The sequence below is a fragment of the Reichenbachiella sp. genome (assembly GCF_039969095.1).
Lineage (GTDB): Bacteria > Bacteroidota > Bacteroidia > Cytophagales > Cyclobacteriaceae > Reichenbachiella.
This window is the reverse complement of sequence record NZ_JBDVOL010000013.1, coordinates 634,388-676,413: the sequence shown is the minus strand read 5'-3', so window position 1 is coordinate 676,413 and position 42,026 is coordinate 634,388. Positions and strand designations below refer to the sequence as shown.

The following is a 42,026-nucleotide window of genomic DNA, read 5'->3' as shown; positions in this document are numbered from 1 at the left end:
TGAGAAATACAAATTCCATGATCCAACGGGTATCTATTTTGTGACAAGCACGGTTGTGCATTGGATTGACCTGTTTACAAGAAATGAATTCAAGCATATCATTGTTGATTCGTTGAAATATTGTCAAAAGGAGAAAGGGTTGCTCATTCATGCTTGGGTATTGATGCCGAGTCATTTGCATATGGTTATTAGCACAAAGGGTAAGTCTTTGGAATCGATTATGCGAGACTTCAAGAAACATACCGCTAGAGCCATCATCAAAGCGCTCGATAGAATCATGAAAGCAGAAAAGAGTGGCTACTGAGGGCGTTTGAAAAATCCCGCTCGGTCGCATATGCTATGCGACTGTAAGCTTAAAGGGCATTTGTAATGCCCTAAGAGGAACAGAAATCCCCACTGGCTCGCCATGGGAGACACATGGAAATAAAAAAGCCACTCCATTGAGTGGCTTTTTGTAGTCCGTAGGGGAATCGAACCCCTGTTACCAGGATGAAAACCTGGCGTCCTAACCCCTAGACGAACGGACCATTACTGTATCAAAATAAAAGGACGACAAATCGTCCTATTTTACTGTAGTTCGTAGGGGAATCGATGGCATCGGCCAACCGCCCCTGTTGCCATCATGAAAACCTGGTGCGGCCGGCTAGGATCCTAAGTCCTAGACGAACAGACATTAAATGATGTCAAAATAAAAGGATGACGATTCATCCTTTGTCACTGTAGTCCGTAGGGGAATCGAACCCCTGTTACCAGGATGAAAACCTGGCGTCCTAACCCCTAGACGAACGGACCATTTTGTAATGGTCTGCAAAAGTAAACTGCTTTTTATCTTTTCCAAAGGCTTGGTATAAAAAGGTGAAATTATTTTCAAAAGAGTTAATAATTTATTTCTTCATATATCAAATATTGCCAATAGCAAATGGTGTGATTAAGTTTAGGGCATGGAATTGATCGAGGTAAAAAGCAAGCAGGAGCAGCAAGAATTTGTGGAGATGGCTGTGGGCTTATACAAAAATGAGAAATATTGGATTCGCCCTTTAGATAAGGATGTACATGCGGTTTTTGATAAGCAAAAAAATAAAACTTTCAAGTTTGGGAAGTGCGTTCGCTGGTTGTTGAAGAAAGATGGGCAAACCATCGGACGGATTGCTGCCTTTGTGAATGACAAAACAAAAGATAAGGATAACGATCAGCCTACTGGTGGTTGTGGTTTTTTCGAATGTATCAATGATCAAGAAGCAGCCAATTTACTTTTTGATACGGCCAGAGATTGGCTGAAGGAGCAAGGGATGGAAGCTATGGATGGTCCGATCAATTTTGGAGATCGTGACAAGTGGTGGGGATTGCTGGTTGATGGGTTTGATATTGAGCCAAACTATCAATGCAATTATCAATTTCCATATTATCAAGCGTTATTCGAGAATTACGGTTTTCAAGTTTATTTCAAGCAATTTACCTTTATCAGAAATACATTTGATCCGTTTCACCCTCGGATCATGCAAAAAGCCGATGTGCTGAATAAAGACCCAGATTATTCTTTTGAGCACATGAAATTGAATAATCTAGAGAAATACACAGAAGATTTTAGGCAAGTGTATAATGTGGCCTGGGCTAATCATGATGGTGTCGCTGAAATGTCGAAGGAACAATCTCAGGCAATCATGAAACAGATGAAACCAATCATAGATGAGAAAATCATTTGGTTTGCTTACTACAAAGGTGACCCTGTAGCTTTTTACCTCAACCTACCCGAGGTCAATCAAGTATTTAAGCATGTCAATGGAAAACTAGATCTGATTGGCAAATTGAAATTTGTCTGGCATAAGTGGAGAAAGACGAACAAAAAAATGCTTGGTTTGGTATTTGGTGTCGCGCCAGCACATCAGGGCAAAGGACTCGATGGCGCATTGGTCATGGCTACTGCACAAATGGTTCAGAAAGACTACAAGAGGTACCCTATTTTAGAAATGAATTGGATCGGGGATTTTAATCGAAAAATGATATTAGTGGTGAAGCAAGTGGGAGGTGAAATTGGTAAAACTCATCATACCTATCGATACCTATTTGATAGAAATAAGCCGTTTGAGCGAATGCCAATAAAATAAATAAACAATCTGTAATAAAAATCCATTTTGGCCAACCTACCGGCTAGCAATCAATCATATATGAAATCTGATTTTCAGGGATTTTTGGATAATAATCATCGCATCATCGCGAAGGTCTGTCGGATTTATACGGATAGCACCGATGATTTTAATGACTATTATCAGGAATGTATTGTACAGCTCTGGCGCTCCTTCGATTCCTTTCGTGGTGCATCAAAATTGAGCACCTGGACTTATCGGGTGTGTTTGAATGTTTGTCTGTCCCAACTCAGAAGTAAGAAACGAACCATACCAACTGAGAATAGAGAAATCCCTGATGTAGTGGATGAGGATAGTGCACTTCAAGAGGAGAGGGTGCAGGAACTTTATAAGGCCATCAAGTTGCTGAGAGAATCGGATCGAGCAATTATCCTTCTGTACTTGGAGGAAAAAAGCTATAAGGAAATGGCAGAAATCTTGGGTATTACGGTAACCAATGTGGGCGCCAAAGTGAATAGAGTAAAGGCACAGCTAAAAAAAATCATCGATGAAAGATTTGGACATTAAGGACATTTGGAAAGATGGGAATGCTGCAGACGAAAAAGTCTATGCGAAGCCAGAAATTGATAGAATGATTCGTAAAGGGTCAAGTAGTTTGGTGCATCGTTTTATAAAAACTTTGTCAGTAGAATTATGGTTGAATCTTGTTGTATTAACTTTTTTCAGCCTTGGGTTATTGTATACTAAACAGTGGGTTATAGGCGGAGGAATGATGGTTTTGAATGCACTCTTTTTTGTCTATTACCGTAATTTGATTAATATTTTAAAGAAGGAAGAAATTGATAGTTCGGTATTAGAACATCTATATACCATTCAGAGAATTGTAAAACGATTTATTCTCCACTATAAAATTGCCAGTTTTGTATTGGCTATTTTGGTGGTAGCAGCTGTTTTTTATCTAGATGGAAATGAGTTTTATATTAAATTCACGAATGACCCAAAATCGTTCATCATTGGCTTAGCCAGTGGCGTATTGGTGGCTATTCCATTTACATTTTATGTGATTCATCTATTGTATGGCAAAAAGGCCAGAAAACTGGCCTATATGATTGAATCTTTAGAACAAAAAGAAGATTGATCTAGGCAGTAACTAAGCTGTCGAATACTCTTTTTATTTCGTGATAAGCGATTCCCATGTGAGAATTGTGATAAATGCACTTACCATCCGAAATAATCAATACTTGTGGAGATTCGTGTGGTACATCGAAGGTATGGGCAATGTAATCCGAAACGTCTCTGTGTTGAATCAAATCTAAATGATAGATATCCAATGTAGGTATCTCATCTGCATTCCATGATCGCTCCAATCTATTTTCTGCCATGGCACTTACGCTGCATCGCGTACTATGCTTGAATATTAATGACGGTTGGTCAGAAGATGAGGCCTTAATCTCATCTATTTGCTCTTTGGCTGTTAATTGATTCCAGTTCATTTTTTAATTATTCCAAATTTCTATTTCGTCCTTATCGAACTTAGCTTTTTTAGTTTTTTTCTTAACAGCGTCTGGTTGAATTTTGTTCCCAAACGTACGAACCCAAACTACATTAAATTTTCTTTTGGTATTTCTGACTGTTCGACTTTTGTAATACTTCGCAGATAGATAATTGGCGCTAGGGTGCATCTGGCTCTTTTTACGCATTTTTTTTGTTTTCAGTTCATAATTAGCCATCTGCGCATTTGGAGAAAACCTTAAATTTCTGTTGGTAAATTTTTTATAACTCTTGATGTTTTGATTGTGATCGCCTACATGAAAAGGCTTTTGATATTTATTCTTCATCACGCCGGCATATTGAGAATTTGGACCTGGCTTATGTTTTGGTGGTTTTCGATATAGATTTATGCTCGGCAAGAATCCTTTTTTCCGATTGCCCGCTGGTTTGGTTCTACTATAAGTAGGAGGTACGGTAAATCTTGGTTTTACCACCACCACTTTACCAGCTTGTTTCCATTGTGAATAACGCGGGTTGACATTCCTGCCTTTTACTTCACCAGCATTGGTTTGAGTGAACCTAGGGCTTATTTTTTTGGATTTCACATTACCCGCATTAGCTACGCTAAACCTAGGGCTAATCTTTTTACCTTTCACCTGTCCCGCGTTAAGAACAGAATACCTGGGATTTACTTTCCGATCCATGCCAGCACCTGCATGGCTTTGTGTGTACCTTACATTAATCTTCTTGCCTTTAAATTGGCCAGCATTTGCCACCGAATATCTTGGTGCCACTTTTCTGTCCATCCCTTTTCCAGCCCGACTTTGTGTATATCTAATATTTAGCTTTTTGCCTCTCGATTGACCAGCAGTAAAAACGGAGTATTTAGGATTTATATTCCGATTAGACCCTTCATTTGAAGAGGTTTTGGAGTATTTCGTCTTTCCAGCTGCAACGGTTTTGTGTTTACCACTTGGGCCTTTGATCTTGGCCTTCTTTTTGAATTGAAGGAATCCAGACTCCCTTCTTGCCGTTTTGAGCTTATTGCGATCTGTCAAAAGTTGCGCGTACGAGATGTGTCCCGAGGCCATTAAAATGCCTGCGAATAACAAAAAAACATACAGTCGCTTGTTTAACATATATCCTCTCTACGCAATATAAACGGGAAGTTAACAAATATATTGAACCCACTGAAGCTTCTGAACCGTGCTTCTTTCTCAAAGCATCCTTGGTAAAGAATTCTAATTTCCTACACCTTAGCTGTTCAAGTTGGAGTCACGATGCTTAGAGCGGGTCGAACTCAATATTAGAGTTTACAAAGTTAGACGGTTAGTATTCCAAAAGGGCTTTTATTTTAGTTTTAAAACGCTCCTTGGGTAGGAAATTTTGTTCGAGATGTGGAGCAAATGGTATCGGAGTATCCAAACTAGCTTCTCGCATTACAGGCGCATCAAGGTCCTGGAAATGATGTTCGCTAATCCAGGCTGCCAATTCAGCCCCTATTCCACCTGTCAGGCAATCTTCGTGCAAAACAATAACTTTGTTAGTTTTCTTGACCGTTTTTGCCACGGCATCCTTATCCCAGGGAAGTAATGTGCGCAAGTCCAGAATGTCAGCCTCAATGCCCAATTCTGATACTATATCCTTTGCCCAATGTACTCCCATGCCATAGGTTATGACCGATAGATTTGAGCCTTCTTTGACTAATTTGGCTTTTCCTACTTCTATCGTGTAGTAGTCCTCTGGAATTTCTTCGGAAATGGCTCGGTACAAAGCTTTGTGTTCAAAAAACAAATAAGGATTAGGGTCTTCGATAGCCGCATTCAATAAGCCTTTGGCATCATAAGGATTAGATGGGTAGACTATTTTTAGGCCGGGTGTATGAAAAAACCAGGCTTCGTTGGATTGAGAATGAAAAGGGCCAGCAGCAACCCCTGCACCCGTTGGCATTCGAACTACAACGTCGGCATTTTGTCCCCATCGCCAATGAATTTTAGCCAAATTATTGATAATCTGGTTAAAGCCGCAGGTTACGAAATCTGCAAACTGCATTTCCACCATAGACTTAATGCCTTGAATGGAAAGACCTAATGCACTCCCTACAATTGCCGATTCACACAATGGTGTATTTCGAACCCTTTCTTCACCAAATTGATCGACAAACCCTTCTGTGATTTTGAACACACCTCCGTATTTGCCAATGTCTTGCCCCATGAGCACCATTTCAGGATACTTTTCCATGCTTTGTCGCAAACCATCTGATATGGCATCTATAAATCGTTTGTCGGATTTTTTGTCTGATTTAGGAGCAATTGATTTTTGATCAAAGGGGGAGAATAAATCGCTTACTTCTTTATCGGTCGAAACTTCTATAAGCCCTTCTTCATTAGCCAATTTCAGCCCTTCTTCAATCGATGCTTTGATACTGACCACAAGGTCTTCCTGAGTTTTTTTATCTAGTATTTTTTCATCAATCAAATACCTTTCAAAGTTGTCCACAGGATCTTTTTTCGACCACTCGTCTTGAAGCCCTTTAGGGTAATACTTGGTTCCGCTAGCTTCTTCATGTCCCCTCATTCTGAAAGTCATACATTCAATCAGGATGGGTTCATTTTTTTTCTTCATTGACTTGGAAGCCTCTGAAATAGCATGATAAACTTCCAACAAATTATTACCATCTACTTGTTTGGTTTTGATGCCGTATCCTGGTCCTTTTTGGGTAAAAGAGTCAAAATTGAATTGTTGATTACTAGGTGTGCTCAGCCCCCAACAATTGTTTTCTACTACGAAAATGACCGGCAATTGCCAAACAGAAGCCACATTGAGTGCTTCGTGAAAATCACCTTCACTAGCACCTCCATCACCACTAAAAACGAGTGTGGATTTTTTATTTTTTCTCAATTTGTGAGCCAAAGCGATCCCGTCTGCAATCCCTAACTGCGGTCCTAAATGAGAAATCATTCCGACTAGATGATGTTCCTTAGATCCAAAATGAAAGGATCGGTCTCTGCCTTGTGTAAAACCACTGGCTTTCCCCTGAAATTGAGCAAACAGCCGATGTAGTGGGATTTCACGAGTAGTGAAAATGCCGAGATTTCGGTGCATGGGTAAAATGTATTCGTCTTTATCCATGGCCAGTGCAGATCCTACAGAAATGGCTTCTTGGCCCATGCCAGAAAACCATTTGCTGATCTTTCCCTGACGGAGTAAAATCAACATTTTTTCTTCTATGAGTCTGGGGAGAAGTAAGTTTTTGTAAAAAGAAAGAAGTTGCTGGTTGGTGAGTTTCTTCCGGTCAAATTTCATTGGGCATGCATTGGGTTGCTTAACAATTGTTTCTGGACGAGCCAATCACAAATCTAACCTTTTGATCGAGTTGGTTAATGGTTCACAATGAAATTTTATTGAATGTATCAATATAGTATAGATTCATCCGATTGCGACCTATTTTTACGCCCAGAAGGAAAACTATGAAATACGAAAAATTTACATTGGACAACGGGCTCCAAGTAGTGGTACATGAAGATCATTCTACAAAAGTAGCAGTGCTGAATGTCTTGTATAATGTGGGCTCTAGAGATGAGGATGAAAACAAAACAGGTTTTGCTCATTTGTTTGAACATTTGATGTTTGGAGGGTCTGTCAATATTCCCTCTTACGATGAGCCCTTGCAAAAAGTGGGTGGTGAGAACAATGCCTTCACTACACCTGATTATACGAATTATTATATTTCCATTCCTTCTAACAATTTGGAAACCGCTTTTTGGCTGGAATCTGATCGGATGCTTAGTTTGGCATTTGATCCTCAGTCACTCGAAGTGCAGCGAAAAGTGGTGATTGAAGAGTTTAAACAGCGATATTTGGATCAGCCTTACGGCGATGCCTGGCTCAATTTGAAGCCTATGGCTTATAAAACCCATCCGTATAGATGGAATACCATCGGAAAAGAGATTTCGCATATCGAAGAAGCCACTATGGAAGATGTAAAGGCGTTTTTTAAGAAGTTCTATATTCCTAATAATGCGATTCTAGTAGTAGCTGGGGACGTTACTTTAGATCAGGTTAAATCCATGTCAGAAAAATGGTTCGGATCTATACCTGCTGGCGAACCATATGTCAGGGATTTGCCTCAAGAATCATTGCAGATTGAGCATAGATCTAAAACTATTGATGGCAAGGTGCCAATGAATGCGTTTTATAGAGCTTATCACATGCCAGACCGTTTGCATGAAAAATATCATACCATTGATCTGTTGAGTGATGTATTAGGAAGAGGTAAATCTTCTCGGCTTTATACTAAATTGGTCAAGGAAAAGAAGCTTTTGAATTCTATTAGTGCGAGTATCACAGGTTCGATTGAAGCAGGTTTGTTAGTTATTTCTGGCAAACTTAAAGATGGAGTTACTTTTGATCAAGTTGATAAAATTGTGGATGAGGAAATTGAAACCTTTTTAATAGACGGTTTATATCCGGAGGAACTGGATAAAGTGAAAATGCAAGCGGAGTCTTCTCATGTTTTTTCTGAAGTAGAACTCCTCAATCGGGCCATGAGTTTAGCCTACTATACCTTACTAGGAAATACTGAGTTGGTCAATAAGGAAACACAACTCATTAATGAAGTTTCGGAAGAGGCCTTGCTTGTGGAGGCAAAAAAAATGTTGAACAAAACAAATTGCTCAACATTGTATTATCAGAAAAAGGACGCTTAAGCATCCTTCCATTTTATTGTACAGCCAACAGCCTTAGTAGAAGTTACTTTTGGTGCTTTGCCGTCAAGTAAACTATCTACTGCATCCTCGACATATTTTTGAGTAACAGCATCCGCATCTTTATGATTGTTGTCTATAGCTCCGATGTATGAAACAGCAAGCCCTTTCGGTTTTTTATTCAAGACGTAAACATGTGGAGTGCGTGTAGCGCCATAGGCAGTAGCAACTGCTTGGCTTTCGTCATATAAATATGGAAACGAATACCCTTTGTTTTTTGACCTTTTAGCCATTTCTTCGAATGAATCGTCTGGCTGTTTGGTCGCGTCATTAGGATTGATGGCTAAAACTGGAAATCCTTTTGATTCATATTTTTGATTCAATAGGTCAATTCTCTCTTCGTACATTTTAGAGAATGGGCAAGTGTTGCAAGTAAATATGACAATAAAGCCCTTGGCGTCTTTGTAGTCTGCCATTGAGATAGTCCTTCCATCCACATTTTTCAATTTGAAGTCAGAAGCCATATCGCCTACATTAAAACCGACCTTTGTATTTGCAATTTTTTCTTTATTGCCACTAGCGAAAAGCACCGCTGCCATAGTAATTAGGCCGAAAACTAAAAATATATTTTTCTTCATCATATTGTGTTATTTAATAAAATTAAGATAGACTTTTTCCAATTCGTCCTCAGCGAATTCTTTTTCAATAAATTTTCTTTTTGAATTTCCTTTTGCCACCATCAATGTGGCTGGGATCGCTCCGCTCCATGAGGGATCCACTTTATCTATGAATGCGTTATAATCAGTCTCGTCTAGTAGATAGACTTTAGCCTCAATGTTCTTTTTGGCAACAAATGGTTTTAGTTTGTTTTCTAAGTCCTCAACGAAATCAAAGCTTATTAAGCTCAATTCTAAATTCTCATCATTGTATTTGTTGTATAATTCCAAAAATTGAGGTAATTCCTTTATACATGGCCTGCACCACGTTGCCCAGAAGTTAATGACTTTATTTTTGTCAGATTGAGAGGATATAAGCTTGGCTAGGTCTGGATATTTAATTACTTCAATGTCTTGAGCGTGTGATTTGCTTGCTGAAAAGCAAACTAAAAACAATAGGATTACAAGAGGTTTTATTGATCTATTCATGAACATTAACAAATATAGATATTCTTTGAATTTATGCTAACGTACTCATAAATAGATAGTTGCAATTTATATGTTGCCACATTGAAAAATTCCAGCAATAGTGCTATTTCAAGAATAAGCTAGACTTATCCACAAATTAGAAAGTTATCCACATTGTTTAAATAGTAGCATTTAACTTCCACAATGTTAGGTACTTATGTTTTTTTAAGATGGTTGAAATTGTGGAAAAGGGCTTTCGAATTGAAATTCGATTGAATAGCATTCAGAGAATAGTGCAAAGAAAGAAATATGCTTCTTTTATTCTTTGTCTTGATTTATCAGTTTATTTCGGTAAGCACTAAAAATCCTTGATTTGGACAAAAAGCCAATATATTGTCCCTCATCTATTACAGGAAGGTTCCATGCTTGTGTAACTTCAAATTTATTCATGACAGTTTGCATGGAATCATCCGGGTGTACTTCAGCTGGAGGAAGCTGCATGATTTCTTTAACTACAATATTTTTTCGAGCTACTTCGTCAAACATTTTTTCTCGAATATCATCCAGAGTAATAATGCCTTCAAGCCCTCCTACATAATTAAGAACAGGAAATATGTTTCTTTTAGATTTTTTAATCAGCTGGATCATGTCTTCCAACTTAGCATCATACATGATGGTGAGTAGATCTGATTCAATAATTTTATCCACCTTCATCAAGCTTAGAACCTGCCTGTCCTTATCTCCTTGAATCAAGTCACCTTTCTCAATCAAACTTTTGGTGTACAAGGAATGCTTTTCGAAATAATTGATCGTGATGAATGATATGGCACTGACCAGCATCAGTGGCACAAATAACTCGTAACCTCCTGTTATTTCTGCAATCAAAAATATAGCAGTTAGGGGCGCATGAAGTACCCCACTCATCACTCCACACATAGCTACCAAAGTAAAATTACTGGTACTTATGGTGACTGGAAGAATAAAGTTGACTGTCTTGGCAAAAAGGTAGCCTGCTATTCCTCCCATAAATAACGAAGGGGCAAAAATTCCGCCACTTCCTCCGGATCCTATGGTTAATGCAGAGGCTACAGGTTTAACTACTAGAATAGCAAAAAGCAGAAAAATAATAATTAAGGTCTTGTCCGTGCCTCCATATATCAAGCTATTATTAAAGATGATATCATCATTGCCATTGAGCAATTGTTTGATCGTGTCATAGCCTTCACCATATATGGGGGGGAAGGTTAAGACGATCAAGGCCACACCTATCCCTCCGACCAGTGCCCGACTCCAATCGTTAGTCACTTTTTTAATCATCCTTTCGATCAAATAGGTTAGTCGAGTAAAGTGTACTGAAACAATTCCGCAGGCAATTCCTAGAAATATAAAATAGTGAACATGCTCAGCTAAAAATGGATCTTTGAGCTTAAAGGAGAACAATAAATCATCACCTAACAAGGAAAGAGATACCAAAGACCCTGTTACGGAGGACAAGAGTATGGGGATAAATTTGTTGATTGTGACATCGGTAAGAATAACTTCGATAGCAAAAATGACACCTGCTATAGGCGAATTAAAGATAGCAGAAATAGCGCCAGACGCCCCGCAGGCTATCAGAAGGGTTCTTTTTTTGTAGTTCAAGTGTGTGAGCTGTGCCAAGTTTGAACCAATGGCCGAACCCGTGACAACGATTGGTGCCTCTAGTCCTACAGACCCACCAAAACCTACGGTGATGGCACTGGTGAACATCCTGGAGTACATCATAGACCTTTTGACAATACTTGATCGTTTTGAAATGACGAAAAGTATTTGGGTAATACCATGGCCTAATTTTTCCTTGAGGACATATTTGGCCACTATTAGAGTAAGAATAATACCCGCCAATGGATAAAAAAGGTATAGAAAATCAAATCCAGAGGTATAAATGTATTGCTTGAGAATGGCCTGAATGAAATGCACTGATTCTTTTAGGGTTACAGCGGCTAGTCCTGAGACCAGACCCACAATTCCGCTAAGGATCAAAGCGAAGTTGTTGTTGCTGATATGTTTCATCCGCCATACCAGAAATTTCACCAGCAACACGTTTAATTTCATTTCAAAAAGAGCTATTGTTTACTACGAGGAAATGCATGGGCAAATGTACGTTTTTAGGCACTGAGCCAAAATTTATTTTTGATTATTTCCTAACCAGTGCAATAAATTTTCTAATTGCTCCTGACTCGCTTCTTTTTGAATGGCAATTTCATAGGAATCAAAATAAGTATTTGCCTCAACAGGCACCTCAATGACCATTTTTCTTGGTCCTCTTTTGATTTTAAAGATTGCCTGATTAGAAAGTGAAATATTCTCGTCTGAAAAGCTATTCTCGTTTAATTCCAATATTTCATCTCCAACAGAAAAGTAGTTTTCTGTATGACTGCCTGGGGCAATTTCAACAATCTTTGACCCTTGCCATTTGATGCCAAGTTTGCTCGTCAATTCATTGGAATGAGTCTTTGGTATGAGCTCACATCCTACGTTCGATAGCGCTTCCTGAATAGGTGAATCTAGACGTTCCGTGGTTTCATATAGCTTCTGTATTAGTGATTTTAAAGAATCTCCTCCAATCTGAATCAACTCCTCATACACCTGCTCTTGCGTATAACCTCCCTGGCTATAGGTATATTTTTGATACAGAGTTTTCACGACATCTATTAGACTTAATTTTTGATTAGAATTCTTTCTTATGGTCAAATCCAAGATCAATGAACAGAGTGCTCCTTTTACATATATAGAGACTTTTTTGGATGGGAATAAGTTTTTGTACCCATCCACCCACAAATTCTGACTGGATTGAATCAAAGAACTCTCGTGTCGTCCATAATTCTCGAAATGTCTATTAAAAAGAGTGTTCAGTTCTTTGAAATATTCTTCTTGATTAAACACTCCTGACTGCTTCAGAAATAAGTCTCCATAATAGGTTGTGAATCCTTCCGTCACAAATCCAGTTTTTGTCATGGTTTCCTTTTCGAATTGATAAGGAGACATTTCTTTAGGTCGAATGCGCGTGACATTCCAAGTATGAAATAACTCATGAGAAGCCACACCCATCAGTTTCTCGTAGTAAGCAGATTTATTAGTATGATCATTAGGGCCGAGAACTAAAACCGTAGAGTTTTGATGCTCTACGCCATGATAATGCGTGTAATCAAGTGAATGAATGATAAAATCGTATTGTTTGGTTGGGAATCCGTCCATGGTAGCCACCTGGCATTCACTAAATTTTTTGAAGTCACTAATAATTTTTTCATCCGAAAATGGGTAGTCTCCAAGAATTGCAATCGAAAATTTATAATCTTCAACTGCATAATTTAATATTTTCAGATCTGGGCTGGCCAATAGTGGAGAGTCAACTAATTGCAAGTAGTCTTTAGCTTTGAATTGATCAAAAGCGGTTTGACTGAGACTACAGCTCACTACATATTCTTGAGGAATATCAATAGTAAGATTTACGGGGATATTTGTATGCTCTTTAGAGTAAAAAATGCAGTTGATGAAATTGATGTAAATCTGCCGATCGTCTAAAACTGAATTTCCTGCATCCATTTTATTGGCGTAATACTGGTAACTGACAGTAATTTCATTTACTTGATTGGTTTGAATGGTCCAAATATTGGGTCTGGTCTTTTCCCACTTCAATTTTTTCCCATCGTTGTCATTGGCTGAAAACCTTTGAATATTTTCAACAAAAGTTGCCAACTCATATCTTCCGGGGCGCCACGCTGGTAGTATTAGATCAAATGTAGATTGGTTGCCTACATCAAATTTGAGTTCTATTTGTAATAGATGTGTTAAAGGATTAGGAAATGAAATATGGCAATCAATCATGTTTTATGTCTTTGTTTGCACAAATATTCAAGATTTGGATTGGATAAATCAAGAGCGCATCCTTTTATTATGAATTATTACCCAAACTATCTGATTCAGACTTTGTTATTGTCAAAAAGCTCTCTATTTTTGCACTCCATTTTTTCAAGCTGCGTCAGAAGAGTAGTTAGGGGCATTTGGAAATTTAGAGATAAAAAATACGATATAAGATGAAAAGAACATTTCAACCTTCTCAGCGAAAAAGAAGAAATAAGCACGGTTTTAAAGCCAGAATGGAAGATGTAGCCGGTAGAGCTGTTTTGAAAAGAAGAAGAGCTAAAGGCAGAAAAAAACTTACCGTATCTGATGAAAGAAAGCACAAGAAATAAGAATCTTGGTTAGCTTTATTCCTTCTTAATGGAAGGAACAAATCACACATATAGAAAATACTCCTTTCCGAAGCAGGAAAGATTGAGTAGTAAAAAATCAATTGATGCTCTTTTTACCAAAGGAGCATCTTTTTATTTTTATCCCTTTTCCGTGAGATTTCTTCTGGCTGAAGAGAATGCCACTTGTCATCAATTCATGGTAAGTGTATCGAAGAGAAATTTCAAACGAGCTGTTGATCGCAATCGAATCAAAAGATTGATACGAGAGTCTTATCGTTTACATAAGCACCTACTCAATGCGCTTTTACCCGAAGGTAAATTTTTGCTGATTGCCTATATTTACACTGGTAAAGAAATTCATCCCTTTGATTTTGTGGAATCTAAACTTGTAGATTCTTTTAAGCGTTTAAAGTCCAAAATCGATAAGTAGGAACTTAATCAAAAGATTCATTTGATATGAAGAGAACAGTAATTGGCGTAGTTGGTGTGGCATTGTTGGCAGGGCTTTTTTCTTTTACCTGGCTTGGTGGCGATCATAGTTTCGAAATATCTCGGAATCTGGACATATTCACTACACTTTATAGAGAATTGAATACGCACTATGTGGATGAGATCTCTAGTGAAGAAATAATTGGTGATGGTATAAACGCCATGTTAAAGTCATTGGATCCTTATGCTGCTTATATATCAGAAGATGATATTGAAGATTATCGAACTGCCACTACAGGAGAATATGGAGGCATTGGAGCTATTGTAGGACAACGCAACAAGGCCAATACAGTCATCATGCCTTACATTGGTTATCCAGCGCATACTGCTGGTTTGAAAATAGGTGACGAAATATTAGAGATTGATCATCAAAACCTGAAAGAAAAATCATCAAGTGAAATAAGCGAATTGCTCAAAGGACAGCCAGGTTCAGAAATTGTGCTAACAGTGAAGCGATTTGGAAAAGAAAAGCCATTTGATGTGACTCTGACTCGTTCTAAAATCACTATTGACAATGTGATGTATTATGGCATGTATAACGAGTCGATTGGTTTTATCAAATTGACGGACTTCACCACTAATGCTGGAAGTGAAGTCAAAAATGCCTTGGATAGTCTGAAAAGTGTAGGTGCCACTAAAATTATTCTTGACCTCCGAGACAATCCTGGAGGGCTCTTGGATGAAGCGGTCAAAGTGGCCAATGTATTTGTAGAGCAGGGCAAAGAAGTGGTGAGCACCAAAGGTAAAATGGCCTCATCGAATAAAACATACACGACGCCTTATGCTACTTCTGATAGTGAAATTCCGTTAGTTGTACTAACAAGCAGAGCCACTGCTTCAGCTGCTGAAATAGTTTCAGGTGTCGTACAGGACTATGATCGAGGTGTGTTGGTAGGCACGCGTACTTTCGGAAAAGGCTTAGTACAGGCAACTCGTCCACTGCCTTACAATTCACAATTAAAAATAACAACAGCTAAATACTACATCCCTAGTGGCAGATGTATTCAGGCCATTGATTACTCACACAAAAATGAAGATGGAAGTGTCGGTAAAATTCCTGATTCATTGAAAGTAGCATTTAAAACCAGCAAGGGAAGAACGGTATATGATGGTGGTGGAATAGAGCCTGATATCGCGGTTGCTTCTCAGAAATTCTCCAATTTATTGTACAATATGGTGAGTCAAAATTTGATATTCGATTATGCCACAGCGTATGCATTTAAGCACAAGAGTATTTCTTCTCCACGTCAATTTGAATTGACTGATGCAGAGTATGCTGAATTTGTGAAGTGGGTGGATGGCAAGGAGTTTAATTTGTCTTCACAAATGGATGATGCGATTAAAATACTAGTCGAAATGGCCAAAAAGGAGAAATATTATGAAGGCATGGAATCAGCCATTGATAAGCTTCGAGCCAAAGTGAGCACTTTGAAAGAAAACTATCTGGAGACCTTCAAAGATGATATTACTTACATGCTTGAAGAAGAAATAGTAAGTCGATATTATTTCCATTCTGGAATAATGGAAGCAAGTTTGGATCATGATCCCACTGTTGCAGAGGCAGCTAGAATATTGTCTGACTCCCAAGCCTATTCAGAAATTTTAAATCAATAAATATTAATCAGTGTCTTTAATCCTTGGCATAGATACTTCTACCAGTAGCGGATCTGTTGCGCTTCTCAAAGATGGGAAACTCATAGGGTCTCAGCTTTACTCAATCGAAAAGTCTCATTCATCCTTGTTGCATGTAATGATTGAGCAAATGATGAAAAATGCTGGATTTGAAATGAATGAATTGTCTGCGGTAGCTGTGGCTGAAGGCCCAGGGTCTTATACAGGGTTGCGTATTGGGGTTTCTGCGGCCAAAGGGTTGTGCTTGGCGCTGGACATACCACTAATAGCAGTCAATACATTAGAGGCACTGGCTTTTCAATTGTATCGCAGATCATCTGATCAAGTGGTTTATTGTCCTATGCTGGATGCTCGTCGCATGGAAGTTTACTCGGCTCTTTATGATTCAAATTTCACGAATATTAAAAAAACTGCTCCAGTAATTCTTGAAGAGTATGCTTATGAGGATATCCTAGAGAATCAGAAAGTGCTATTTTTTGGGGATGGCTCGAATAAATCCAAAGAAGTAATCAAGCATGAAAATGCATTTTTTGTTGACGACATCGTTCCTTCAGCCGAAGAAGTAGCACTTTTGGCATACGATAAATTTAAAAACGAGGCATTTGAAAACGTAATAAGTTTCGAGCCGTTTTATCTAAAAGAATTTAGAACCGCATCATCGTTCAAGTAATGGAAGGAGAAATCGTAAATAAGGTAGCGCAGAGTGCATTGGTCAATTTTGATCTGGAGCAATATTATGACCAGTCTCCTAGGGTGCAAATAGACATCAAGGATCAATTGTACAATGAATTAGTGCTTAGAGAAAAGGATTTTAGAGCCTTTGTTAAAGCACACGATTGGTCGAGCTATAATAACAAAAATGTTGCTGTTTATTGCAGTGTGGATGCTATAGTGCCTACTTGGGCATTTATGCTTTTATCATCAGCATTAGAACCATTTGCAAAAAATTTGGTCTTTGGCGATTTATCTCATTTAGAGAACCATCTTTTCCAACAAGCATTGACAAAAATAAAACTAGAGGATTATAAAGATCAAAAGGTGATTATTAAAGGTTGCGGGAAATTCCCAGTGCCTGAATATGCATATGTAGAAATTACACGGTTACTTAGGCCTTTAGTATCCAGTTTGATGTATGGGGAGGCATGTAGTGCGGTACCAATTTACAAAAAGCCAAAATCAAAATAAGCACTTACTTTTTCAAATCAAGTAATCGTGATACCTTTGAAACTGACTAAATGTATTGCTATTGAAATTTGAAGTCAAGCTACCGCTATTCGAAGGTCCATTCGACCTGTTACTCTTTTTCATTCAAAGGGATGAGCTTGATATCTATGATATTCCAATATCCCAAATCACTAATGATTTTCTAGATTACATCAAGCATCTCGAAAAGATGAATGTTGAAGTAGCCAGTGAGTTTATATTGGTGGCTTCCACCCTTATGAGAATCAAGTCTAAAATGCTTTTGCCAAGACCAGTTTTAGACGAAGAAGGAAACGAAATAGATCCAAGGGAGGAGTTGGTTCGACATTTATTAGAATACAAGCGATACAAGTCAGTGATTGCAGAGCTTGTTCAATTGGAGTCTGATCGACTGGATAGAGAGAAAAGAGGCAATCTGGCTAAAGAAATTCGAGCGCTTTCAGAAGTCAGTAATGTTGAGGCAGAGTTACAAAATTTGGATTTGTTTAAAATCCTCAAAGTCTATAAAAAGGTACTTCAGCGTTATGAAAGCGAACAAAACAAAGTAGAGCATAAAGTTGTTCAGTATCCATACACCATTTCTGGTCAAAAGGATCATATTCTAGTTTCTTTGAACAAGGTTCCTCGTTTAGCTTTCACCGAAGTAATGGCTGAAAGGCCAGAGAAAATAGCTGTTATTTTCAATTTTCTAGCCATTTTGGAATTGCTTCAGATGCAACAAATTCAAATTACGATTGGCGAAGGTTTTAATAATTTTTGGATTGAAAAAACGGAGACCGTAACGGCCGATTGATGGAGATTAGTAAGAAGAGTGCCTTCAAAGTTTTAAATCCTAACAATGTTTGGGTGCCGATTCTATTCGGTCTGGGAATCGTATTTCTACTATTTTATTTTGATGATAATATCACGTCTGACAACCTCAAATTGATTTTTGATGCTAAGTGGTCCTCTGTCTTTGTAGCCTTTTTGGTTCTGTTAGCTCGCGATGCCGGATATGCTTATCGTATCCGCACACTGACTAATCAAGAATTGAGTTGGAAGAGAAGTATCGTAGTCATTATTCTGTGGGAATTTGCTTCAGCGGTCACTCCGTCGGTTGTTGGTGGTACGGCAGTAGCTGTGTTTATCCTGACTTATGAAGGGATTAATTTCGGAAAATCATTGGCTTATGTCATGCTCACAGCCATTTTGGATAATTTATTTTTTGTAGTTGCTGCTCCGATCGTGATGCTACTCACCAACGGCATTATTTTTCCGTCTGTAGAAACTTTTGATTTACAAATTGGGGGGAGCTTGCAATTCTTTTTCTTTCTGAGCTATGGCCTAATCGCTATATATACATTGGTCATGTCTTATGGGTTGTTCGTTAAGCCACGAGCGTTTAAATGGTTTTTGCTAAAGATGACTTCCATGAAATGGTTGTTGAGATGGAAAGTAAAGGCCAATCAATATGGAGATGAAATTATCATAGCGTCTAGCGAAATCAAAGGTAAAATGGCTCGGTATTGGGTCAAAATTACCTTGGCTACAGTATTTATTTGGTGTGCACGATATCTCATGCTGAACAGTTTGGTGTCAGCCTATACAGAAATTACAATATCAGAGCATATGGTTATTTTTAGTCGCCAAATTATCATGTGGATTGTGATGCTGATCTCTCCAACTCCTGGTAGTTCGGGCACCGCAGAGTTTTTCTTTAATCAATTCTTCAACGAATATTTAGGAAGTTACACTTTCGTGTCAAGTATATTTTGGCGATTGATGTCTTATTATCCTTATTTGTTGCTTGGAGCAATATTCCTTCCTCGGTGGATTCGCAGTAAGTTTTTCAAGAAATAAAAAAATCCTGCCAAAAGCAGGATTTAGTATTCTTATATATGGAGAAGTTCAATTATATTTTCTCCAACTCAGAGAAGAAGAAAGCACCTTCAATTGCTGCATTTTCATCTGAATCAGATCCATGAACAGCGTTTGCTTCGATTGATTTTGCGAATATTTTTCGGATAGTACCTTCTGCCGCCTCAGCTGGGTTGGTAGCACCAATCAATTTTCTGAAATCTTCTACCGCATTGTCTTTCTCTAAAACCATGGCGATGATTGCTCCAGAGGACATGTAAGCACAAAGATCATTGTAGAATGGTCTTTCGCTGTGTACAGCATAAAATTTTCCAGCAGTCTCAGCAGTTAACTTAGTCAACTTCATTGCTTTGATTGAGAATCCTGCTTCTTCTATCATTTTGGTGATCGCTCCTGCATTGCCAGCGCTGAACGCGTCTGGCTTGATCATGGTGAATGTTTTGTTAGTAGCCATTAAATTTTAAGTCTTATTTGTTCTAAAAATCCCGCAAAATTAGGGCTAATTTCTGACGATCAAAAGAATTCCGAACTTATACTAATCTGTAGTTTTCCATCGCTTTTGCATTTCGAATAAATTTCACCACTTTTGCATCTTCTTTTTACATCATCGATGCAAAACTTAGCAGCATTTAAAGAGTTACTGGAGCTTCCTAAGCGGATAGTAATTACCACCCATATCAAGCCGGATGCTGATGCATTGGGTTCTTCTTTGGGACTTGCCGGATATTTATTGAAACAGGGCCATCAGGTTTGTGTGATCACTCCTACTGATTATCCTAAGTTTCTCAATTGGATGGAAGGAAACGATGATGTCTTGATTTTTGAAGGGAACGAAGAAAAGTCGAAGTACTTGGTGGAGAATGCTGACCTTATATTTTGTTTAGATTTTTCAAGTTTGAACAGAATAGGAGAGTTAGGCAAAATGGTGGCCGAATCCGATGCTGAAAAAGTGTTGATTGATCATCATTTAAACCCTGAGACTTTTGCTAAATATGTATTGTGGAGTACAGAGGCAGCTGCTACAGCTGAGCTTGTGTATGATCTTATAGAAATGCTAGGGGATTCAGAAAAGTTAACTAAAGGGATGGCGGAAGCATTGTATGCTGGATTGTTGACAGATACGGGTAATTTCAAACATCCTTCTACTACACCACACGTGCACAACATAGTGGCAAATCTCATGGAGCTAGGAGCGGATGTATCCAAAGTGAGTCATAAAATATATGACAGCAATTCTCTTGATAGAATGAGGCTGTTAGGTTTTGCGCTCAACGAAAGGTTAGAAATCATAGAAGGCACCAATGTAGCTTACTTCTATTTGACTTTAGAAGACAAAAAGAGATTCAAATACCAAACTGGAGATACTGAAGGATTAGTGAATTATGGCCTTGGTATAGAAGGAATAAATGTTTCAGCGATTTTCATTGAAGATCCTGATAAAGTAAAAATTTCATTCAGATCATTTGGCGATATACCAGTGAATGAATTGTCCAGAAAATATTTCAATGGTGGAGGACATAAAAATGCTGCCGGTGGTGCTACTGACGATAGTTTGGAAGACACCATCAAACTATTTAGAGAACTAGTATTAAAACAGACGAAGGAATTAAATTATGAAGTATAATGCACTTTTAGCCATTTTGGCTATTTCGATCTTATCTATCGCTTGTAGCGATGAAAGAGTAACTGAATCAGGTATTAAAGTAAAAATCGTTGAAAAAGGCGATGGAACAGTACTTAAGGATAGTACAATCCTAAGACTTAACATGAAATACCTAAACAGTAATGGTAATGAGCAGTGGAGTTCAGCTAAAGCCGGATCTCCTGTTCCAATACAATACAATAAAGAAGTATGGTCGTCTAGCGGGACTATGTACGAAGCATTAGAAATAATGAATGTGGGAGACAGTGCGATTTTTGAAGTATCTACTAAAGACTTGTATGAAACAACATTCAAAACTGGAATTCCAGATAGTTTAGATTCTTCTAGCAATGTGACATTCTATGCCAAAATAGTATCTATGATGACTCTTGATGAATTTCAGGCCTTTCAAAAAGAAGAGTATGAGAAAGCTCAACAAGAAGCAATAAAAGAAAGAGCGGCCGCTCAAGAAAAAATGCTTGCTGATGCCGCTGAAGTAATCAAAAAGGACGGCGAAGTTATCGACGCTTATTTAGCTGAGAATAATATCACAGCTCAGACTACAGAATCTGGGATTAGATATGTGATCACTCAAGAAGGAGAAGGCGAGAATGCAACTTCAGGCAACCAAGTTTCCGTACACTACAATGGAACATTATTAGATGGAACGAAATTTGATTCTTCATATGATAGGGGTCAGCCATTTGGTTTTGTTTTAGGACAAGGAAGAGTGATCATGGGATGGGACGAAGGCATTGCGTTACTAAACAAAGGAGCCAAGGCAACGCTTTATATTCCAAGTACATTAGCTTATGGGGAAAGAGCAACTGGTAAAATTCCAGCAAACTCAATTCTAAAGTTTGATGTAGAATTGGTTGACTTTCAATAAAATGTAAATATTGTTTTAGTATGCAATAGATGAATTTATTTACCTATTGTATGCTAAATTTTTTTGAATATCAAACTGGTATTCCAACTAACTGGTGCATTAAAGAGGGAAAGATGAAGAAAGGAATTTTATTTTTATTAGTTATGTTTATGTTTTTGGTGTCCTGTAAGGATGACGAAAATGAAACTTCTACAATATCATCCTATCTCAAAGAGAACAATATAACTAGTTATAAAACCACTGATTCTGGACTGATCTATACAATAGATGAATCTGGTGACGGTTTGTCGCCAGAAATTGGTGATACTCTTCAGGTAGAATACACGGGCTATTTTACAAATGATGAAGTTTTTGATACTTCTGTAGGAAGTGATCCATTTGAATTTGTCCTAGGTATTGGCCAAGTGATACCAGGCTGGGATGAAGGTATTGCTCTTTTTAATGATGGGGGCAGTGGTATGCTTTTCATACCTGCGAAGTTAGCCTATGGTACAGATGATATGATTTTCGAAATTTCAGTAAAGAGTGTAGTTCGGGGAATTGTTGGCTATACTATTGAAGATTATATCAATTCTAATGATTGGGAGAACTATTCAACCACCGAAAGTGGTATACACTATAGAATAACAGATGTTGTTTCAGACTCAGATAAGCCAGTTGATGGAAATACTGTAACCGTGGATTACACAGGATATTATTTGAATAATGAAGTATTTGATACTTCAATAAATAAGACCAGTTTAACATTTGAATTGGGTTCTTCAAGTATTATTAAAGGATTTAGCGAAAGTGTCTATTTACTAAGAGAAGGAGAGACGGGTGATTTTTTAATACCGAGTGAATTGGCATATGGAGAAACTGGAATTGCTGGTGTATTTGCACCCAATCAAATTATTATGTTCAATATTACGCTAATTTCATTTCAATAAATAATGGGTATTTTGAGACATATATTTATCCTTTTGGTTTGCTCTATATTAATTAATTGTGGTGAAAACGATCTAGATGATTCTGGTTTGACAATCGAACAATACCTAGAGAGAAATGAAATCACAGAATTTGAACAAACCGATTCTGGTCTTATATATACAGTAAATACAATTGGTGAAGGGGATTTTCCCATACCTGGAAATACTGTTACCGTACATTATACGGGCTATCATTTGAATGATACTAAGTTTGATACTTCTTTTGGAGGAGCTGCATTTTCATTTGAACTAGGCCGAGGTGAGGTGATAGCAGGTTGGGAAGAAGGAATCGCGTTATTTAAAAAAGGAGGCTCTGGCACTCTATACATTCCTTGGGAATTGGGTTATGGAGAGAGTGGTGCTGGGAGCATTTCACCTAAGGAAGATTTAAAATTTGACATTAATATAATCGCTATAGACTAGAAGTAATGAAGAGAAGTGTAGTTTTAGGAGTATTCTTAATAGGAGTTGTAGTTTTTGCGAGTTGTGTGGATCCTGCTGGAGATAGTGAAGCAGAACAAGAGCAAATTAGGCTTGATTCTATAGCTCAGGCTGATATAGATAATGCATTGATAGATGCCTACATTGAAGATTCCAGCAATGGAATAGATGCAGGCCAAGTTGAGATAGGTGAAAATGGTGTTCGACGTATTGTCTGGGCTCCAACTGTGAGTATTCGTACACCAGAGTTCAACGAGATTGTTTCAGTGAACTATACTGGGAAGTATTTAGATAATTCTATTTTTGACACTTCAAGCTCGGCTAATGCGAAAGAATCTGACAGCCTCAATTATGTGGCTATCGGTATTGTATTTGATGATTTATTAGCTGAATCCAGCAAATCATATGAGTCATTGCTTGACTCGCTCAATGATTCGGATGGATCCATAGACAATCCATTGTTTACAACTAGTAGACTTTATATTCCTATTGCATTCAACCATCTTGAAAATGGGGGTGGAATTAGTTTCAACTACATTTCTGGATTTAGAACCGGATTGAAGGAAGCCATGTTAGAAATGGAATTGAATTCTAAGGCGCTGATAATGATCCCATCTGCCGTTGCATATGGCACGGTAGGTTCTAACCCTGGCACAGATAGTGGGATTCCTGCCAACACACCAATTCTTTTTGAGTTTGATTTGGTCAACATTCATCCCTAATTCGTTTTGAAAATTTGTTTTGCCACGCACAATGAAAACAAGCTCAAAGAGATAAATCAAATTCTTAGGGATTTCGAAATTGTTGGGCTTAATGATATTGGATGCACAGAAGAAATTCCAGAAACAGGATCTACACTAGATGAAAACTCTAAGATAAAAGCAGATTTTGTTGCCGAAAAGTACAATATACCTTGTTTTGCTGATGATACGGGTCTCGAAGTTGAAGTACTCAATGGGGAACCTGGAGTGTATTCTGCCAGATATGCTGGTGGTGAAAGAGATAATCAGGCCAATATCAATTTACTTTTAAAAAATCTCGAAACTCATTCTAATAGGTCTGCCAGATTCAGAACTGTGATTACCTTAATTCTGAATGGTGACTCTCACCAGTTTGAAGGAATCATCAATGGAAGAATAATAGAAGAATTTAGAGGAGAAGGTGGGTTTGGATACGATCCAATTTTTATACCCGATGGGCATGAGCAAACATTTGCTGAAATGTCTGCAGAAGTAAAAAATTCCATTTCACATCGAGGCCGAGCGGTAGCTAAACTTGTAAAATATTTAGAAAATAAGGCATAAAAAAAGACCGTACATCATGCACGGTCTTGATGTTATATCAACTGATTTTATTTCTCTTCCATAAAAGGATATCTGTAATCTTTTGGAGGATTGAAAGTCTCCTTGATTGTTCTAGGCGACACCCATCTCAATAGATTAATCATAGAACCTGCCTTGTCATTAGTTCCAGAGGCTCTAGCCCCACCAAAAGGTTGCTGACCAACTACGGCTCCAGTAGGTTTGTCATTGATATAGAAGTTACCTGCTGCATTCACTAACTTTTTAGTAGCTAATTCTATTGCGTATCTATCTTGTGAGAACACAGCTCCAGTAAGAGCATATGGTGAAGTACTATCAACTAGTTCTAGAGCTTCTTCGAATCTTTCTGACTGATAAACATAAATTGTGATAACAGGCCCAAAAATCTCTTCGCACATCGTAGTGAACATTGGATCTTTAGTTACAATAATAGTCGGTTGGATGAAATACCCCTCTGATTTATCGTAACTACCTCCAGCAATAACTTCCGCCATGTTACTCTCTTTTGCTGCATCGATGTATTTAGAAATTTTATCAAAAGATTTCTCATCAATAACTGCGTTGAAGAAATTAGTGAAATCTTCAGGAGTACCCATTTTGATTGATTTTTGATCTTCAATAAGGTAGCCTTTCACTTCTTCCCATAGATTGTCTGGAATGTAGGCTCTTGATGCAGCACTACATTTTTGTCCTTGAAATTCAAAAGCACCTCTGATTATTCCTGTAGACAAGGCCTTGGCATCAGCTGATTTATGTGCAATAATGAAATCTTTACCACCAGTTTCTCCTACAATTCTTGGGTAAGATTTGTAGGTACTTATGTTTTCACCAATTGTTTTCCAAAGGTGCTGGAAAACGCCTGTACTACCTGTAAAGTGTAAGCCACCAAAATCTTTGTGTTTGAAGATAACTTCTCCAGCTGTAGGACCATCCACGTATATTAAGTTAATAACGCCATCAGGAACTCCAGCTTCCCTAAATACTTCCATTAGGATTTGAGCTGAATAGACCTGACTTTCGGCAGGCTTCCATACTACTGTGTTTCCCATCATGGCTGGGGCAGCACAAAGATTACCGGCTATTGATGTGAAGTTGAATGGCGTCAAAGCAAAAATGAAGCCTTCTAAAGGACGATGTTCCAAACGATTCCACATACCTGGAGCAGATTCTGGTTGCTCAGTATAAATCTGAGTCATAAAATCTACATTGAATTTCAAAAAGTCTATGTACTCACATGCGGCATCGATTTCCGCTTGGAAGCAACTTTTAGATTGTGCCAGCATAGTCGAAGCATTAATTTTTGCTCGGTATGGGCCTGCTACTAGTTCCGCTGCTTTTAAGAAGATACTTGCTCTATGTTCCCAAGACATTTCTGCCCATGCTTTTTTTGCACCTAAAGCTGCATTAATAGCTTGTTCTACATGCGAAGCATCTCCATAGTTGAAATGGCCTAACGTATGCTTATGATCGTGAGGAGGAGCCATCCTCATTTTCTTGTCAGTAGTGACCAACTCACTTCCGATGTACATAGGTACATCTATTTCTTTGCTCTTCATTGCTTTCAATTCAGCTTTGAGCGCAGCTTTTTCTGGACTTCCTGGGGCGTATGATTGTACTGGTTCGTTTTCAGGAACCGGTACTGCGTATATTCCTTTGGGCATATTGTTTAATCTTTAGTATTCAATGAATTTGTACAAAGGTAAGAAAGACCCATATAATGGGTATTGGATAAATACATATTATTTTTGCAGAAAATTGAGTTATTTGACTTGACTAGCCGAAATTGTATGCAATGAAAAAGCTGAAAGAATTTTATTCGAAATACAAGAATTATTTTAGAACAGATTTACTTTTTTATGTATTTATGTTCCTGTTTATTCTATTTCTTTTTGTAGTTATTGGTCCAGATTAATGTACATAGCTGGCGGCATTCATGTCTATGGTGCTTCCCGTTGCATGATCTGCCATTCCACTGGCTAGAAAAGTGACCATTGGAGCGATGTCTTTGGGTTCCGTCAATCGTTCGAGCGAAATGTCTCCGGTAGCATGTTCTGTCCCATATTTTTCCATTGCTTCTTTAGCCATGTCTGTTCTGACAAATCCAGGTGCTATGTTAAATGCTTTGATTCCATCTTTGCCATAGGCTCTGGCAATTGTTTGAGTCAAAGACACTAGTCCTGCTTTTGAAGCAGCATAGGCCATGTATTCTGCGGTATCGCCTCTATAGGCTGCTCTCGAAGTAATATTGATAATTCTTCCGGCACTATTTCTTTTGAGAAAATGTTCTATAGTCTTCTTACATAAAATGCCGGCAGATGTAAGGTTGACTTGAATGGTTTCATTCCATGATTTCATCCAATCACTCTCTTTTCCATCAATATCTGCTGCTTTGGCCACGCCTGCATTGTTGACTAATATTTCGATACTGCCCATTTCAAGTACGACTCGGTCAAATAAATTGGCGGCTTCGTCTTTTTTAGAAAGGTCAGCTTGAAATGCTCGTGATTCATTGCCCAACACATGTGCTAAGTTTTCAGCTTCTCTCATGTTTTTGTTGTAATGAACAGCCACAGTAGCCCCTGCCTCAGCCAATTTGGATGCAATGGATTTTCCAATCCCTTTGCTGGCACCTGTTACTAAAATGTTTAATCCTGATAGGTTGATGTACATCTTTTTCTCTTATTGGAAGGTTAAATTAATACGCATAGAAGTAAATAAAAATTCCAAATCACAATTATTTGTACTAATACATGTAATGAACCTATTTTTGGTAATTGGAGTTTCACTATACATAAACACCCAATTGCGTCATGGAATTGAGAAAATTACTGCTTTTTCTACTAATTTTTATACCATTTTTTACTCACTCGAGTGTCAATGATTTTGATTCTATTAAATGGAATAATTTGGAGACTGCTCAATCTTTTTCTAAAAACAACCCAAGACCCATTTTCATCGAGTTTACTGCCAAGTGGTGCGGGTGGTGTAAAAAAATGGACAAAACCACCTTTTCGGATGAGGCAGTTATTGATTTGTTGAATGACGAATATTACGCTGTCAAAATTGATTTTGATAGTCCAGCTCTTATAGAATTTCAAGGGGAGCAATACACCGGCAAGCAATTGGCTAAGCATTTTGGTATAGATGGGCTCCCAACCATGATATACATACCAGCAAACCAAAAAAGCAGTGAAACTATTGTTGGATATAAAACGGCTAAACAGCTCATCAAAGAACTTAGCAAGTTAAACAGGTAATAGTTGTAACCATTTCTCAATTGATGTAGTCCAATGGTCAAACTCAAAAAGATCATTATGTTCTACAACTACTTCAAAATCTCAATCAGAAACATTCGAAAGCATAAATTATTTTCGTTCATCAACGTTTTTGGACTTTCATTCAGTCTGTCTATTTGTTTAATCATCATCATGCTTTTGGCTGATCAGTTTAGTTATGATCGATTCAATACTGACGCCGACCAAATTTATAGAGTCAATCACACCCGAAGTGATATGGATGCTATTATAGAGGGAATGGCCACAGGTCCTTTTGACATAGCCGAAGAGTTGACTACAAAATATACTGGGGTTTCAGACTATACCAGATTAACTCGTGGATTTGGAAATGGATGGGTGAAGCTGATGCAAGATGTCAATATCCCTATATCTGGTTTCTTCGCCGATCCTTCCTTTTTTAATATGTTCCAATATGAGTTTTTGTATGGCAATCCAGAGACAGCTCTTTTGGATCCTTATTCTGTGGTTCTTTCTAAAGAAACGGCAGAGAAACTGTTTAATAAAGAAAACCCCATAGGCGAAACTATAGTTGTAGGCGAATTGGGCAGCTATAAAGTAACTGGCGTGCTTCAAAGGAGCGAGGGTAAATCACATATCAAATTTGACGGATTGGCCTCTATGTCTACGCTCGAGTCATTGATCAAGAAAGAAATACTGTCTGAAAGTTTGACTTCTTGGAGAAATAGATCGTGGACTTGGACTTACGTCAAATTAGAAGAAAACACTTTGCCTGAATCAGTTGAAAAAAATCTGGCCAAAATCAGTGAAGAACAATATGGTGACATGGAGGACATGGATGCAGAGTTCTATTTGCAGAACATCAGATCAATTAGTCCAGGCCCATTGGTGGGTAACCAAATTGGGCCTGGAATACCTATGATATTTGTCTATTTCTTGGCTGGAATGGCCATAGTTATAATTATTTCAGCGTGTTTCAATTACACTAACCTGTCCATAGCTCGTTCTTTAAATCGAGCCAAAGAAGTAGGTATAAGAAAAGTATTTGGAGCGGTTAGATTTCAAATTTTAATGCAATTTTTGACTGAATCTGTGATTATCTCTTTACTGGCATTTGCCTTTTCAATCGGTATTGTTGAGATCATGGAACCTATATTTTTGGAATTGAATTTTAGTCAATTACTGGACTGGAATTTGAGTCAATCGCTTGAAGTTTATTTGATCTGCCTAATGTTTTCAATAGCCGTTGGCTTCTTGGCTGGAATTATTCCTGCTTCTTTTCACTCGTCTGTGAAGGCCTTGCAAGCCCTAAAGAACCTCTCTGGTGTCAAAGTGTTTTCTAAGCTTGGTTTAAGAAATGCGTTGATTGTAGCGCAGTTTGGCTTATCTCTCTTTTTGGTGATTACCGTTAAACTAATATATGATCAGATGAATTTCATGGTCGATTCCGACTATGGTTTTGAAGCAGAGAATATTGTAGTCGTCCGATTGAACAATACCGACGCGGTTCAGTTGAAGAATGAATTGTTGACTTATCCAGAAATACAAAGTGTGTCAGCAGCAGGATTTGTGCCAGCTTCTGGTACAAGTTCATCTATCGATGTACTTATCGACCAAGTCGAAAAAGAATTACAATATTTTCAAGTAGATGAGGATTATGTAGAAAATATGGGGCTCACTTTGATTGCTGGCTCTAGTTTCACCAAAGATATTAATGAAAAAAAACTGGTCATCAATGAAGAGGCATCCAATAGTTTTGGATATGCTCATCCATTGGATGCTATTGGACAGCTAGTGGTGCTAGAAGATTCTGTGAATTATGAGGTGATAGGTGTGATCAAAAATTATAATCACGAGACTTTTCTATCTTCTATCAAGCCTATGGCATTAATTTATCAACCGGATGACTTTGGAATTGTACAGGTGAGGGTTAATTCTTCCAACTATGAGCAAGCTCTTGGAACTATTGAGAAAGCCTGGACAAAAGTGAATCCAAATCATAAAATTGAGTATAAACTCATGAGTGATGAGATTGCTTTTTTTGCCAACATTATGTTTGGAGATGTAACTAAGATCGTATCATTCATTTCATTACTTGCCATCATAATAGCGTGTTTAGGGCTAATGGGCATGGTTGTGTTTAGTACACAAAGTAGGCTCAAAGAGGTTTCTATACGCAAAGTGCTAGGAGCCAGCAATCAAGCCCTGATCTTCATCCTTTCAAAAGGGTTTGTCAAATTGCTATTGTTGGCTATACTGATTAGTGTGCCTTTGACTTGGTTTGTTAATAACTCTTGGATGAATTTTATTGCTTTCAGAGTGGAAATTGGAGCAGGAGTGATCTTATTTGGAGTGGTGATCGTAGCGGTGCTAGGTTTAATAGTTGTTGGATCTCAGACTTGGCAAGCTGCAAATACCAATCCTTCGAAAGTGTTAAGGGATGAATGACAAGCAAAAAAGGGATCAATACTCGTTGATCCCTTTTTAACTATTTACTTCAACCAAGCTTTGTACATCCAAAGCGTTTTCTCTTGCTCTTCAATCAAGGCAGACATCTGATCTTCAGTACCACTATCACTAGCCTCTCCAGCTATTTCTTTCAATTCTTTCTCTTGTTTCACAATTTGTTCAAGATTGGCTACAACGGTTTTCACTGATGTTTCGCCATTATGAATATTTTTTACTGGCTTAATCTGCGCCGTTGCTAAATAATCTTCAAAGCTGTGAAGAGGAGTTCCTCCCACTGTCAATATACGTTCGGCAATTTCATCTACTTTCATAGCGGCATCTGTATAGAGTTCTTCAAATTTTACATGTAATTCGAAAAACTCTTTTCCTTGAATATTCCAGTGGAAGCCTCTTAGATTTTGGTAATAAATTTGAAAGTCTGCTAGCAGGTTATTCAATTTTTCAATTATTTCTTTATTCTCTTTCATATCTATGGTAATTATGGTTATTCTATAGTACTAAGAACGTAAAATTATGCACTGGGGTGCAGCATTAAGAATCATTTATGGCAATGAGTAAATAAAAAAAATTGATCTGGATTAAGAGGGAATGTAACTCTTGAACAGACTTTTAATTTTCATTTGAATGACTCCAATGACGGCCTCTTTAAAGATTCCTCGAGACATCTTTGACTGCCCTTTTGTTCGATCAGTAAATACGATGGGTACTTCTTTGATTTTGAAGCCATATTTCCAAGCCAAAAATTTCATTTCAATCTGAAAAGCGTAACCTACAAAGTGTACATTGTCTGGCCCAATAGTTTCTAATACATTACGAGTATAGCATTTGAAACCCGCCGTAGTGTCTTTGATAGGAATACCCGTAATGAATTGAACATATAAGCTGGCACAGTAAGACATCAGCACCCTATCCATGGGCCAGTTGACTACATTGACACCCGAAATGTATCTAGAACCAATCGCTAAATCTTCGCCATTTTCGCAAGTCTTTCGTAATTGGAGTAAGTCTTTAGGGTTATGTGAAAAATCGGCATCCATTTCAAAGATGTAATCATATCCCTTGTCTAATGCATAATGAAATCCGGCGATATATGCAGTACCCAACCCTGACTTCCCTTCTCTTTCTAGAAGATGTAAAGTTTCAAATTCAGGTTGAATTTTTTTCACAATAGCCGCAGTGCCATCTGGAGAGTTATCATCTACCACCAAAATATCGAAGCCGGCTTTCAAATTGAAAACGGCTCTTATGATGTCTTCAATGTTTTCTTTTTCATTGAAAGTAGGAATGATAACAAGACTATTATTCAAGCGCTAAAGTTTATTTTTTACGAAACTATGAGAAAAAGAGAAAAAATCGAACAGTCTTCTGAGCAAAATTGAAATAAAAGTAGAAAATGATAACTTACTTATAACCCAATATCTTCATCATTTGTTCACTCGATTGCTCTTCTGCAAAAACACGAGTTTTTATTTTTCCATGGCCATCTTTCTCTACTAATAAATGTTTGGGTGCAGGAATCAAACAATGTTGGATTCCACCATAGCCTCCCAAGGACTCCTGATATGCACCGGTATGAAAAAAACCGAAGTACATCGTTTGTTCCTTGTCAATAACAGGTAAAAAGAGCTCGCCAATGTGAGCTTCGGAGTCATAGTAGTCCATACTATCGCACGTTAACCCTCCAATGTTAACTCTATGAAATTGGTTGTCCCAAAGATTAATAGGTAGCATGATAAACTTTGCATTGAGTCCCCATACATCAGGAATATGTGTGATAAACGAACCATCCATCATATACCATAGTTCTTTATCGTTTTGTAGCTTTTGATCCAATACAGAATAGATAGTAGCCCCACTTTCCGCGACAGTATAGCTTCCAAATTCAGTAAATATATTGGGTTCATCCACATGGTTTTTCTTGCAGATCCATTGAATATTTTCAATGATTTGCTCTGCCATGTACTTGTAATCATATTCAAAGTGTAGTGAATTTTTCACTGGGAAGCCTCCACCAATATCTACTGCCTCAAGTTCGGGGCAAACCTTTTTTAGTTCGGCATATTTATAGACAAAACGGCTCAATTCACTCCAATAGTACGCAGTATCCTTTATGCCAGTATTGATAAAGTAATGGAGCATTTTTAATTGCCCTTTCGACTTATCCTTGATTCTGTTTTGATAGTAATCAATAACATCGCCATATCTGATGCCTAAACGTGAAGTGTAGAACTCGAAGTTAGGCTCTTCATCTGCTGCCAACCTCATACCCATCTTGAAAGGATTTTCTACATGCTCATCGTAATAGTCCAGTTCCATCAAATTATCCAAAATAGGCAGACAGTTTTTGAACCCTGCATTGAGCAGCTCGGCAATCTTCTGCAAATAAAGTGGACGTTTGTACCCATTACAAATGATATAGGTGTCTTTAGTAATCAGCCCTCGTTCAAACAAAGTCTCAACAATAGAAATATCGTAGGCAGAGGAGGTTTCAATATGAATATCATTTTTCAGAGCTTCCTCCATCACAAAAGAAAAATGATTGGACTTGGTACAATAGCAGTAAGTATAGCTGCCATTATATTTCTTTTTTTGAATGGCTTCCGCAAATATCTTTTTAGCATTTTGGATATTCTGTGTAATCTTTGGGAGGTAAGTGAGTTTTAGCGGTGTGCCATGCTCCTTTATAATCTCCATGAGATCCACGCCATTAAATGATAATTGATTGTTCTTTACATCAAATTCTTCATTTGGAAAGTAAAAGGTTTGGTCGATTAAGTCACGATACTTTTTCATCTAAAGGGCATGGTCAAATTAGAGCTTATATAAACGGGCAAATATCTGCAAATTTATGTTTAATACGCACCATCGTATTTGCTAAAATTACTGTTAAATTTGCCCTCCCAAAAACCCAAATTTGATGATTAATATTTTAATTAAAGACGAAACTGCTCCACTTAAGTCAGTTGTACTTGGTACAGGAGAGAGTTTTGGAGGAGTACCAGCCATCGAGGAAGCATACGACCCTAAATCAAAGGAACATATTCTGGATGGGACATTCCCTAGGGAAGAAGATATAAAAAAAGAAATGGAAGCTGTCGCAAGCGTTTTGCATAAACACGGTGTAAAGGTCTACAGGCCAAATGTTCTACCTGATACCAATCAGGTATTTGCACGTGATATTGGCTTCGTGATAGGCGACAAATTCATTGTGCCTAATATTATCGATGATAGAGCAAGTGAACGAGACGGTATTAATTATTTATTAGGTCAAATCAATCCAGAGCAAATTTTGCGTATGCCTACAGGCGCTTATGCGGAGGGAGGCGATGTGATGCCCTGGAAAGAAAAACTCTATATTGGCTATTCTGAAGATGAAGATTACAACAAGTATCAGGTAAGCAGAACCAATCGAGCAGGTGTAGAGTTTTTGAGAGATCAGTTTCCCAATTGTGAATTTTATGCCTTTGAGTTAAATAAATCCGATACCGATCCAAAGGAAAATGCTTTGCATTTGGATTGCTGTTTTCAACCGATTGGAGATGACCAATGCATCATTTACAAAGGCGGGTTTAAAAATGAAAAAGATTATGACTTGCTTGTGAGTCATTTTGGTATTGAAAACTGTATTGAGATTTCTAAAGAAGAAATGTATCATATGAATTCAAATGTTTTCTCTATTTCACCAAAAGTGATCATCAGTGAGCAGGGTTTTACTCGGTTGAATGAGGAATTAGAGAGACGAGGATTTACTGTTGAAAGAGTACCCTATAGCGAAACAGCTAAAATGGAAGGATTATTAAGATGTTCCACCTTGCCTATCGAAAGAACTTACTGATATGGGAGTGAATACTACATCTACCATAATGATGATCCGTCCGGTTCAGTTCAGACTCAACGAACAGACTGCGGTCAATAATTATTATCAAAAGGCTCTCGAAGGCATTACACCAGAGAATGTTCAGGAAAAAGCACTGGCAGAATTCGATGGTTTCGTCGAGAAACTTCGCGAGTATGATATTGAAGTGTTAGTAGTCAAGGATACTCTAGAACCAAGTACACCAGATTCCATTTTTCCAAACAATTGGATCTCGTTTCATGATGATGGAGTCATTGGGTTGTATCCTATGTATGCTGAGAATAGAAGACTAGAACGCAGACAAGACATCATTGATGATTTAGGGGCTTTCAGTTATCAAATTACAAACATCATCGATCTCTCAGGTGCAGAAGAAGCGAATAAATTTTTGGAAGGTACAGGAAGTTTGATTTTAGATAGAGGAAATAGAATCGCTTATGCGGCTATCTCGGAAAGAACTCATCCAGATGTCATTAAAGACTTTGAAAGTGCTTTTGGCTATCATGTAGTGTCATTTGTAGCCAACCAAACTGTAGAAGGGAATAGACTACCTATTTATCACACGAATGTGATGATGGCTTTGGGTCATGATTTTGCGGTGATTTGTTTGGATACCATAGATAATCCTATAGAACAAAAAATGGTAGTAGATTCGCTGGAACAATCTGGTAAAGAAGTCATTGAAATTTCTGAAAATCAGAAAGCACACTTTGCCGGAAATATGCTTCAGGTAGAAAATAAATCAGGCGATAGGTTTATGGTCATGTCTGCAGCAGCATACGATTCATTGAACGAAGACCAAAAAACTAAGATTTTAGAGTATAATAAAGATATCATTTCCAGTTCGCTCGATACTATCGAAGCACTGGGGGGCGGAAGCGCACGATGTATGATGGCAGAAGTTTTTCTGCCCAAGAAATAATAAAGAATGGATATTGTATCACAATTACAGCAAGGTATAGCAGAGGGGCTCAAGTCGCTTTATAATCATGAAGTAGCCGTTTCAGGCCTGGGGTTGCAGCCTACTCGAAAGGAATTTGAAGGGACCTATACTTTCGTGACTTTTCCTTATGGAAAAATCTCAAAGAAAAATCCAATGGAAACGGGAGAGGATTTGGGTGCTTATTTAAAAGAAAATTGTGAAGTAGTTGATGGATACAATGTGGTCAAAGGCTTTTTGAACATTGAGCTGTCAAAAGCTATCTGGAGCAATCTATTCAATGAAATTGCTTCCAAATCTAATTTTGGGGCACACGAACGAAAAGGGGAAACCGTGATGGTAGAGTATTCTTCTCCAAATACCAATAAACCACTGCATTTAGGCCACCTCAGAAATATTTTCTTGGGCTATTCGGTTTCTCAGATTTATGATGCTTATGGATACGACGTGGTGAAGGTTCAGATAATTAATGATCGAGGAATTCACATTTGCAAATCTATGGTGGCTTGGCAGAAGTTTGGAAACGGTGAAACGCCCCAGAGTTCTGGCTTGAAAGGCGATAAGCTGGTTGGCAAGTACTATGTGGAGTTTGACAAAGCCTATAAAGCTGAAATCACTCAATTGGTTGAATCAGGCAAGTCCAAAGAAGAGGCTGAAAAAGAAGCTCCGTTATTATTAGAAGCTCAAGACTTACTTCGAAAATGGGAGGCGAAAGAGCCAGAGACGTACGCGCTTTGGGAAAAGATGAATGGCTGGGTGTACGAAGGATTTGATGCTACATACAAGCAGATGGGTGTTGATTTTGATAAACTTTATTACGAATCGAATACTTATTTGCTTGGGAAAGAGCAAGTAGCAGAAGGACTAGAGGCAGGTCATTTCTTTGCCAAAGACGATGGGTCTGTATGGGTCGATCTGACTGATGAAGGCTTGGATCAAAAAATCGTTCAGCGATCGGATGGAACAGCTGTCTATATGACTCAAGATATCGGAACAGCCATTCAGCGATTCAAAGAATATCCAGGATTGATCAAACAAGTGTATACGGTAGGTAACGAGCAAGACTACCACTTCAAAGTACTTTTCTTGATCCTAAAGAAACTAGGGTACAAATGGGCCGAGGAGTGCTATCACTTATCTTATGGCATGGTGGATTTGCCTTCAGGCAAAATGAAATCTCGAGAAGGAACAGTAGTTGACGCTGATGACCTGATGAATGAAATGATCAGCACCGCCGAGCACCACACCAAAGAGTTAGGTAAGATTGATGGTTTTACCGATGAGCAAGCAACTGAGCTTTATGATACCATTGGATTGGGCGCTTTAAAGTATTTCTTGCTCAAAGTAGATCCCAAGAAACGTATGCTTTTCGATCCTCAGGAGTCTATCGAGTTTCACGGAAATACTGGGCCTTTCATTCAATATACACATGCAAGAATCTCAGCGATAGTTAGAAGAGCAGAAGAATTAGACCTTGAGACAAAGGATTTAAAAATATCAGCTGATGTAGCGTTGAGTCAGACAGAATGTGATTTGATCTATTTGATCTCTGAATTGCCAAACAAAATCAAATTGGCGGCAGAAGATTACTTGCCGTCTGTCATTGCACAGTATGTGTATGATCTGGCGAAAGAGTACAACAAGTTCTATGCTGAGTTAGCTATATTCGGAGAGCAAGAACCATCAGTGACTGCCTCTCGAGTGGCATTATCGGCACAAGTGGCTAAGAATATTAAGTTTGGGATGTCCTTGCTGGGAATCCATGTGCCAGATAGAATGTAAGTGTTTTGTCATGTCGTAGCTTACGGAGACATCTTGTTAGCTAACATATGTCCAATTGGTAAATTCCTAGGGAATCATAAGGAGATTTCTCCGCTTCGGCTACGAAATGACTGTCTGTTTTACGCTAAAGCTACGAAATGACTGAAGTAGATGATGAATTAAAAAATTTTAGATGACCAACTCCAAAATCAAACACTGGCTCCAAGCTTTCAGATTTCGAACACTACCTTTGGCACTGTCCAGTATTCTTATGGGTAACTTTCTGGCTAAGTGGCAAGGTTCATTTGAGTGGAGTATTCTGGGACTCGCTGTTTCTACGACTATATTTCTTCAAATACTATCCAACTTGGCCAATGATTATGGTGATTCTATTCATGGAGCCGATAGCGAAGATAGAGAAGGACCCTCTAGGGCGGTACAAACCGGCGCCATCTCAAAAAGGCAGATGAAAACGGCGATGATTGTATTTGCAGTCCTTTCACTAATATCTGGCTTACTTCTTTTGGCTACTGCATTTGCGGATCAATGGCTAATGATATTCACTTTTTTGGTGCTTGGCTTGTTGGCTATTTATGCAGCTATCACCTACACGGCTGGAAAAAATCCCTACGGCTATCGTGGCTTAGGTGATATTTCAGTTTTGATCTTTTTTGGACTAGTGGGTGTATTTGGTTCCTATTACCTGCAAACGAAATCTTTAGACTGGATCGTATTGCTTCCGGCTTTGAGTTGTGGTCTTTTAGCGACTGGTGTGCTCAATGTCAACAACATTCGAGACATTGAATCTGATGAAAATGCAGGTAAAATATCTATACCTGTTAGAATTGGACGAGACAAGGCGGTAATCTATCACTTTTGCCTATTGGGATTAGCGATGATCGCGAGTCTTGTTTTTACCTTGCTCAACTTTACCAGTTGGACTTCCTTTCTTTTCTTGTTAGCGTTTCCATTTTTTATAAAAAATGGGTGGGCAGTAAAAACAAAAACTACCGCTTCGGCTCTTGATCCTTATCTCAAACAACTCGCTTTGACCACACTTTTGTTTGTTCTTTTATTAGGTGTTGGCTTGGTTTGGTGACCCGACGTATTTTGCCCATAATCGTTACTTAGTTCACTACTGTACAATTACTGTTCGGTTATTTGACAAATATTATTTGGCAATAAAGTTATATGCTTAATAATCAATGAGTTAAATTCTTGGCATGCCGTTAGCCTCTAGCCTGATGTCAAAAACTTAAAATTTACTGTTATGAAAATGATTAAAAAAATCTCGGCCATAGGATTGGCTTTGTTACTTGTGCTTCAAACTACTGTGTTTGCTATAGCACCAGAAAATAAATCCGTAGAGAAAGCAAAAGAAGCTGTGGAAAACGGATCACCCGACGACTGGCAGTTGCTGGCCAAACAAGCTAAAGTATTACTGAGAAAAAAGAAAGACTTGGGAACTGCCAAAGACTGGATACAAAAATCAATTGCTATTAATAAAGATGTGAGTAATCTTGAATTGATGGGTGATTACTATGTTTTAAACAATCTACCTAATCAAGCACTAGACTACTACTCACAGTGTTCCGAATTGATGAGACAAAATGATCAAAGTGCGGATATATCCTACTATCAGAATAAGATCTGGCAACTGAAGTATTAAAAAACAATCAAAAATTACGTTTATATCGCGAGGCCGTCTTAGAAGGAGACGGCCTCTTTTTTTGATAGGAAGTTAAGTATTGTTTTCTTTGCTAAAATTTATCGTCATGTCGAAGAAAGGAAATTTTAAAAACAGGATCGGTGTGGTGTATTCCACAGACGATAGTTTTGATTATACAGAGGAGTCTGAATTAGAAGAAGAAACATTGGCACCAAAAGACCAAAAATTACGCGTAGAGCTGGACAAGAAAAACCGGAAAGGAAAACAGGTGACTTTGGTCACTGGCTTTACTGGTATGACTGGAGATTTGAAAGAATTGGGCAAAATGCTCAAAACCAAGTGTGGTGTGGGTGGTAATGTAAAGGATCGTGAGATTATCATACAAGGTGATATGCGAGATAAAGTGGTTGAAATTCTGCTTAAAGAGGGATATCAAGCGAGGAAGATCTGATTTCGCTCAAATTTTGAAATAAATACTATTAATTTTATAGAGAGCTTTTACAAATGCTAAAGTTTTCTCTATATTTGCACTCCGATTTTTTAAGGATCGCTAAAAGACTAGAAAAATGTCGAAAGTTTGTCAAATAACTGGTAAGAGACCACAAGCAGGAAACAACGTTTCTCATGCTAATAACAAAACAAAGAGAAGGTTCTATCCGAATCTATTCAAGAAGAGATTTTATCTTCCTGAAGAAGATAGATGGATAACTTTGAAAGTATCTTCAACTGCATTAAAAACCATCAATAAGAATGGTTTGGCTGCAACGTTGAAAAAGGCTAAAGAAAAAGGAACCCTTTCATTATAATAATTTAGAACGATGGCTAAGAAAGGTAATAGAGTTCAGGTAATATTAGAGTGCACCGAGCATAAGACTACAGGTCAGCCAGGTACTTCTAGATACATTACGACTAAAAACAGGAAAAATACTCCTGATAGAATGGAATTGAAAAAATTCAATCCAGTTCTTAAGAAATATACTGTTCACAAAGAAATTAAATAACCATGGCTAAGAAGGTAGTTGCAACCCTGAAGAATAAGGATGGTGTAAAATATGCTAAGGTGATTAAAGCGGTGAAAACCAAATCAGGAGCATATTCATTCAGAGAAGAAATTGTCACTGAAGACAAAGTGAAAGAAGTATTGGCTGCGAAATAATTCAGCCCTTTAAGATATCTTTGAAAGTCTCCTGATTGTGTCAGGAGACTTTTTCTGTTTTTTACCTATCCACCGAACTGATTATGGGATTGTTCAATATTTTTTCTAAAGAAAAGAAAGAGACTCTAGATAAAGGTCTAGAAAAATCGAAAGAAAATTTCTTTTCGAAATTGGGTAAAGCTGTTGCTGGAAAATCTACAGTTGACGATGAATTGCTCGATGAATTAGAAGAGGTGTTAATCACATCTGATGTAGGCGTAGATACTACGGTCAGAATCATTGAGCGGATAGAAGAGCGAGTAGCCAAGGATAAATACCTAAATGCGGCTGAGCTCAATGTAATCTTGCGCGAAGAAATTGCAGGGTTATTGGAAGAGAATAATTCTGGAAATGCTTTAGAATTCGAATTACCAGCTGATAAGCAACCATACGTTTTGATGGTTGTGGGTGTGAATGGCGTGGGTAAAACTACCACTATCGGCAAGCTGGCCTCTCAATTCCAAAGAAGAGGAAAATCAGTGGTATTGGGTGCGGCAGACACATTTAGAGCAGCAGCCGTTGACCAACTCAAACTTTGGGGTGAGCGTGTAAACGTGCCTGTGATCGCACATGGTATGAATACGGATCCTTCGGCAGTGGCCTATGATGCGGTGAAACATGCAGTGGAGCAAAAAGCTGACATTGTTATTATTGACACAGCTGGTCGTTTACACACCAAAGTCAATTTGATGAACGAGTTGACAAAAATCAAAAGAGTCATTCAAAAATTTGTTGCCGATGCGCCACATGAGATCATGCTAGTACTGGACGGTAGTACCGGACAGAATGCATTTATTCAAGCGCAAGAATTTACGAAGGCCACAGATGTATCCTCATTAGCGATCACTAAATTGGATGGTACAGCCAAGGGAGGAGTAGTTATAGGTATTTCGGATCAATTCAAAATCCCAGTCAAATACATTGGCGTGGGGGAAGGTATCGACGACCTTCAGGTATTCAACAAGCATGAGTTTGTTGATTCTTTTTTCAATAAGTAAAATCATTTCAACTTATTTTTGAGTTCATTCCAATTATTGATTGGAATAAAGGTTCTTTTTGTTTTATCTGACTTGGGCTGATTATATTGAGCGTAAGTTAAGCTCGATAGAATATGGCTCAGAAAAAAGAAATTCAACTCATAAAAGATGATCCTTGGTTGTCTCCTTACCAAGAGGATATTTCACAGCGTATGAAATTTTTCCGAGAGCGTTTGGAAGAAATTGGGAACCTTTCTGGATCCTTGATTGAGTTTGCTGATGGGCATCATTATTTCGGCTTGAACTATGATAAAAAGGAGAAGGGCTGGTGGTATCGTGAATGGGCGCCAGCGGCAGATGGGTTATCCTTGATAGGTGATTTTAATGGCTGGAATGCAGAGAGGCACCCATTGACTCAAGATGAAAATGGTGTTTGGGGAATTTTTATTGCTGACGACAGCGAGTACCCAATGACTACACCAAGTTTGGTAAAAGTCAAAGTACAGAATGGACTCGCTGATCGAGATCGTTTACCTGCTTATATTCAATCTGCTATTCAAGATCCAAAATCCTACGATTTCAGTGGTGAAGTGAGTCCAGTATCTAAGTACAAGTGGAAAGATGCAAAATTCAAGCTTGATGTTAAAAACCCGATGATCTACGAATGCCATGTAGGCATGGCTCAGGAAAAGGAGGGAGTGGGTACATTCAGAGAGTTCGCTGATTTGATTTTGCCGAGAATAGCCAAACAAGGCTACAATTGTATTCAAGTCATGGCTATTCAAGAGCATCCTTATTACGGATCGTTTGGGTATCATGTGTCCAATTTTTTTGCACCTTCCTCTAGATTTGGAACACCAGATGATTTGAGGTATTTAGTAGATCAGGCACATCAAAAGGGCATCGCAGTTATTATGGATGCTGTTTATTCTCATGCAGTCAAAAATATTGCTGAAGGTTTAAATGACTTTGACGGATCAGATAATCAATACTTTCATAAAGGAGGTCGAGGCTATCATACAGGATGGGATTCTAAATTATTTGATTACAGTAGAACAGAGGTGCTTCAATTTTTATTGTCCAATATTCGTTACTGGTTGGAGGAGTTTCATTTTGATGGATTTCGCTTCGATGGAGTGACGTCGATGCTTTATCACCACCATGGAGAGGGCGTTGGATTTGACCATTACGACAAGTATTTCAAAGAAGGGGTCGATTGGGATGCGATCTGTTTCTTGCAGCTAGCCAATGAATTGATTCATAAAATTAAACCTAATGGGATTTCGATTGCAGAGGATATGAGTGGTATGCCCGGCATGTGCAGACCCATTTCAGAAGGTGGAATTGGGTTCGATTATCGATTGGGCATGGGATTGCCGGATTATTGGATTAAGCTGTTGAAACATTCTTCTGACGAGAATTGGAGCATGAACGAACTCTGGGATGTGATGGCAAACAGGAGATATAAAGAAAAAACAATCGCCTATGCTGAATCTCATGACCAAGCCTTAGTTGGTGATAAGTCTTTGGCCTTTTGGCTTATGGATAAGGAGATGTACTGGCATATGTCAAAAGATGACAAGGATTTGGTGGTAGAGCGTGGCATTGCTTTACACAAAATGATACGACTCATTACTGCCAGTCTAGGAGGAGAGGGATACCTTAATTTTATAGGAAATGAGTTTGGCCATCCAGAGTGGGTGGATTTTCCAAGAGAAGGGAATGACTGGAGTTATAAATATGCGCGTAGACAATGGTCGTTAGTAGACAATGAAGATTTGAAATATCAGTGGCTCAATGATTTTGATCGTGCGATGCTGTC

General features: G+C 38.2%; 44 protein-coding genes and 2 tRNA genes (1 of these 46 cut by a window edge). 31 read left to right on the top strand and 15 right to left on the bottom strand.

Annotated elements, in window-relative coordinates:
- Positions 1–304: transposase (locus tag ABJH98_RS15380; protein ID WP_348308584.1), on the top strand; the 304-nt coding region annotated here is incomplete at its 5' end.
- Positions 305–455: 151 nt separating this feature from the next.
- On the opposite strand, the gene ABJH98_RS15375 is transcribed toward ABJH98_RS15380, so the two are convergent.
- Positions 456–527, bottom strand: a tRNA-Glu gene (locus ABJH98_RS15375).
- Positions 528–720: 193 nt separating this feature from the next.
- Positions 721–792, bottom strand: a tRNA-Glu gene (locus ABJH98_RS15370).
- A gap of 149 nt (positions 793–941) precedes the next feature.
- Between ABJH98_RS15370 and ABJH98_RS15365 the strand changes: the two genes are divergently transcribed.
- The 3 genes from ABJH98_RS15365 to ABJH98_RS15355 are packed head-to-tail and all read left to right on the top strand — an operon-like array spanning position 942 to position 3,222.
- Positions 942–2,105 carry a hypothetical protein gene (locus ABJH98_RS15365; protein WP_348308583.1) on the top strand — a complete coding sequence of 388 codons (1,164 nt, stop codon included), beginning with the start codon at positions 942–944 and terminating at the stop codon, positions 2,103–2,105.
- Positions 2,106–2,165: 60 nt separating this feature from the next.
- Positions 2,166–2,651 (top strand): RNA polymerase sigma factor, encoded by a 486-nt coding sequence (locus ABJH98_RS15360; protein ID WP_348308582.1) that lies wholly within the window; start codon positions 2,166–2,168, stop codon positions 2,649–2,651.
- Complete coding sequence (locus ABJH98_RS15355) at positions 2,632–3,222, top strand: hypothetical protein (protein ID WP_348308581.1); 591 nt, start codon at positions 2,632–2,634, stop codon at positions 3,220–3,222. Before ABJH98_RS15360 ends, ABJH98_RS15355 begins: the two co-directional genes overlap by 20 nt.
- 1 nt (position 3,223) lies before the next feature.
- Here the strand turns inward: ABJH98_RS15355 and ytxJ are convergent, their stop codons facing one another.
- The 3 genes from ytxJ to ABJH98_RS15340 all read right to left on the bottom strand — a co-directional run bounded on the left by ytxJ (position 3,224) and on the right by ABJH98_RS15340 (position 6,881).
- A complete protein-coding gene (gene ytxJ, locus ABJH98_RS15350) occupies positions 3,224–3,577 on the bottom strand; it encodes a bacillithiol system redox-active protein YtxJ (RefSeq protein ID WP_348308580.1) in 354 nt (117 codons plus the stop codon).
- A gap of 3 nt (positions 3,578–3,580) precedes the next feature.
- Positions 3,581–4,714 carry a hypothetical protein gene (locus ABJH98_RS15345; protein ID WP_348308579.1) on the bottom strand — a complete coding sequence of 378 codons (1,134 nt, stop codon included), beginning with the start codon at positions 4,712–4,714 and terminating at the stop codon, positions 3,581–3,583.
- A 190-nt stretch (positions 4,715–4,904) separates the two neighbouring features.
- The gene (locus ABJH98_RS15340; protein ID WP_348308578.1) at positions 4,905–6,881 is read right to left on the bottom strand and encodes a dehydrogenase E1 component subunit alpha/beta; all 1,977 of its coding nucleotides are present in this window, start codon (positions 6,879–6,881) and stop codon (positions 4,905–4,907) included.
- 164 nt (positions 6,882–7,045) lie between these two features.
- Here ABJH98_RS15340 and ABJH98_RS15335 point away from each other — a divergent pair, with 164 nt between their 5' ends.
- Positions 7,046–8,284, top strand: a complete 1,239-nt coding sequence (locus ABJH98_RS15335) for a pitrilysin family protein (protein ID WP_348308577.1) — start codon at positions 7,046–7,048, stop codon at positions 8,282–8,284.
- Here ABJH98_RS15335 and ABJH98_RS15330 read toward each other — a convergent pair.
- The 4 genes from ABJH98_RS15330 to ABJH98_RS15315 form a co-directional block, all read right to left on the bottom strand.
- Complete coding sequence (locus ABJH98_RS15330) at positions 8,281–8,922, bottom strand: thioredoxin family protein (RefSeq protein WP_348308576.1); 642 nt, start codon at positions 8,920–8,922, stop codon at positions 8,281–8,283. The genes ABJH98_RS15335 and ABJH98_RS15330 overlap by 4 nt on opposite strands.
- A gap of 6 nt (positions 8,923–8,928) precedes the next feature.
- Positions 8,929–9,426: a TlpA disulfide reductase family protein gene (locus tag ABJH98_RS15325; RefSeq protein ID WP_348308575.1), complete on the bottom strand. Its 498-nt coding sequence runs from the start codon at positions 9,424–9,426 to the stop codon at positions 8,929–8,931.
- Positions 9,427–9,723: 297 nt separating this feature from the next.
- Positions 9,724–11,499, bottom strand: a complete 1,776-nt coding sequence (locus tag ABJH98_RS15320) for a chloride channel protein (protein WP_348308574.1) — start codon at positions 11,497–11,499, stop codon at positions 9,724–9,726.
- Between the two features lie 72 nt (positions 11,500–11,571).
- Positions 11,572–13,272, bottom strand: a complete 1,701-nt coding sequence (locus ABJH98_RS15315) for a M61 family peptidase (protein ID WP_348308573.1) — start codon at positions 13,270–13,272, stop codon at positions 11,572–11,574.
- A 209-nt stretch (positions 13,273–13,481) separates the two neighbouring features.
- On the opposite strand from ABJH98_RS15315, the gene rpmH reads away from it, so the two are divergent.
- The 7 genes from rpmH to ABJH98_RS15280 all read left to right on the top strand — a co-directional run bounded on the left by rpmH (position 13,482) and on the right by ABJH98_RS15280 (position 18,803).
- On the top strand, positions 13,482–13,640 hold the full coding sequence (gene rpmH / locus ABJH98_RS15310) for a 50S ribosomal protein L34 (protein ID WP_084372201.1): 159 nt from the start codon (positions 13,482–13,484) through the stop codon (positions 13,638–13,640).
- A 28-nt stretch (positions 13,641–13,668) separates the two neighbouring features.
- Complete coding sequence (gene rnpA, locus ABJH98_RS15305) at positions 13,669–14,070, top strand: ribonuclease P protein component (RefSeq protein ID WP_348308572.1); 402 nt, start codon at positions 13,669–13,671, stop codon at positions 14,068–14,070.
- A 26-nt stretch (positions 14,071–14,096) separates the two neighbouring features.
- A complete protein-coding gene (locus ABJH98_RS15300) occupies positions 14,097–15,743 on the top strand; it encodes a S41 family peptidase (protein WP_348308571.1) in 1,647 nt (548 codons plus the stop codon).
- A gap of 10 nt (positions 15,744–15,753) precedes the next feature.
- Positions 15,754–16,431, top strand: a complete 678-nt coding sequence (gene tsaB, locus ABJH98_RS15295; protein ID WP_348308570.1) for a tRNA (adenosine(37)-N6)-threonylcarbamoyltransferase complex dimerization subunit type 1 TsaB — start codon at positions 15,754–15,756, stop codon at positions 16,429–16,431.
- Positions 16,431–16,946 carry a DUF2480 family protein gene (locus ABJH98_RS15290; protein ID WP_348308569.1) on the top strand — a complete coding sequence of 172 codons (516 nt, stop codon included), beginning with the start codon at positions 16,431–16,433 and terminating at the stop codon, positions 16,944–16,946. The genes tsaB and ABJH98_RS15290 overlap by 1 nt, the downstream gene beginning before the upstream one ends.
- A 61-nt stretch (positions 16,947–17,007) precedes the next feature.
- Positions 17,008–17,757, top strand: a complete 750-nt coding sequence (locus tag ABJH98_RS15285; protein WP_348308568.1) for a segregation/condensation protein A — start codon at positions 17,008–17,010, stop codon at positions 17,755–17,757.
- A complete protein-coding gene (locus ABJH98_RS15280; protein WP_348308567.1) occupies positions 17,757–18,803 on the top strand; it encodes a lysylphosphatidylglycerol synthase transmembrane domain-containing protein in 1,047 nt (348 codons plus the stop codon). The genes ABJH98_RS15285 and ABJH98_RS15280 overlap by 1 nt, the downstream gene beginning before the upstream one ends.
- A 52-nt stretch (positions 18,804–18,855) precedes the next feature.
- On the opposite strand, the gene ABJH98_RS15275 is transcribed toward ABJH98_RS15280, so the two are convergent.
- The gene (locus tag ABJH98_RS15275; RefSeq protein ID WP_348308566.1) at positions 18,856–19,275 is read right to left on the bottom strand and encodes a nucleoside-diphosphate kinase; all 420 of its coding nucleotides are present in this window, start codon (positions 19,273–19,275) and stop codon (positions 18,856–18,858) included.
- 156 nt (positions 19,276–19,431) lie between these two features.
- On the opposite strand from ABJH98_RS15275, the gene ABJH98_RS15270 reads away from it, so the two are divergent.
- The 6 genes from ABJH98_RS15270 (at position 19,432) to ABJH98_RS15245 (ending at position 24,065) form a co-directional block, all read left to right on the top strand.
- Entirely contained in the window at positions 19,432–20,445 is a 1,014-nt protein-coding gene (locus ABJH98_RS15270) for a bifunctional oligoribonuclease/PAP phosphatase NrnA (protein WP_348308565.1), read from the top strand.
- Positions 20,435–21,352 carry an FKBP-type peptidyl-prolyl cis-trans isomerase gene (locus ABJH98_RS15265; RefSeq protein ID WP_348308564.1) on the top strand — a complete coding sequence of 306 codons (918 nt, stop codon included), beginning with the start codon at positions 20,435–20,437 and terminating at the stop codon, positions 21,350–21,352. Before ABJH98_RS15270 ends, ABJH98_RS15265 begins: the two co-directional genes overlap by 11 nt.
- A 113-nt stretch (positions 21,353–21,465) precedes the next feature.
- Positions 21,466–22,281 (top strand): FKBP-type peptidyl-prolyl cis-trans isomerase, encoded by an 816-nt coding sequence (locus tag ABJH98_RS15260; protein WP_348308563.1) that lies wholly within the window; start codon positions 21,466–21,468, stop codon positions 22,279–22,281.
- A 12-nt stretch (positions 22,282–22,293) separates the two neighbouring features.
- Complete coding sequence (locus ABJH98_RS15255) at positions 22,294–22,743, top strand: FKBP-type peptidyl-prolyl cis-trans isomerase (RefSeq protein WP_348308562.1); 450 nt, start codon at positions 22,294–22,296, stop codon at positions 22,741–22,743.
- 5 nt (positions 22,744–22,748) lie between these two features.
- Entirely contained in the window at positions 22,749–23,483 is a 735-nt protein-coding gene (locus ABJH98_RS15250) for an FKBP-type peptidyl-prolyl cis-trans isomerase (protein ID WP_348308561.1), read from the top strand.
- Positions 23,484–23,489: 6 nt separating this feature from the next.
- Positions 23,490–24,065 carry a non-canonical purine NTP diphosphatase gene (locus ABJH98_RS15245; RefSeq protein WP_348308560.1) on the top strand — a complete coding sequence of 192 codons (576 nt, stop codon included), beginning with the start codon at positions 23,490–23,492 and terminating at the stop codon, positions 24,063–24,065.
- Between the two features lie 47 nt (positions 24,066–24,112).
- Here the strand turns inward: ABJH98_RS15245 and pruA are convergent, their stop codons facing one another.
- Positions 24,113–25,744 carry an L-glutamate gamma-semialdehyde dehydrogenase gene (pruA, locus tag ABJH98_RS15240; protein WP_348308559.1) on the bottom strand — a complete coding sequence of 544 codons (1,632 nt, stop codon included), beginning with the start codon at positions 25,742–25,744 and terminating at the stop codon, positions 24,113–24,115.
- Positions 25,745–25,991: 247 nt separating this feature from the next.
- Positions 25,992–26,753: an SDR family oxidoreductase gene (locus ABJH98_RS15235; RefSeq protein WP_348308558.1), complete on the bottom strand. Its 762-nt coding sequence runs from the start codon at positions 26,751–26,753 to the stop codon at positions 25,992–25,994.
- Positions 26,754–26,893: 140 nt separating this feature from the next.
- Between ABJH98_RS15235 and ABJH98_RS15230 the strand changes: the two genes are divergently transcribed.
- Positions 26,894–27,340, top strand: coding sequence for a thioredoxin fold domain-containing protein (locus ABJH98_RS15230; protein ID WP_348308557.1), 447 nt, complete (start codon positions 26,894–26,896; stop codon positions 27,338–27,340).
- A gap of 33 nt (positions 27,341–27,373) precedes the next feature.
- The gene (locus ABJH98_RS15225) at positions 27,374–29,785 is read left to right on the top strand and encodes an ABC transporter permease (protein ID WP_348308556.1); all 2,412 of its coding nucleotides are present in this window, start codon (positions 27,374–27,376) and stop codon (positions 29,783–29,785) included.
- Between the two features lie 44 nt (positions 29,786–29,829).
- On the opposite strand, the gene ABJH98_RS15220 is transcribed toward ABJH98_RS15225, so the two are convergent.
- The 3 genes from ABJH98_RS15220 to ABJH98_RS15210 all read right to left on the bottom strand — a co-directional run bounded on the left by ABJH98_RS15220 (position 29,830) and on the right by ABJH98_RS15210 (position 32,599).
- Positions 29,830–30,273 carry a Dps family protein gene (locus ABJH98_RS15220; RefSeq protein ID WP_348308555.1) on the bottom strand — a complete coding sequence of 148 codons (444 nt, stop codon included), beginning with the start codon at positions 30,271–30,273 and terminating at the stop codon, positions 29,830–29,832.
- Between the two features lie 111 nt (positions 30,274–30,384).
- Positions 30,385–31,113, bottom strand: coding sequence for a polyprenol monophosphomannose synthase (locus ABJH98_RS15215; protein WP_348308554.1), 729 nt, complete (start codon positions 31,111–31,113; stop codon positions 30,385–30,387).
- A gap of 94 nt (positions 31,114–31,207) precedes the next feature.
- The gene (locus ABJH98_RS15210) at positions 31,208–32,599 is read right to left on the bottom strand and encodes an arginine decarboxylase (RefSeq protein ID WP_348308553.1); all 1,392 of its coding nucleotides are present in this window, start codon (positions 32,597–32,599) and stop codon (positions 31,208–31,210) included.
- Positions 32,600–32,723: 124 nt separating this feature from the next.
- Between ABJH98_RS15210 and ABJH98_RS15205 the strand changes: the two genes are divergently transcribed.
- From ABJH98_RS15205 to ABJH98_RS15155, 11 genes are all read left to right on the top strand, one after another.
- Positions 32,724–33,641 carry an arginine deiminase-related protein gene (locus tag ABJH98_RS15205; RefSeq protein ID WP_348308552.1) on the top strand — a complete coding sequence of 306 codons (918 nt, stop codon included), beginning with the start codon at positions 32,724–32,726 and terminating at the stop codon, positions 33,639–33,641.
- 1 nt (position 33,642) lies between these two features.
- On the top strand, positions 33,643–34,584 hold the full coding sequence (locus ABJH98_RS15200; protein ID WP_348308551.1) for an arginine deiminase-related protein: 942 nt from the start codon (positions 33,643–33,645) through the stop codon (positions 34,582–34,584).
- A 6-nt stretch (positions 34,585–34,590) separates the two neighbouring features.
- Positions 34,591–36,384: an arginine--tRNA ligase gene (gene argS / locus ABJH98_RS15195; RefSeq protein WP_348308550.1), complete on the top strand. Its 1,794-nt coding sequence runs from the start codon at positions 34,591–34,593 to the stop codon at positions 36,382–36,384.
- 172 nt (positions 36,385–36,556) lie between these two features.
- A complete protein-coding gene (locus ABJH98_RS15190; protein WP_348308549.1) occupies positions 36,557–37,462 on the top strand; it encodes a 1,4-dihydroxy-2-naphthoate polyprenyltransferase in 906 nt (301 codons plus the stop codon).
- 171 nt (positions 37,463–37,633) lie between these two features.
- Complete coding sequence (locus ABJH98_RS15185; protein ID WP_348308548.1) at positions 37,634–38,032, top strand: hypothetical protein; 399 nt, start codon at positions 37,634–37,636, stop codon at positions 38,030–38,032.
- Between the two features lie 106 nt (positions 38,033–38,138).
- On the top strand, positions 38,139–38,483 hold the full coding sequence (locus ABJH98_RS15180; RefSeq protein ID WP_348308547.1) for a translation initiation factor: 345 nt from the start codon (positions 38,139–38,141) through the stop codon (positions 38,481–38,483).
- Positions 38,484–38,598: 115 nt separating this feature from the next.
- On the top strand, positions 38,599–38,838 hold the full coding sequence (rpmB, locus tag ABJH98_RS15175) for a 50S ribosomal protein L28 (protein WP_348308546.1): 240 nt from the start codon (positions 38,599–38,601) through the stop codon (positions 38,836–38,838).
- Positions 38,839–38,850: 12 nt separating this feature from the next.
- Entirely contained in the window at positions 38,851–39,033 is a 183-nt protein-coding gene (gene rpmG / locus ABJH98_RS15170) for a 50S ribosomal protein L33 (protein WP_348308545.1), read from the top strand.
- A gap of 2 nt (positions 39,034–39,035) precedes the next feature.
- Complete coding sequence (locus ABJH98_RS15165; RefSeq protein ID WP_084372144.1) at positions 39,036–39,188, top strand: DUF4295 family protein; 153 nt, start codon at positions 39,036–39,038, stop codon at positions 39,186–39,188.
- A gap of 83 nt (positions 39,189–39,271) precedes the next feature.
- Positions 39,272–40,225: a signal recognition particle-docking protein FtsY gene (ftsY, locus tag ABJH98_RS15160; RefSeq protein ID WP_348308544.1), complete on the top strand. Its 954-nt coding sequence runs from the start codon at positions 39,272–39,274 to the stop codon at positions 40,223–40,225.
- A 113-nt stretch (positions 40,226–40,338) separates the two neighbouring features.
- On the top strand, positions 40,339–42,026 hold the 5' portion of the coding sequence (locus ABJH98_RS15155) for an alpha amylase C-terminal domain-containing protein (RefSeq protein ID WP_348308543.1). It continues 322 nt past the right edge of the window; only the first 1,688 of its 2,010 coding nucleotides appear in the window; it begins with the start codon at positions 40,339–40,341; its stop codon lies beyond the right edge, outside the window.

Bases quoted from the DNA above. Each gene is read 5' to 3' on its own strand.
- ABJH98_RS15365 (WP_348308583.1), top strand. From the start codon at position 942: ATGGAATTGATCGAGGTAAAAAGCAAGCAGGAGCAGCAAGAATTTGTG.
- ABJH98_RS15360 (WP_348308582.1), top strand. From the start codon at position 2,166: ATGAAATCTGATTTTCAGGGATTTTTGGATAATAATCATCGCATCATC.
- ABJH98_RS15355 (WP_348308581.1), top strand. From the start codon at position 2,632: ATGAAAGATTTGGACATTAAGGACATTTGGAAAGATGGGAATGCTGCA.
- ytxJ (WP_348308580.1), bottom strand. From the start codon at position 3,577: ATGAACTGGAATCAATTAACAGCCAAAGAGCAAATAGATGAGATTAAG.
- ABJH98_RS15345 (WP_348308579.1), bottom strand. From the start codon at position 4,714: ATGTTAAACAAGCGACTGTATGTTTTTTTGTTATTCGCAGGCATTTTA.
- ABJH98_RS15340 (WP_348308578.1), bottom strand. From the start codon at position 6,881: ATGAAATTTGACCGGAAGAAACTCACCAACCAGCAACTTCTTTCTTTT.
- ABJH98_RS15335 (WP_348308577.1), top strand. From the start codon at position 7,046: ATGAAATACGAAAAATTTACATTGGACAACGGGCTCCAAGTAGTGGTA.
- ABJH98_RS15330 (WP_348308576.1), bottom strand. From the start codon at position 8,922: ATGATGAAGAAAAATATATTTTTAGTTTTCGGCCTAATTACTATGGCA.
- ABJH98_RS15325 (WP_348308575.1), bottom strand. From the start codon at position 9,426: ATGAATAGATCAATAAAACCTCTTGTAATCCTATTGTTTTTAGTTTGC.
- ABJH98_RS15320 (WP_348308574.1), bottom strand. From the start codon at position 11,499: ATGAAATTAAACGTGTTGCTGGTGAAATTTCTGGTATGGCGGATGAAA.
- ABJH98_RS15315 (WP_348308573.1), bottom strand. From the start codon at position 13,272: ATGATTGATTGCCATATTTCATTTCCTAATCCTTTAACACATCTATTA.
- rpmH (WP_084372201.1), top strand. From the start codon at position 13,482: ATGAAAAGAACATTTCAACCTTCTCAGCGAAAAAGAAGAAATAAGCAC.
- rnpA (WP_348308572.1), top strand. From the start codon at position 13,669: ATGGAAGGAACAAATCACACATATAGAAAATACTCCTTTCCGAAGCAG.
- ABJH98_RS15300 (WP_348308571.1), top strand. From the start codon at position 14,097: ATGAAGAGAACAGTAATTGGCGTAGTTGGTGTGGCATTGTTGGCAGGG.
- ABJH98_RS15290 (WP_348308569.1), top strand. From the start codon at position 16,431: ATGGAAGGAGAAATCGTAAATAAGGTAGCGCAGAGTGCATTGGTCAAT.
- ABJH98_RS15280 (WP_348308567.1), top strand. From the start codon at position 17,757: ATGGAGATTAGTAAGAAGAGTGCCTTCAAAGTTTTAAATCCTAACAAT.
- ABJH98_RS15275 (WP_348308566.1), bottom strand. From the start codon at position 19,275: ATGGCTACTAACAAAACATTCACCATGATCAAGCCAGACGCGTTCAGC.
- ABJH98_RS15270 (WP_348308565.1), top strand. From the start codon at position 19,432: ATGCAAAACTTAGCAGCATTTAAAGAGTTACTGGAGCTTCCTAAGCGG.
- ABJH98_RS15265 (WP_348308564.1), top strand. From the start codon at position 20,435: ATGAAGTATAATGCACTTTTAGCCATTTTGGCTATTTCGATCTTATCT.
- ABJH98_RS15260 (WP_348308563.1), top strand. From the start codon at position 21,466: ATGAAGAAAGGAATTTTATTTTTATTAGTTATGTTTATGTTTTTGGTG.
- ABJH98_RS15250 (WP_348308561.1), top strand. From the start codon at position 22,749: ATGAAGAGAAGTGTAGTTTTAGGAGTATTCTTAATAGGAGTTGTAGTT.
- pruA (WP_348308559.1), bottom strand. From the start codon at position 25,744: ATGCCCAAAGGAATATACGCAGTACCGGTTCCTGAAAACGAACCAGTA.
- ABJH98_RS15235 (WP_348308558.1), bottom strand. From the start codon at position 26,753: ATGTACATCAACCTATCAGGATTAAACATTTTAGTAACAGGTGCCAGC.
- ABJH98_RS15230 (WP_348308557.1), top strand. From the start codon at position 26,894: ATGGAATTGAGAAAATTACTGCTTTTTCTACTAATTTTTATACCATTT.
- ABJH98_RS15225 (WP_348308556.1), top strand. From the start codon at position 27,374: ATGGTCAAACTCAAAAAGATCATTATGTTCTACAACTACTTCAAAATC.
- ABJH98_RS15220 (WP_348308555.1), bottom strand. From the start codon at position 30,273: ATGAAAGAGAATAAAGAAATAATTGAAAAATTGAATAACCTGCTAGCA.
- ABJH98_RS15210 (WP_348308553.1), bottom strand. From the start codon at position 32,599: ATGAAAAAGTATCGTGACTTAATCGACCAAACCTTTTACTTTCCAAAT.
- ABJH98_RS15205 (WP_348308552.1), top strand. From the start codon at position 32,724: ATGATTAATATTTTAATTAAAGACGAAACTGCTCCACTTAAGTCAGTT.
- ABJH98_RS15200 (WP_348308551.1), top strand. From the start codon at position 33,643: ATGGGAGTGAATACTACATCTACCATAATGATGATCCGTCCGGTTCAG.
- argS (WP_348308550.1), top strand. From the start codon at position 34,591: ATGGATATTGTATCACAATTACAGCAAGGTATAGCAGAGGGGCTCAAG.
- ABJH98_RS15190 (WP_348308549.1), top strand. From the start codon at position 36,557: ATGACCAACTCCAAAATCAAACACTGGCTCCAAGCTTTCAGATTTCGA.
- ABJH98_RS15185 (WP_348308548.1), top strand. From the start codon at position 37,634: ATGAAAATGATTAAAAAAATCTCGGCCATAGGATTGGCTTTGTTACTT.
- ABJH98_RS15180 (WP_348308547.1), top strand. From the start codon at position 38,139: ATGTCGAAGAAAGGAAATTTTAAAAACAGGATCGGTGTGGTGTATTCC.
- rpmB (WP_348308546.1), top strand. From the start codon at position 38,599: ATGTCGAAAGTTTGTCAAATAACTGGTAAGAGACCACAAGCAGGAAAC.
- rpmG (WP_348308545.1), top strand. From the start codon at position 38,851: ATGGCTAAGAAAGGTAATAGAGTTCAGGTAATATTAGAGTGCACCGAG.
- ABJH98_RS15165 (WP_084372144.1), top strand. From the start codon at position 39,036: ATGGCTAAGAAGGTAGTTGCAACCCTGAAGAATAAGGATGGTGTAAAA.
- ftsY (WP_348308544.1), top strand. From the start codon at position 39,272: ATGGGATTGTTCAATATTTTTTCTAAAGAAAAGAAAGAGACTCTAGAT.